Raw genomic sequence first — 54,373 nt, forward strand, 5'->3', positions numbered from 1 at the left:
ATGTACGATTTAAAGACGGTTCAGGCTGCACAAAGACTGGTATTACACGATTCACTACATACATATAAAGTTAAAAATAGTAGTTTTAATATTGCCGGACAAGTGATGGAAACCCCTACAAAGAAGGGGGCCATTGCGCTCTTCAGCAGTAAGGATTCCATGCAAAAAGCCCATGGTGTGGTTATCACCTCTTTTGAAGGCCTGGAGGCCATTGCTGATCGGATGACTCACTGGACACCTAACACCTTTAACTGGCTGGGCTACACGCAGAACAGGGGGAGCGTTCGTGGTCACCGAGAAGCTAACTTAGCTCAGATTAATACCTTGGTCGTTGATATTGATTTTGCTGACGCGCAAGAACGCGATGCTCGGGAGCGGGAAGTTTTGGGTGCGGTCACGGTTGCCGACTTATTCATTCCCACGATGATTTTGCGGACTGCGAAGGGGTTCCATATCTACTACGTTTTTGATCAGCCTATGTTTTTACGGAAGAAGCGCGGCCAGTTTCCAGTTTTGAAAGCGGCCCAGAAAATGTCTAGTTTTGTGCGGCAGTGGATTCAACAACGGGTTACTGGGGTCGATGTGGGCTGCAATAATTTTGGCATTTTCCGAATTCCGCGTCAGGATAATCTGATTTTTTTTGATGCTAATATGTTGATCCAGGTGAGCGCTCTGATGAAGTGGTCACAGTATTATGCTGCTCAAGTTCCCGTCACGGACCAAATGGGAGATCAGGTGATTTCATTGTCTTCTGATGAGGGCCGTCAGGTTGATCAAGCTTGGTTTAAAGCCTTATTGAAAGTGACAACAGTCAAATCAGGTCAAGGTTTAGCCCGTCACAACACGGTTTTGACGTTAGCTTTAGCGATGTATCAGTCTAAAATTTCTCAGCAGCGTGCGAGAGACGTGCTTGACGTCTTTAATTCAAATTTACATGACCCATTGGTCGATCGCGAAGTTGTACAGTGCGTCAGAGACGCTTATTCAGGTGACTATCGAGGGGCCGCACTGAGTTATGTTCAAGGACTATTGGATCAATGGGTGCCTAATTTTTCAGGTAAAGTCGTTGTGGGGATTGGCTGGCATAAATTTGCTAAGCCACGTGCCGAACGGCAATACAGCCATGCCCATGAATGGCGTAACGATGTGCTTGCGTTGATTAATCGAATGGGTGGTTCTGCTGCTTCGGTAGCCATGTCAACGCGTCAAATTCAAGCTGAGTTAGGGATTTCTCCGGCGAGTTTGAATCGGGTTATGAAGCAATTACAAGCAACTTCGCAATTGAAGCAGGTCCAGCGTGGTAACCAGCCGACTTTATTGACGACGGTGACCATGTTATTTAAGTCGGCTATGGTGAGCCGTCAGGCTCAAAGTCAAGCGTGGACTGGGTATTTAACCACCCTAGTTCCTACTGTAGGACCAAATGGGTATGAGCCAACAGTTGGCACTTTAACTGAGATGCAAGCGGTGAGTGGTGATTCAGAGCCACCGTGGGAAATGGAGGCGAGGCGAAGGACGGGGTGAAAAGTGCTGCTATCAATTGCCATAGGTATATATCTAATATAGGCTTGTTGCTGTGTGAGGGTATTGCTACTTAGGGGTCTTGTGTGGGGACTCACAAAAATAGCTTGGCAAATTTTAGGAAGTGCGGTAAACTATAGTCAGCCAAAAGGGAACGTATGTTCTTGATATGGCAAACTTAATAGTTTTATTATTTTTTGTGTCAGTATTGTCTGACTGTGCTATTTTAAAGTTGTATAGTAAATAGCACAGTGCCTGTTGATTTATTTATCAGGGCACAAAAAAGAGGGACCAGCTCCCAAAGTCTTGTCAAGAACGCCAATTCTTGACAAGATGGCGAAGTTGGTGCCGCATAACGTGATCAGACACGTTAGCGACCGTTGCCCTCCTGACACAGCCTGGCACGTCTTGGAAACGATAGGCCATGCCAAAACCATTATATCATTGCTAGGTCGTTCTTACGATACTCTTATTTACGAATTCGAGAGAATACTGGTTGATGGTTAGTTTTAACGCGTGATTAACGGGTTAAGTGGGTTTGGTGGGTTCAATCAAAACAAGACAATACTGACGCTGTACTTAAGTCGGGGGGTCTCACGCTAGCGCGTGGGGCCCCTCTTTTTGTGTCCTGACAAGTAAATCAACGGCGCTTAGATAAATGGTTGTGGTTGTTGACTAGTTCAAGGAGGTAAAGGACATGGAGAATGCGGGAAGGCGTGATATTACGTCACAAGCTGAGGAAACGAGTGCAGTTGAGTTGAGCCATAATTTGACCACTGTGACGACGGAGATTAAGGCGTATCAATCAATTGGGGGCCAGGCAATTTTTGAAATTGGTCGGCGTTTGAAGTGGGTGAAAGAGAATGATTTGGCACATGGAGAGTACATGAAATGGCTTAAAGAATCAGTCAATATGAATCCGACTACAGCACAACGATTTGTAAAGATAGCATCTGAGCTTCCAAATCGGTACTCGAGTACTGATTTGGGTTGGAAAGCTCTTTATGAGATTGCGACTATGCCGCCTGAAGAGCGCGACAACCCCCAACAACTTGATTCGGGTGAAACTAAGAAGCCTGATGAGATGACGGTTCGCGAGTTACGGGAAACGAAGCGTAAATTGGCCGCGGCTTACTCTGAGAATATGGCGAATCAGACGTTGCTAACGCAAGCGGATAAGAAAGCTCAAAAGCTGCAAGCTCAAGTGACGAAGTTACAACAGCGTGATCCAGATATTAAACAAGTTGAGGTTGAACCAGCTGATTATCGAGATACGAAGGCTGATTTGAAAGCCGCTAATGAGAAGATTGCGGATTTACAAAAGTTGGTTGATGACGCTGTGGATGATCACAATCAACGGTTGGCTTATGAATTGGAATTGGAAAAAGCTAAGGCTGATCAGGAAGAAATTAAGGCTGATCTGAACGATCTTGAGGTCAAACGGCAAAATATGTTGAAACAGAATGCGCAAATACGCGAAGTTCAGAAGATGGTCAAGTCGATTAATGAACTCCTAGATAATTTTGCGATGCTGCGGAACCGCCTTGATACGACAATGTTGCCCGATGAGAGTTCGTTGGTTCAAGGGCTGACAGAAATGGCCGATAAGTTGATTGAAAATGGGCAAGTTTTACATGACGATTTGGCTCATCCATACCGTGGTTAAGGGCTTAATTCAGAAATCAGTGGAGGAGGAAAAGAACATGACATACGGCTTAATTGATATTGATGCGGGGACTCTTGTTGGTCAATTATTTGTGACTGAGGGTTTGGCTTTTCAGTGGTTGCGTCAGCACAAACTGGAAACCGGAGATCAAGATACTTATCGCATCGTGAGTTTGAAAGGGCAAGTGACGAGTATTTCACCACAATTATTGGAGGCATTGGCATGAGTGATTTGGAAAATAAGCCGGCAACTTGGGTGGTTGTGCAGCTGTTTAGTTTAGATCAGGCGGACGATCCAATGGTTTGTCGCGTGGTGTTAGATCGATCAGATCATTTATTGTCACGTGATGGGGTGTTGGTAGCTGTTCCGGGTGTCCCCGTGCTCTTGGCAGGGGTGGTGATTGATAGTGCCTCTAATGACCAAATTAACAAGGTGAAAGGACAAATTAAGGCAACTGAGTTACCCATTATTGTGCAGCGAATTCCATTGGCTTTATCAAAAGTTCGGTTACGGGTAGCTGAAGGGTTACGGTATTTGATTCGAGACGTGGGAACAGTTCCCCACGTTGACCGTCGGGTCAATCGACTGGAATTAACCGGAACGGTGGTCACAAAACCAATTTTTGAACCTAAGAATAAAGCCCGATTTACGGCCAGATTTGACTTACAGATTGGGACTCAAAAACAGGTCGTTTGTTTGATTCACGGCCAATTAAATGAGCCGCTCTATCGGACAGTTAACGCCCTTGAATCTGGGCAGACGGTAGGCATAACGGGTCATCTTGGTAGTCATCAAGGCAGTCTGGTAGTGGTGATTTCGCAGTTGGATGTGTTAGCGACGGGGCTAACCTCGGAGGTGGACTAATGGCAGTTAATCAGTCAGGAGACAAGTTTGTTACTCTCGAAAAGCTACCAGATCGATCTCATTTTCAACGGCGACGGGGGGGACGAACAACGAGAAAATTACCCTCTACAACCACATTCGATCAAACCCGTAAGCACTTTGGTTGGTTTTGGGACGGAGTGGCTGATCAAATTTTGATTTTGATTATTCTAATGGTGTTGGTAGAAGTGGTCCATACAGTAATGGAGAAGTGAGCATGAAAAAAAGCAGATTAAAGCGCTGGCAAGTCGTGACGTTGATTGCAGGTAGTGTAATCGTGATGGGATTTTTGACGGGGATTTTGGTGAGAAATCGAGTGGAGAATAAAGAGTATGTTGAATCGTCACCCGTTACCATTCAACGCACGTTATCGCGTAAGACCAGTCGAAGAATTGTGTTGTTATTTTATCGGCCGGGTTGTCGTTATTGTCAGCAAATTAAGCGTCAGGTAAACCGCAATGAGGCCCAAGTGAAGTCAAGTAGGCAGAAAGAAACGGGTGTTTTTTTGAAAGTTCGAACGACTAATCCAGCCAAAATTGATCAATTGATGTTAAGAGGTGACGCTAAATGAGGCGACTAAAAGAGCTGTGGTTCTGGTGGCGTGAATCAGCACGTCGTCGCAGGATTATTGGTTTGGGCCTTTTTATATTGATCTGTGGGGGGTTACTCGGCAGTATCAAGTTTGCACCAACGTTTGCCAATGTTGATGAGACACCATTGAATTCCGCGGTTAGTTTTTCGACTTCAAATACTGGTGATAGTGATGATAGTAGTGGCCCTGGTGTTGCACTGACAGCGCGTCAATATAGTTCGAAAACGCAGCGCTTAGTGATGCAATTTCATATTACGGGGGACAATGACGATGCCACAGAGGCTTCAATATTACCTAGTGATTTAGATTGGTATATTAAAACGGTGGGACAAGAAAGTGCCAGTTATCAAGTGGTGCCAACGACCACGAATCATTATGTTTTGATTGTCGACCATCTGGATGATAACTTCGGTGCCATTCAAATTACGGTGGAGAATCGAGATAAAACGGTGGGCGCTAATGGTAAGATCACCAAGGGTGGATCAGCGCAGTTAGTGCTAAAAAATCATCCAAGTTTGGACAATCATAACTTAGAGAAGTTGAGCGCTAAGCAGTATGCGATAACGGCAATCAACAAAGAAATTGAAAAGCAACAACAAAAAATCAAGCAAAATAAACAAGTGATTCAAGTCGCTCAAGCCGCCATTAAAACCGATAATCAAAAGATCACCATGCGACAAAAGGACTTAAAATATGAAACAGATTCACAGCGGCAAGACACGTTGAGCGGCATTTCAGATATTCGTAGTGACCAGGATACGCAACGGACGAATATTAGTGAAGCCCAAAAAGATATTGAAAAACGGCAAACTGAAATTGCCTATATGCAGAAGAAACAAACGGCAATTAATGACGGTAGTTACCAGCTACCAAAACCCGGAAAGACTCAGATTTATCAGAAGTAAGTGCCTCTTTTTTTAATTTTGTCGGGTGATTTTTTGATTTGTCGGTGTTAGTCAGTTTCCAATTTAGGTTACTTTTTTGTTAGTCAGTTTCCAATTTAAGGACAAAAAGCATATTTAGTTTCCAATAATGAGCAATCGCAGCAAGCCCGCTGAGCGCCGACACTGTCGGCCTAGCACCGTAGGTGCTAGCAGCTCCCCTTATCCTGTTGTCTTTTTGAACCGGGGGTTGAGTGGGTTCTGACAGATGTAGAAAGTTGGATTAAAAATTGAGTCGTTTGCCAGCTTAAAATAGCGGCACATTTCATATCGAAAGGAGCGGGTTAAATGAGTCAGCAAACACCACTTTACATTCGCGGATTAACAGAAAAAGAGTTAGCGGATCTCCAAAGTTTTGCGAAGGAACGGGGGTATGCAGATCGGTCAGCGTATTGTCGACAGTTGTTGCGTGACGCGTTACAACAAGAATATGTTGAAAGCTATGCGGCACCGTTAGAAAAATCGATGCAGGATCAGCGAGAAGCGGAGTTAAAAATGTTAATGGCTTTTAGAACCTATGCCGAAACCAATAACGAAGCAGTGGCGAGCAATGGAAAACTAGCCGAAAAAGTTTCACGCTTATTGGTAGATTGTAAAATTAATCCGAACGCTGTTCGGACAAAAAAGATCAGCTTCCTATAAAATGATGTTTACCACAAACACATCTTTTAGGAGCTGATCTTTTGGGAAGTTTGTCAAATGGTGTTGAAGGATAGTTTCTATCCTTTGGAGATCTCCTCGTGTGGGAGATCTTTTTTGTTGTTTTATTAGGGACTGTCTGAAAACTTAAAATTCAGGTACAATCTGAGGAAAAACGAATCGAGGCATTCCGATGACAACACCTAAACGATACGAACTGGAAGATGCTCAGTGGGACCGAATCAAAGGATACTTCCCGCCATACCGGACTGGCCGTCCATCAAGCCTAGACAACCGTACCGCCCTCAACGCTATCCTCTGGCTCATGCGCAGCGGGGCTCCTTGGCGTGATCTACCTGAACGCTATGGCTCTTGGAAAACGGTGTATAGTCGCTTCCGAGCCTGGGTAAGTTCAGGCTTGTTCGAACAGGTTTTTCTCGAATTGATTGACGATCCCGACATGGAAAACTTGAGCTTAGATTCAACGATCGTTCGAGCGCATCAAAAGGCCACTGGGGCAAAAAAACGCCGAATGTATGGTCGAAAATCAAGCTATTGGACTAAGTCGAGGTGGCCGAACGACCAAGATTCACGCACTCGTTGACGGATTAGGGAATCCCTTGGGTTTTCGCCTAACAGGTGGTCAAGTACATGATAGCCAAGTTGCCAGTGAGTTGCTGGAAGGCTTCGATATTTCTCAATCAAATATTATCGCGGATAAAGCCTATAGCACCGCGAAACTTCGCCAGTATATTGAAGATAAAGCAGGCGTCTATACCATTCCGCCAAAGGAAAATACCAAAGACAAGTGGACCTGTGATTACCACGTTTATTGTGAGCGCCATTTGATTGAGAACTTCTTCAATCAGTTGAAGAACTTTCGTAGGATTGCAACGCGTTATGATAAGCTCGCTCATGTTTATCTGGCTACGGTCTACATTGCCTCAATTTGCATCTTACTTAAGTAGTTTTCAGACGGACCCTAGGCAATCAGCTGGTAGACGCGTGTGAACATATTGGCCTGATTGGAGAAGCCATAACAAGCACGTTTGAGCTCCTTGATCTTACGGTTGATGCCCTCTATCGGTCCGTTAGAGTAGGACGATTTGGCGGCGTTAATTACGCCATTAAGATTCTTTCGTAGGGTATGCATGGCCGTATCTAGGGGCGTGCCGTTAGGCTGATAGTTAGTGATGATATTCTTGAGTTCATCAGCGTGACGCCCCATCAAAGCATCGTGGAGATCGATGTAGGTTTCATAAGCTGTTTTGAAGGCCGGAAACGTATCGGTTCCAATATCAATAGCGTTCTGTTCGGTCGAGTACTCATTCAGGCCGAAGAGGTAGCGGCTCTTTTGTGCGTCAGGGTTGGCCTTGTGGAATAGGCGCCATAGTGATTTCAGTACTTTATATGGTTCTGTTGCAAAGTTTTCCAAAAAATCTATTTTAGTGTAAAATTGAGAAAAAAGACAGAGAGGACAGAGTAATGAATCATTTTAAAGGCAAACAATTCAAAAAAGACGTCATTATTGTCGCTGTTGGTTACTACCTGCGTTACAATCTAAGCTATCGTGAAGTTCAGGAATTGTTATATGATCGTGGAATAAATGTTTGTCATACTACGATTTATCGTTGGGTGCAAGAGTACAGCAAAGTCCTCTATTATCTTTGGAAGAAGAAAAATAGACAATCCTTCTATTCATGGAAAATGGACGAAACCTATATCAAAATTAAGGGACGTTGGCATTATCTTTATCGTGCAATTGATGCGGACGGCTTAACCTTAGATATCTGGTTACGAAAGAAACGGGATACGCAAGCAGCCTATGCTTTCTTAAAACGACTCCATAAACAGTTTGGTGAGCCGAAAGCAATTGTGACCGATAAAGCACCTTCTCTTGGCTCCGCCTTTAGAAAGTTACAGAGTGTGGGTTTATATACTAAGACAGAGCACCGAACTGTGAAGTATCTTAACAATTTAATAGAACAAGACCATCGACCTATTAAACGACGAAATAAATTTTATCAAAGTCTCCGTACAGCCTCTTCCACGATTAAGGGCATGGAGACCCTTCGAGGAATATATAAAAAGAACCGAAGAAATGGAACGCTCTTCGGCTTTTCGGTGTCTACTGAAATCAAGGTATTAATGGGAATAACAGCCTAAGATATTTGGAGTTCAGAGAGGGCGCGTTTGATTTTCAAACTTCGCATCAGAACCATTAAAACCCGTTTTTTACGGTTTCCTTCGGTGGCAAAAGTTGCACGGTGGATTATTTTATCATAAAATGAATGAACGTGAAAAAATCTGTATTTTTATGAAAATTATTATCAAATTGGATTAAAGGAAAGTTGAGGTCATATGGAAAATCAGCAACTTGCCCGTAAACTAAAACGCCGTCACGTGCAGATGATTGCGCTTGGTGGCGCGATTGGAACCGGGCTCTTTTTAGGATCCGGTTCAGCAATCAAACAGGCGGGGCCGTCGATCTTGTTGGCTTATGCCATTGGCGGTTTCTTCTGTTACTTGATGATGCGAGCACTGGGCGAGCTATTATTGTCGGATACGCGCTTACATTCGTTTCTAGAATTCATTAATCGATATTTAGGTAAACGTTTCGAGTTTGCCATTGGGTGGACCTATTGGCTCTGCTGGATCAGTTTAGCTATGGCTGACTTGACTGCGAGTGGTATCTACATTCGTTACTGGTTTCCGTGGATCCCGCAGTGGGTGACACCCTTAATAATTATTTTGATTTTATTAGTATTCAATATGCTCTCCGTCAGTGCGTTTGGCGAACTAGAATATTGGTTTTCGATGATTAAAGTGGTGGCTATCATTGCTTTGATCGTGACGGGGGCTATCTTGATTGGTTCATCGGCCCATGTCGGTGGGCAAACGGTCTCGGTGACAAATTTGGTCAGTCACGGAGGCTTCTTCCCAACAGGTGTCCAGGGCTTCTTGATGTCGTTTTCGCTCGTTATCTTTGCGTTTACGGGCATCGAAATGGTTGGAATTACAGCTGGGGAAGCCGAAAACCCAGAAAAAGAATTACCACGGGCCATCAATAGCTTACCTATTCGAATCTCATTCTTCTACGTGGGCGCTTTATTCGTGATCATGGCAATTTATCCTTGGGATCAGATCACGACCAGTCAGTCACCCTTTGTGCAAGTTTTCAGCGACGTTGGGATCAAAGCCGCGGCCAGCATTATCAACTTCGTGGTTCTGACCGCGGCGCTCTCGGCTTGTAATAGTGCCATCTTCAGTACGAGTCGAACACTATTTACACTTGCGCACGGTGACAACGCGCCGAAATGGATGGGAAAGGTCAATCGTTACAACGTTCCCGCCCGCTCATTGTTATTCTCATCATTGATCTTACTGGTGATCGTGGCGTTGAATTACGTGATTCCAAGTACCGTCTTCACGTTGATCTCTAACGTGGCAACGACCAACTTCATCATTGTTTGGTGTGCCTTGTTGGTGTGCCATTACGTTTACAAACGAACCACTGACAGTACGCATAATCCGTTTAAACTGCCACTGTTCCCTGTTTCCAACATCGCGACCTTGGCCTTCTTTATCGCGGTGACGGTCGTCTTGTGCTTTGATCAAGTCAACCGTTGGGCAGTCATCGGTTCAGTCGTTTGGTTCGTCATTTTATTAGTCATCGAACGAAGTATGCATCGCACCGTTTAAAAACGATAATTGTAATCACCGGTCATCAGTCTTGGTAAACCCAATTAGTTTACCAGCTAATGGCCGGCGATTTTTGTGGAAGTTTGTCAAATGGTGTTGAAGGATAGTTTCTATCCTTTGGAGATCTCCTCGTGTGGGAGATCTTTTTTGTTGTTTTATTAGTTGCGGCGTTTAATCTGGTGTGTTGTCTGAATATCGTACTTGAAGGCATAACAAATAAGCCTACCATCGTGACGTTATTGTGGTAGATAATCTAGGCAATCAGCTGGTAGACGCGTGTGAACATATTGGCCTGATTGGAGAAGCCATAACAAGCACGTTTGAGCTCCTTGATCTTACGGTTGATGCCCTCTATCGGTCCGTTAGAGTAGGACGATTTGGCGGCGTTAATTACTCCATTAAGATTCTTTCGTAGGGTATGCATGGGTATCTAGGGGCGTGCCGTTAGGCTGATAGTTAGTGATGATATTCTTGAGTTCATCAGCGTGACGCCCCATCAAAGCATCGTGGAGATCGATGTAGGTTTCATAAGCTGTTTTGAAGGCCGGAAACGTATCGGTTCCAATATCAATAGCGTTCTGTTCGGTCGAGCAGGCCGAAGAGGTAGCGGCTCTTTTGTGCGTCAGGGTTGGCCTTGTGGAATAGGCGCCATAGTGATTTCAGTACTTTATATTCCCGCGAATGCTTGTCGAGTTGCTTTAAACATTGAGTGCGAATGGTATCCATCGTCCGGCCCATTAATTGAATAATGTGGAACCGATCAATAATGAGTTCGGCGTTAGGGAATAGTTCGTGCACGAATGCCTGATAGGAGGCGTTCATGTCCATGATGACGCGTTGAACCGCGGCCCGTTCTGCGGTGCTGTACTGACTAAGAAAGAACTGTTTGATGGTTCTATTAAGGCGGTCGCTAAGTACTTTAACTGATTTGTGAGTGTCGGCGTCAATGCAAATAAACGACGTGGAGCCGTGCGTGGAACGGAATTCATCAAAGCATAGATTAATCGGTAACCGGCGGCTCGCGTGTGGATGAATATTAGCCGTCAAAATACGCTGAACTGAGTTTGTCGAAATACCGGTGAGACTGGCGATAGTCTTAGCCGGGAGTGATTTACTGGCTAGCTTCAGCACATGAGTCGCTAGTCCGTGACCGATGGCGTGGTTGGTTGATACCACTGGAGTGGTGGCCGTACAAGTGCTATGGCAGTTACTACAACGCCAGCGTTGCTTGTTTAGCTCTAGAATTACGGGCCGGTCCATGGGTCCTGCAATGTGGACATGAGTGAGCTTGTGTCCGTTAGGGTGCAACGTATTGTATCCACAGCTGGGACAGCGCCTGAGTGTGTAGGTAAGCTCTGCCTGGATGACCAAATACTTTTTGCGACCCGAGCCCCGACCATGAAATTCCTCACGAGTACCGAACACCTGAATGTTTGTGTCTGTAATTCCCAGTAATTTAAGTGTATTATCTAGTTGAGACATCTATTCCTACCCCGCTTATCTTGAGTTTCGTCGCTTAAAGCATAGCACTAGGGAGGCTTAGATGCCTTTTTTGTTATCAAAAAGGGCCTAGTACTTTTGGAATGGAAATACTTTCCAACACCAAAAATTCTAGACCCGTAATTCGGTTTGGGTGGCGTACTCACGGGAAAAGAGTGTATCGTCAATGATCAATGCTAACCGCCGCCGGCGGTCAATAAACGGTCGTAAATGCTTGATTAAATGACTCCCAACTTGACAAATCAAGCGTTGCCAATTGATCCGGCCATCGTTCAAATTATTTCTGACGGTGCGACTGGTAAAGTTAGGTGTTTCATGGGCTCGATAAAGCGAGCGTCCCAGGAACTTTGTCGTGAGCAGCCATTCAATGACCTTCATCAAGCTGATTTCTGAATTCCGGCGATAATTCACCAACTTGGTGAGTTTAGATAGACCAATGAGGGAAGTAAATTGATGAACAATATTGTGAAGCTCGTTTTCTGTATTTTTTTGTCTTATAATATTCATGACGTAAGTCTTCTTTGTATCTTGGTTTTGGTCGACTAAAGTATACAACGCAGGAGAGCTTGCGTTTATTTTTTTGCCAAAAAAGCCAATAACCACACGCCTTTGGCGTGATTATTAGCTTTCAAGTTTCAGTAACTATGTAAAAGGTCATTGGCAATTTGGTTGTCAATGACCTTTTATCGTCCTTATTTTGATCTTGTTACCTGATGATTAAAGGAAACGGAAACGACTTTTGAAATCGGATGTGGGGCAATCGTAGCCGGATTGCCAACGACGGTCAAATGGCTAGGAACATTTACCAGCACAACGGCACCGGCGCCAACCTTGCTGTATGGCCCAATCTCGATTGGCCCCAGTATCTGGGCATTGGCGCCAATGAAAGCACCCTTTCTGACGTGAGGGTGGCGCCGGCCCTTATCCGTCATACGCCGCGTGCCAAATGTCACACCATGAAGAATGGTGACGTCGTCTTCGATGATGGCGGTTGCGCCAATAACAGTTCCCACCCCGTGATCGATGAAAACGCGTTTGCCGATGGTTGCTTCGGGGGCAATTGTAATTCCAGTAACTTTAGCGGCGTGTTGGCTAATTAAGCCAGCTATGACGAATCGTTGATGACTGGCAAAGAAGTGAGCAATCCGATACCAGAACAGTGCCCGAACCCCGGGATACGTTAGAATCACCTGAAGCAGACTATGAGCGGCCGGATCACGCTTGAGAATGGACCTTGCTGTTTGAAACATCTTGATGGCTCCCCTTTAGTTGATCGAATCCACGTTCCAGGTCGGCTAATAGGTCTTTTTGATCCTCAACGCCGACTGACAGGCGGATTAGTTCGTCCTTGATGCCGTTTTTAAGCCGGATGTCACGGGGGATTGAACCGTGAGTCATCAAGGCTGGAATTTCGATGAGACTTTCAAGAGCGCCCAGACTTTCGGCCAGGGTGATAACTTGAAGTTGTTCGACAAATTGTTTGGGATCCAGACCGGCTTGTAATTCGAACGAGATCATTGCGCCAAATCCGTGCATCTGTTTCTGAGAAACTTCGTAATCCGGATTGTTAGGATCGCCAGGATAGTAAATTTTGCTGACCAGCGGCTGATTTTTCAAATAATTGAAGATTGCTTCCGCATTGGCCAAATGAGCCCGCATTCTAAGTGAGAGGGTCTTCATTCCCCGTTGCAATAACCAGCTCTCCTGGGGTGCCAAGATGCCGCCGATGGCATTTTGCAGGTACCCAATTTTTTCGCCAAGGGCTTGATCCTTAGTGACTACCAGGCCGGCAACCAGATCACTATGGCCACCAAGGTACTTAGAAGCACTGTGCAAAACGATATCCACGCCAAGGTCTAAGGGCCGTTGAACGTATGGCGATGAGAAAGTGTTGTCGATAATGCTTAAAATACCACGGTCCTTAGCAATTTTAGCGACGGCAGCGATATCGGTTACCCGCAGCAGTGGATTGGTCGGGGTTTCCAAATAAATGGCCTTTGTGGCGGGGGTGATGGCGGCTTTAACGGCTTGCAGGTCGCGGGTATCAACGACGGTAAACGTCATGCCGAATCGTTTTAAAACCGCGTCAATCAAGCGGAAAGTCCCACCGTAGACGTCATTGCCAATGACGAAATGATCGCCGGCAGAAAATAGTGAGAACACCGTATCGATGGCCGCCGAACCGGAAGCAAACGCAAAGCCAGCGGTGCCGTCTTCCAAATCGGCAATTAATTTTTCAACCGCTTCCCGGGTGGGGTTACCCGAACGGGAATATTCGTATTCGTTTTCACCAATCTTCTGTTGATGAAAGGTGGATGCCATATAGATTGGGACTGATGTTGCGCCTGTGTATTTGTCTTCGCTGATGCCACCGTGAATTAATTTTGTATCAAATTCCATAATCATTGACCTCACTTTTTTAGTTGTTAGATTTAAGTTGATTAGTTGTAAATGTTTTCACTCATGTAACGCTCGCTGCTGTCTGGAAAAACCGTGACGATTGAACTGTTTTCTGGCAATTCATTGGCTACTTTAAGACTAGCTGCTAACGCGGCCCCGCTGGAACTGCCAATGAAGAGCCCTTGTGTTTTGGCCATTTGTTTAACCTGATCAAACGCGTCGTTGTCAGAAATGGTGAGGGTTTCATCAATTTGGACGTCTTTGAAGAAGGGCGGAATAAATTCGACACCAATCCCTTCCGTTTTGTGGGGATGAGCCGGGCCACCATTTAGAATGGAGCCTTCGGGTTCAACGACGACGGTCCGGGTTGCTGAATTCTGTTCTTTCAGATATCGGGCGATGCCGGCAAATGTCCCGCCACTGCCCGCGCCAGCAACGAACGCGTTAATTTGAGCAGGGACGTCTGCTACTAACTCCGGCGCCAAGGTGTGGTAATAAGTCGCCGGATTAGCCGGATTTTCAAACTGCATCGGCACAAAACTGTTTGGGGTCTTCGCTGCCAACTCGCGCGCTTTTTGGATGGCGCCTTTGATTCCTTGGTCGCTCGGCGTGTTGATGAGAGTCGCCCCGAGAGCCTTCATCAGCTGTTGTTTTTCAAAACTAAACTTTTCAGGGACGACGAGGATAGTTGGCAAGCGGTGCTGTTGGGCGGCCAGGGCCACCCCAATGCCGGTATTGCCGGCGGTGGGTTCAATAATGGTGGTTTTTCCTTCAGTCACTTTACCGTGGTCGATGGCGTCTTGAATCATGTACTGACCCAAGCGGTCCTTGATGCTGCCGCCGGGATTAAACATTTCAAGTTTGGCGTAAATATGACTGTGGTGAGGAACGTTAATTTGTAGGTCGATCATCGGGGTATGGCCGATGAGTTGGGAAACGGATTGAATAAGCATGGTAAGATCCTTTCTGAATAGTTGTTTTAACTGTTAGACTGCGATTCAGGAAAGATGATCTTTGGCGATGTTAAATGGCCGGTTGGCTGCAGTGAATAGAAAAAGGGCGCGAAACTCTGAAAAATCAGAATTCTCGCGCCCTTAGTTCAATTCCAGCCAAGTGGACATTGAACTTCTTTAAGGTCATTATTCCTCAAAAAATGTCAATGCTAACAGGCCGAACATCGCCAAAAACGCGTTGTTCGACAGCAACAATTAATCGCACTAAACATTGATTGAGTCATAGTGACACCTCCGAAATTTTTTGTTGCCATAAATATACATAATCCCAGTGGAAGTGTCAAGGATTTTTAAGAAATAAAATTATAAATTGCTGGGAAATTTTATTAGGGTCCGTCTGAAAACTACTTAAGTAAGATGCAAATTGAGGCAATGTAGACCGTAGCCAGATAAACATGAGCGAGCTTATCATAACGCGTTGCAATCCTACGAAAGTTCTTCAACTGATTGAAGAAGTTCTCAATCAAATGGCGCTCACAATAAACGTGGTAATCACAGGTCCACTTGTCTTTGGTATTTTCCTTTGGCGGAATGGTATAGACGCCTGCTTTATCTTCAATATACTGGCGAAGTTTCGCGGTGCTATAGGCTTTATCCGCGATAATATTTGATTGAGAAATATCGAAGCCTTCCAGCAACTCACTGGCAACTTGGCTATCATGTACTTGACCACCTGTTAGGCGAAAACCCAAGGGATTCCCTAATCCGTCAACGAGTGCGTGAATCTTGGTCGTTCGGCCACCTCGACTTAGTCCAATAGCTTGATTTTCGACCATACATTCGGCGTTTTTTTGCCCCAGTGGCCTTTTGATGCGCTCGAACGATCGTTGAATCTAAGCTCAAGTTTTCCATGTCGGGATCGTCAATCAATTCGAGAAAAACCTGTTCGAACAAGCCTGAACTTACCCAGGCTCGGAAGCGACTATACACCGTTTTCCAAGAGCCATAGCGTTCAGGTAGATCACGCCAAGGAGCCCCGCTGCGCATGAGCCAGAGGATAGCGTTGAGGGCGGTACGGTTGTCTAGGCTTGATGGACGGCCAGTCCGGTATGGCGGGAAGTATCCTTTGATTCGGTCCCACTGAGCATCTTCCAGTTCGTATCGTTTAGGTGTTGTCATCGGAATGCCTCGATTCGTTTTTCCTCAGATTGTACCTGAATTTTAAGTTTTCAGACAGTCCCTAGGTTGATCGTTTTTTAATTTATCCGGTTTATGGGCGTTAACATAGTCAGCAAATATGTTTAAAAGCTCTTCGGTTTGTTCGACCGAGAGGTTATCAGCTTGAAAGTATTTTTCTAGCAAAGCCCCTTTTTGAATTAATCGGCGAGAACGGGCTTTGCGGGCTTGCCGATTTTCATAGTATTTAGATTGCCGTAATTTAAAATCTTCCCGCTCAATTTTTTGTTTTAAACGCGCTTGTTGCTCAACTAGTTTTTCATATTGATTAGGCATAGTCATTACCACCTAACTATTATCGGTTATTTTGAGCTTGATTTAAAAAGGCGGCAACTTTTTTAGCAATCATTTTAATCTGTGGAGTAGTAAGTGTCCCATAATCCAAATTGGCTGATCTAATGATTTGCTTACCGAGATTTTGTTCAATTTTATTTTTTTCAGCTTTAATCTTTTGATTAAGCTGTTTTAATTTGGCTTCTTGTTTTTCTAAGTTACTTTGAGACATAATGATCCCTCCAATCGTATTAAAAATAATCACCGACACTATATCATACAGAGAACGTTAAATCAAAGGATAGAAGTTGAAATAGCGAAGCGGAAGGCATACACTATAAGTAAATTTAGGGGAATCAGCAGGACGAGTGAAACGAGGTCAATGCGCACTTATACATAGAATGAATTCTATGTTGTGCTAACCCCAAAATCCTGTATTAGAAGTCGCCGATGGCGACAACAAAGTCAAGCCCATAGAATCAAAGTAAAGAGGTGACTAACATGGCAATATTTATATCAGGTTTAACCCCTATAATCGCCGCTATCCATAAAATTAAAGATAATAAAGCTAATATAGTTGATATTTTAACTATCTTTACCCAAAATCCATCTATCTCATTATTAGTTACTCTATCAAATAATACAAATAGTAGTAATAAAAAAACACTAAAAATTTTATAATTTCAATTTTTCCAATCATTTCTCTACGCAAATTGCAAGAACAAGTTAGTCACTAGGACCAAATACTAATACCAAGGGATTCTCAGGGCTTGGAATTGGGTGTGATCATTGGGCTGAGCTTAGCCGCAGGCAGCAGCGAAGCACTCGGCAGGTGACCGGTAGCCGAGTTGGCGACGAGGCATGTTGTTCAGCTTGTCAGCGGTCTTAGCGACATCAGCTGGACTAACAGCATCGAGCGACTCGCCCTTAGGGAAGTCGCGGCGAACCATGCGGTTGTGGACTTCATTAGTACCACGTTCACTGGAAGTATACGGATGCGTAAAGTAGACCGGTGCGACTGACGCCATCACTTGAGAAAGGGTCGCAAACTCTGGGCCGTTGTCCGCAGTCACTGACTGGATAATGTCTCCGTATTCAGCGATGATTGCTTTCATGATGTAGGCTACGGAATCGGCGTCACGGCCGTCAATCAGTCGGATAATCTGGAAGCGGGTTTGACGCTCAATCAGGGTCATAATGACGCTCTCTTGGCCATCGCGCTTACCGACAATAGTATCAATCTCAAAGTGGCCAAATTCTTCACGTGTCGCCACTTCAGCGGGCCGTTTTTCAATGCTTAACCCCAGCTGACGGCTGTTTTTATGAGGAGCGCGCTTGGGTAGTCGGCGACTCATCTTCTCAGCGAGATCCAAGTTACAGACCTCTAAGAGTTGTTCGTCGATGTACTTATACAACGTCTTGGTGCAGACCATCTCGTCAGGACGAAAGAGTCCCAGCGCTTTGGCTCGCCCCACAGCAACATCTGGTGCCCAGCTATCAGTCTTAAAGTGCTCAACAAAGAACGCTAAGAAGGCTAGAACCTGGTAGAACTTACAAGGACGATGACAGGCCTTACGCTTCTCGTGATACCGCCGTTCAGCGAGCTCTGCCACATAGATTTCATAGAACTTCTCCTTACCATTAACCAGCTGTTTATTGGTCACTAAGCCCCGCTTGATCTCGTTGTTTATGGTCTGCGCACTAACTCCAATCAGCTCAGCAATCTTACGACGAGAGTACCTGTCGTGATTGAAGAGGACCTCAATGTTTCCCCGCTCCTTCAAAGTTAGGTGGTGACCCTTGGGACGATTCATGGTAAGCTGTTCTTGCATCAAGACGAAGACCTCTTTCATTGTTTGTGTAGGAACTCCAATGATACTTGAAATCTACGTCTTGGTGTATTTATTTTGTCCTAAATTCTAAGTGGCTAACTTGATTATAAAATTCGCCACACAGAATTAAGCGAGAATACCAGAGATAAGGTAAATAAGTATTCAATTAATTGAACTTGCCACCCCCGTATATTAGTTGTCTTTTTAGCTCGGTTATGTATCCAGCATGATTTATAGCTGGAGAAAACGATCCAGATATTTAAAATAGATAAAGAAAATTCAGAAATCACTTTTAAAGTTGGCGGTGTCTGTGTTTCGAATAAGTAACTAAATGTGACAACTTATCGTTACTTGAATATTTTTGATTAGTTTGCTAGCATATAAGAAGTATTATTAAAACATGAATAAATAAATCAGTTGACGTAAGCTCAAGGTGTTCTCTTTCAGGGGTGTGTAAGAGGTATCTGGGTTTACGTTTTTTGTATGAGGAGGTTTTTGTTTGGAATTTTTAGGTACCTTGGTGATCATCTTGATTACAACTAGTCTATTTGGCCATCTAGCCTCTAGGGTTGGTATCCCAGCAGTGATCGGTCAATTATTTGTTGGAATTATTCTTGGCCCTGTGTTGTTGAATTGGGTTCACGCCAATGATTTCATCCATATTTTTTCAGAGATTGGGGTTATCATCTTAATGTTTATCGCCGGACTTGAGAGTGATCTTACATTGCTTAAAAAATATTTGCGTCCTAGCATAATTGTCGCGTTGTTAGGAGTTTTGATTCCGATGGTACTGATCTATCCAGTTGGTATTGTTTTTGGCTTGACACAATTTGAAAGCTTGTTTTTGAGCGTTATTTTTGCCGCAACGTCGGTTTCAATTTCAGTTGCTGTCATGAAAGAACTAAATTTACTTGATAGTAAGAGCGGTTCAACAGTCCTCGGTGCCGCGGTGGTTGACGATGTGCTAGCTGTCGTTTTACTTAGCATTATGGTCAGTTTAATAGGTACAAAGGCTGGTACGGATACCCAGATACCGCTAGCTCTGACTTTTTTAGAGCAGCTAATTTACTTTGCCGCAATTTATTTCGTGATGCGTTTTATCGCCCCTCTCCTCGCTAGACTAGGCACCAAATTATTGAATCCAGTGGGACCTACTATAATGGCGATGATTTTGTGTTTTGGTATGGCATATATTGCAGATCTGATTGGACTGAGTGCAGTGATTGGGGCCTTTTTTGCAGGAATTGCGATTGCACAAACTCATGTAGCTCATGAAGTTGATCAAAGTATCGAACCAATCGGTTATGCGATTTTCATTCCTGTATTCTTCGTTTCAATTGGTTTAAATATGTCACTAGCTGGCATAGAACACGATTTGTTATTAATTATCGTATTGACGATTGTGGCAACACTGACAAAACTATTAGGAGCGGGAAGTGGGGCTAAATGGGCCGGATTCAGTTCGAATGAAGCTTACCTCGTTGGTGCGGGGATGGTCTCGCGTGGGGAAATGGCCTTGATTATCGCTCAAATAGGCTACCAATCCAAACTAATCAGTGATGATTACTATTCGGCAATTATCACTGCCATTATCCTAACAACGTTATTAGCACCATTACTACTCAAACATGCGGCTCGTCATATAAACTACTAAAACATCTTAGCGGTATGACACCCCTTCTCTGTGAAAAGTAACTACTAGATTTCATCGAGATATTGCCTAGTTTAATTAAGCACTAAATTATATAATATTGGTTATAATGGAGGATTAGTTATTTGATACAGCTTGTAAAAGAAAAATTTGACGTTACTCGTTTGCGATTTGTTTTACTCGGCCTGCTTGTGGGTTTAATGAGTGGCACCGTTGTTAGCTTATTTCGCTATTGTATTGAGATAGGGCTGCACTATAGTCGATTGGTATATAGATACTTACGAATCGCGCCATTTGTTTGGTGGGAATGGGCATTGTTGATTGGCATCAACCTTGGTTTAGCTTTAATTGTGGCTCGACTTCTCAAGAGAGAACCTTATATCTCTGGTTCCGGAATTCCGCAAGTTGAAGGTCAATTGGCTGGCGAATTGGAAATGCACTGGTGGTCAATTCTTTGGCGAAAATTTATCGGTGGTATTCTGGCATTGGGACCTGGATTATTTCTCGGACGAGAAGGACCGTCGATTCAATTAGGTGCGTCAGTTGGTCAAGGTTTCGCTGCTGGGTTTAAGTTATCAGGAACTGATCGCCGACTGCTAATTGCATCAGGCGCCGCTGCTGGATTAGCAGCGGCGTTTAATGCTCCCATTGCTGGAACTCTATTTGTCTTAGAAGAGATTTACCATAATTTTTCACCGCTGGTTTGGTTAACAGCATTAGCCGGAGCAATTGGTTCAAATTTTATCTCGCTGAATGTTTTCGGACTTGTTCCCGTGTTACATTTAAATTATTCACGTAGTTTACCAGTATCAAATTATTGGCACTTAATTTTACTCGGCATTGTTTTGGGATTGTTTGGTTACTTATATCAACGGGTCTTGTTAGTTATGCCTCGGTGGTATCATCAACTGACACATTTGCCACGCCCAATACAAGGTATCGTACCATTTCTGCTGGTAATCTTAGTTGGTTACTTTTCGCCAAATTTACTCGGTGGTGGTAATGGATTAATTGTTGGATTTGGCCAGTATGTTCCACCTTTGTTTGTACTAATTGCAATTTTTATTATACGATTCGTCTTTTCAATGATTTCATATGGTTCCGGATTACCTGGCGGTATTTTTTTGCCGATTCTTTCTTTAGGTGCTGTGATTGGTGCGGTTTATGGCGTCTTAATGAATCAATTAGGATTATTATCGCATGTCTATATCATGAACCTAATCATTTTTTCCATGGCCGGTTACTTTGCTGGAATTGGAAAAGCTCCCTTCACAGCTATCTTGCTGGTAACAGAAATGGTTGGCAATTTAACACATTTAATGCCATTAGCAGTCATATCGCTAACTGCTTACCTTGTTGTTGATTTATTAGGCGGTGCACCAATCTATGAAGCATTGCTTAAGCAGATGACAATGCCTAAAACTGTTCAGCAACTTCATCGACCTGATCATTTGGAAATACCGGTTTTCTTTGGCAGTCCCTTAAACGGCAAAATGGTCCAAGACATGCCATGGCCTAAAGAAGCACTGCTCATTGGAATCCGGCGTGGTGAACAAGAAGTGATTCCACATGGTGACACCTTGATTCATGAAGGTGATACGTTAGTACTGTTAACTGATACAACCCAACGAACCCGAGTTAAACAACGGATTGATGCATTATTAGCAACTTTAGAAAAAAACACCGAGACTAAGTTAATAGGCAAATTGGTCTATCATAATAATAAATATTAGATTAAGTGGGTCCGTTGCCAGACATAAACATATTGGGAAACTATATACAAATACGGCGAAGTACGAAAAACGCTGAAAAAGAATTAGTTGAACCTATTTTTGAAAAATACAAAGATAAATAATAAGCTGAAAATGCCTTGCTACCCAATTTTTCATAGTCATGCTATAATGAAAAAGAAAAAGGAAGTCCCACGTGAACAGGACTTCCCGTGTAGAGCCGTTAAAGACGGTGGCAGATATTAAAACAACACTAGTTCGCCCCATAACCGGTCAAAGTTATGTGGGGCGGCTTTTTCATTTGTGGTGTTTGTCGATATAGCTGAGTAGCGCGATTAAAAACGTGCCAAACAGCAACATCAACGAGAGTGTCTGAAAGACGCTCATTGACTGTGAAGCCTTCCTGAAGATTATTCCATGTTCCCATGAGCCTCACCTCGCAAGGGAAAAGACAATCATTGCCATTAAAGCTTCTTGCTTAATCTATTATACAGAAACTTTGACGAGGAAACCAAATTTCATCTTAATATTGTTATCAACTGTTTCAGTGAAAGTTGCGCTTAATAAGGTATTTTTGTTTAATACTACGATCAAAGTTTAGCAGCAACTAAAAACAGCTTAAAATCTCTTTGTCGGTAGCAACCAGAGCTTATTTGTATAATTCTTTAAGCTTTTTTATTTAATTCAACTTTTAACAACTTCAAATATCTCTGCCAACCATTCTTTAGCAATTTTTTCTCTGTCGTTTTCATTTAATTCAACAATTCCCTGATTTTCTTCACCTGAAATGTCTTTTTGTAGTATAACTGCCATTTCAGCCTGTGTTAATTGGACGTAGGAAGCTAATGTTGATATAGAGTATGTGAAATTAATTGCGTTCCCTGAATTTGCTAGAATAACAGTCCTATTGCTTTTAGTTTTTAAAATTTTATACCCACCATTGTGTCCATAGTGGGGTAATTTGTTGATCATTTGACTATTTTTAAAAGTATCGTCCGCTGAAGTTACAGAAAAGCTATATAAAGTATGTTTCAAATCCAATTTTTTTAGTTGAAGAGTATCAATAGACTTCTCTCCATTAGCTATATACACAATATCAACGTCAATTAGCTCAGTATATATATCATTAGTTATTTGGTACCCATGGGCTAATGCGTTAGCTAATCGTATTGCCCTTTTATCAGCAACTATGACTATTGCACCACGTTTTCTTAAATTACCCGCTATACTGGAGCCAACTTTACCATAGCCAATAACTAGTACTTTCTTGCCTAAAAGCGTCGTTCCATAATCTGCTAAAAAGATTTCGGATTTGACTACAATCTCATGTCCAACCAAAAAATCTTCCTCAATTTTTAAAGAACTTCTTGCCACTGATAGTATTGGGACTGATATTGAATTATTGGACAGCTTATCTTCATACTTTTGGTAGCCATTTTCCGTATCCTCGATTATTTTAACCAATTGACCTTTAAACTGTTTCTGAATGTCACTTAATCTTGGTACAAAATACCCACCAATATCAATAATTGCAAACGTGTCCTGTCCGACAATTTCCTTTATCAAGTTAGGTGTATCAACGCCTGCTAATTCTTTACTAGAAACATCTAATATTGTACAAGTCTTTGATAAATGTTTAAGGACTTTACGATCAATACTTTTGGGCTTGGGTATAAAGTACACTTCGTAGTGTTCACATAAATAGTCTATAAAATCCAAACTGTTAATCACGGCGTGCTCTACGACAAGGATTTTTTGGGGATCAGACTGCCCTTTATTAAAAAGCGCAGCGACTTTTTCGAAATACGATTTATCTAATAGATACTCATTATGTCTCATCTTTTACACCTGTTTCCATTTGGAATTCAGATAAGAAATCACGCATATACTTTGTTCGACGACTGGCTTCTTGCTTTCCCGTTCTGGTATTCATTGAACTTGCTAATTTCAGTAGCTTTTCATAAAAGTGATTGATGGTTGTACTTTTGTGATGGCGATAATCATCGTGTGTTTTGATTTCCTTCACTGATATTTTGGGATCGTATATTTCCTGTCCAGCGTGCCCGCCGTAAGCAAATGCACGTGCTATGCCGATTGCACCTAGTGCATCAAGTCTATCAGCGTCCTGAACACATTTACCTTCGTTAGAAAGCTGGTAATGGTGTTCAATGTTGTCAGAATATGACATATGTTGGATAATATCTAAAATGTCTTCTCTAGCCGGAGTTGCAATATTCTCATGGCTAAGTATAATTCGTACTTCTCTCAGTCTATTCTTTTTATCTGCAGTGACTTTTTCGTCTATGGTGTCATGCAAATAGCTAGCTGCTTTCACAACATACAGACCAATATCAGTTTCATCTTTTTTAAAATCTTCTGTATATATTTTCTGAGCTAACTTAGCCACTCTTTGGGCATGAAGAAAATCATGCCCAGTTGGATCAAAGGCCATATTTTCTTTAGAAAATGATTTTATATCATCTAAACTCATTACTCTTTATCTCCTTTAATTACTTTATTTCGTAAAGCTATCAAGCATAGAGAAATTGTGAATACGGCAACAAAAAACAAAATCAAGAAATTGATTGCTAACCCCCATTTTGTCCCTGAAATTACACTCCCTTGTTGTTTCTGCAATAAAGAAACAATAGAGGACGATATTGCAATTCCAACTGCTCCTGAATAAGCTTGAACCGTCATATAAATCGAATTACCATCATTTACTAACCCAGCAGGTAATTGAGACAAACTATAGGTCATGATGTTACTGTAGCTAAAGCTCAATCCCACCATAAAAAGCATATATATTAAAACCAGCCCGCCAATACTTGGTGTAAATAGGTTGGCGCCCAAAAAGGTCAGTCCAATGATTATACAGCCACTTATAATGGGTAAGCGGGGTGCAGTTTTATCGTAAATAATACCAGCAACCACCGATAGCACTGCATCAATCACAGCGGCAGGAGCAATTAGAAAACCTACCAAACCAGGTGACTGGGCAAAAAGTATTTGTAGCACATTAGGGATTAAGTATGACATACTCAAAGAACTGAATTGCAATAGAAAAAAAGCACTTAACAACTGCAAAAAGCGTTTGTTTTTAAAGAGACTTAATTCCAACAATTTATGGCTCTTATGCTTCTCATTAAGAAGGAAAAGTAAGCCACTAAAAAAAGCTGTTCCTAGTAAAAATAAATACAATTTAAAAGAGCTACTGTTAGCAGTCAAGTTAACAATAAACATCAACGTCGTTGTCAAAAAAATGGCCAAGAAAATGCCCCCACGGACATCAAAGGGAACGTAATGAACCGGTGAACTTTGTTCAATGCTAAGCTCACCAAGCAGCCAGGTAACCATAATAATTGGTATTAAAATTATAAATAGAAAATGCCAATTGAATGTGTCCTGAATTATGCCACCATATATGGGACCCACTGCTGGTGCAAAGGCAATAACTAAGCTACCTAGCCCCATAAAAGTGCCAACTTTTTTCTTTGGCACTTGATCTAGTATGACAGCAAACATCAACGGTAACGCGATTCCATCAGCAATGCCTTGACATAAGCGGCCTAGCAAAACTAAATTAAAGCTGTTGGAAAAGCTTGCAATCAACGTACCGACTAAAAAGCTTAAGCACGAAACTCTAAATAAAGTTACCACACGAAACCGTCTTAAAAAGAATGAACCCAATGGAATCAAACTAGTTGAGACTAGCATATATCCAGTAGTCAACCATTGAACTTGACTGATAGGTATAGAAAAATACGTTGTTAATTGTGGGAAGGTTATGTTTAACGCTGTTTCAACCACTATTCCTAAAAAGCTTAAAAGACCAATCGAAATTATTGCGCTCAATAGTTTGTTGTGTTTCTCTTGAACCAAGAATTGCACCTTCCAAACACTACATATATTTTTTATTACATATTATACCACTATATATGGTTCTTAGGCCGTTGCTCCTACATATTTTCAAGAACGAACAATAGTTTCTCTAGCCTTTGAGAAACTACACTTAAAATAGTCGCAAGTCCGTTATAGCCATGCTATAATGTAAACAGAAAAAGGAAGCCCCGCTAGAACAGGGCTTCCCATGTAGAGCCGTTTAAGACGGTGGCAAAGTTTAATAATAGATTAAATAATCCGTTAGCCCTGCCAAAAGCTAAGACGGATTATTTTTTTTGCTGACTTTTGATCAGCTCAACAATTAATGCAATCAAGGCCACGATAAATGTACCGAAAGCTAGCATTAATTGTAAAGCGTCCGAAACGGACACTTAGGCTACTCCTTTCGTTAGGATTTATGGGCTTTAAAGGTTTAACACCATAAGCACCGCCTCCGATCGGAAATAGCCACCGCCTTAACTTCTCTACTTGATTCATTATACAGAGATATAATTCTTTTAGAAACATATTTTTAAATCAGTAGTGTACTTCATTCTAACCTGGATTAGTGTATTAACGTAAGTCATCTTAGTAAGAACATTGAGCATAAAAATACGGTAATTGATTCATTTTATCAGAGTGCTTGCTTATATCTATAGGAGGTTCTATTTTGAATATTCAATCTGTAAATAGTTTTTTAAGCAAAAAAGCAGAATCCCTAAAGTCTATAAAAGCTAATGTAACAGTTGATGGAAGAGGTTTGCTACCACGATTTTTCTATAGAGGACAGTCAAATGACTTCAAAAGTAGTAATAACGTTGCTAGCATCTTTAGACAAAAAGAGCTCTCCGGATATACCCATGAATATTCATTTACTAATGAGTACATGCGTAGGTACGCAAACGATTTTAACAATTTAGAAAACAATTTTTCTCGCCTGTCTTATATGCAACATTTTGGCTTGCCAACTAGGTTATTAGATGTAACGACCAATGCTCTTGTCGCTCTTTATTTTGCCTGTCAATCTCATCTTGATTCTGAAGGACATGAAACAGACGGGATAGTTACCATGTTTTTTTCTAACAAGACACAAAATATTGATGATTTCACATACTATAGTAGTCGCAGTGACACCGTGGAAGTCTTATCAACATTAGCATTGATGGACGAAGAAAAAAAGAAAAGTATTTATAGAAAAATATCTTCTTTCAACAAAAATATTGATGATTTGTTGAAAGAAGATGAAAATCATTTATACCAAAGTTGGTACATGGATCTGGTCAAGCAGTTCCCAGAGGGCTATTATGAACAACTTTCTGAGGAAAACCAAAAAGTATATGACTCACTAAATGATTTCTATAAAGAAATAAATCAGTCTTATGAAATGCAATGCCTGTATCATGATATTAAAAGAGATACTGGTTATTTTGCTGATCTAATCAACTTTAGAACTTTACTTCACCCATTTTTCGTCGAACCTTCAATTAATAATGAACGCTTACGAGCTCAAAGTGGTTTTTTCCTTTTTGAACCTTATGATGGTACATCATGTAGCTTGGAAAATATTCATGATGATATTGATAACAAAGTATCTCTGTACAATGGACACAATGAGCCAATTAGATTAGTAATTCCTGGTGAAAAAAAGCAACAAATTTTAAACGAATTAAATCAATCATTGGAAATAAACCAGGCTACTTTATTTCCAGACAAAGAAAATGTGGCTAGTTATATAAAAAATAATTTTTAATAGGCAAATTCTATAATTAATCCGAACAGAAATTAAAAAGCCCAAAGCAATCACTTACAATGGTAGTAGCTAATTCCAACCAATATAGGGAGTGATTACTTTGGGTACATCTACTTTATCACGTTTTCAACGTGGCGCACTAGCACAACTGGTCAATGAGGGGAATAAATCTTACCAAGTAATGGCTGACGCCTTAGGCGTCGCCAAAGCTACGATTAGCTATGAGTTGGACCGGGTTAAACCTTATGATCCAGAATTAGCTCAGCAAGATGCAGATCGCAAAAGGCGGAATTGCGGCCGTCGTTCGATGCTGACGGCAGCATTAGCGACTTTAATTACCAATCACTTACGATTAACCTGGTCACCAGAAACCATTGCGGCCGCTTATAACTTGAGCACTGCGTCAATTTATAATTGGCTTAATCGTGGCTGGCTCCCCTTCAAATTGACTGATCTACCCAATCGGAATGTCCGCCAGCACCGAGTGAGCGAAAATCGTGGGAAATTTACAAGTGGGACTTCCATCGAACAACGGCCAACAACTGTTAATCAACGGTTAGCTTTTGGTCATTGGGAAGTAGATACGGTGCTTTCTAGTCGAAGTGAGTCACGATCATGTCTGGTTACATTCGTAGAACGTAAGACCCGACTTCTATGGGCCATCAAAGCCCCTAATAGAACGGCTAAGGCTCTAAACACCGCCTTTGGCAAGTTTATGGGGGCCTTCGGTCCCCAAGTAAAATCCATTACTGTTGATCATGGTAAAGAGTTTGCCAATTATCAGGCCTTAGAACAGGATTATCAGATCAAAGTTTATTTTTGCCATCCATATTCACCATGGGAGCGAGGTTCCAATGAATATTTTAATAGACGGTTACGCTGGTTCTTCCCGAAAAAGACCAATTTTAGCCAAGTAACGACTGATGAGATCCTAGCAGCACTTGAACTAATTAATCAACGACCATTAAAAATACATCATCAACAGACTGCCATTGAAAGATTCCGGGCTTGTTCGGATTAAACTTGTAATTTGCCATTTAGAAAAAAGACGTACAACAAATAACTCATCTGAGTTACTTGATATTATGGACGTCCTCTTACAAGTAATCAAAAATATCTCTTCAACTAAAAATCCTGCTGCATTGGTAAATCGCTTAGTTAACTATATTCGGAGCGTCGCTTTAGCTGGCAGGCTACACTTTTCAAAACCAGAAGAAGATCTGATCATTAAACTAGAAATTTTTGGTCAAAAAGCTGGTTTAAATGGTGCTTACATGGCAGATTTTTCTGACAAATCTTATTTCTATAAGTGGTCAGAAGAAGTTCCTAATCGTCATTAATTAGAAACAGGGGCTATTTGTTATATCACCCCTAGAAAAACCTATTAAAACAGCTCCTATTATCTAGTGATTAGATAATAGGGGCTGTTTTTTTGTTTGGTGGTATAATAGTGCTTAAAAAACGAGGTCGATGATCACATGCCCAATCACATATTTATCAATCGAGAGTCAGGTAATGATAATATTTCAATATTCTATGACGAACCATCATTTTTGGTCATTGCGAATAAAGATGATCTAACTAGCATTCAGTTGATTGATGAGTCTAAAAAACCTGGTATCTATATATTGTTAGGTGATGATAAACGATATATAGGTCAAGCATCAAATGCTATTTTTAATCGGTTGCAGCAACATTATATTAATAAGCCGTGGTGGAACAAGTTAATATTTTTTGGACGTGAAGATGGACATTTATCAAAAGCACAATTAGATCTGCTAGAACGAAAGATAATTGAAAAAATGAAACGAGAAGAAATCGAACTAGATAATAATACCCAAGGTAATCAGAGCTATATTGATAAATTAAGCCAATTTTCTGCCTTATCATTGTTATCGAAAGTTGAAAGGGTATTGATAGATATCGCAAATATTGACTTATTTGCTAGTGAGGATACCGAATTTGATAGGCCGGACCCTATTCCAAACAACGATACTATATCGATTTTATTTGGCGAACAGCATTATAAAGGAAGCTCTTACCGAGACGTCTTTACTAAATTAGTATCTACACTTATTCTTTCGTCAGATATAGCTAACTTAACGGATTTAATAAATTCGACTGAACCCAATACTGTACAAATAATAGGGACCCTAGAGCGCGTATCAGGAAAAGGAACAAAATTAACTAAAGCTATAGACTCAAGTAAATATCATGTCTACGTTAATTTTTCTAAAGATGCATTGTATAAAAAGATACAAATATTAGCTAATTTAACTAAAAATAAAGTGATCTTTGAAAGGTGGTAAATTAACTATGGTGCAACAAATCGTCCTACCAATCAAAGACTCTAACGTCTTAAAAATGGTGCAAGATACCTTACTAGATAGTTTTCGGGCGGGTCGGCGTAACTACACCATCTTTCAAGTTGGAAAAGCTACCCTACTACGGGTGAGTGATGTCATGACGTTAAAGAAATCAGACGTCTACAATCCTGATGGTTCGGTCAAAAATACCGCCTTTATTCATGATAAAAAGACCGGTAAAGCAAATACATTATATTTAAAGCCCGTGCAACAAGACTTGCTGCAATATCATGATTGGCTAGTCCAACAGAATATCAATTCGGATTGGTTATTTCCCTCAACGTCCCATCCAGATCGACATATAACAGAGAAGCAGTTTTACAAGATCATGGCACGCGTGGGTGATCTCTTAGGTATCAACTATCTAGGAACACATACGATGCGTAAAACAGGCGCTTACCGCGTCTATACACAGTCAAACTACAATATTGGTTTAGTCATGCACTTACTGAATCATTCGAGTGAGGCTATGACCCTTACTTATCTCGGCTTAGATCAAGCAAGTCGCGAAACAATGTTAGATCAAATTGATTTTGGATAAATACGCCAATTAATCTCCTAAAATTATCAGCTGTTTATTCATTTTTGCGCCATTATGTCAGTAGTCGTTACTGTTTTGAAAATGCAATTTTTAACAGGGGCTGTGGTAATTATGAATTACCCGAATTGTCAAATCAAGTGCAACACTTTCGACCTATTCTTAGTTATTGGTCTAGTTAATCGAAGTCTGGCAGAACTGCCATTGCCGATTGATAGTTGAGAACCTTTCGTGGTCTTTGGTTCAGAGCGTTTTGGATTGCTTGAATCCCTGTTAAGGTCAAGGCTCTCATTGAATGTCCCTTAGGAATGAACTCGCGGATCAGTTGGTTCTGGTTCTCATTAGTACCACGTTCCCATGGTGAATATGGATGGGCAAAGTAGACTGTCGTGCCGGCTACCTTTGATAAATCCGCAAACTCTGAACCGTTGTCAAAAGTAACTGTCTTAAAGTATTCTGGACCATAGTCATCGATAACATCTTGCAGGGCTTGTCGACAAGTGTCGGCGTGATAGTCCGTAATCTTAACGATGATTTCATAACGACTAACACGTTCAGTCAAGGTCATAATAGCGGGTTCACTGGCAACTCGTTTGCCTTTAACTAGATCACCTTCCCAATGGCCGATTTCAGTTCGGTTATTGGCTCCAAATGGTCGTTCTTCAATAGACTTGCCTAAGGTACGTTTATTCATACGCTGATGAGCTTTACGAACAGATCTCACCCGTCGACGTAGCTTCATGGGTAGTTCACTATTAGTTAGTTCTAAAAGGCCATTATCAATGTATCTGTAGACAGTTGGTGTTGACGGACAAGCTAGTTCTTGATGGTTCAGTTTGAACCAATGCACAAAGCTATCAATACTGTGGACTCTAGGTTTGCGACGAAGTTCAATGACCAGTTGTTGGAAGAACACAGGTGCCGGTGCCTTGACCAGCCAGCTAACGGCATGAGAATTAGCTTGATGATTTGCATGAATAGTTTGAGCAGTCTCTGCAAAGTAAGCTTCAAAGGGCTTGTGATTAGGGCCAATTTGACGAATTGTACCGTGCTTTAATTCCCGACTGATGGTACTTGGACTCCGATGAAGTTCACGCGCAATCTGACGGCAAGACCAACCGTCAGATTTACGAGCCATGATCAAGCCACGTTCATAAGGTTGAAGTTGTTGGTAATGACTAATCATGGTATTCTGGTTAAGGGTCATGAAGACATCTCTTTTCTTATTTGTTGTGGTAACTATAAGAATAGGTCTTCATGGCCTTTTTGGTCTAGTCATTTAGGTGTTGCACTTCAATTTTAAATCCGGCTAATTATGAATTATTAAAATTACTGTTAAAATGATCTTTGAAACATTTAGACGTTTTTTCCAACCTATTGCATTGTTTAGATTGTCGTATCATCAATTTGAAGCTTTTCTAATCTTTTTGTACCCCATGAGAACATCATTTCAATGATAGGCATTAAGGTCTCACCAGTCGTTGTTAATGAATAAAAAACTGCTTTTCGATTGTTAACTAACCCTTCTTGACGATCAATCAAACCGTCTTCATCTAACTCCTTTAGTTGTTGTGATAGGACTTTATGCGTTGCATTGCTCAATGACTTTTGAATTTCTCCAAAACGCATTTTACCGTCATAGTGTAGCTGATAAAGTATGACGATTTTATATTTACCCGAAAACATCGACAGCGTATATTCTTTAGCGCAATTAAAATCTTTTTGTTGTATTTTATCAAGGGCATACTTTCGTACAGTGTCTGTCATTATTATTACCTATTTTCTGAAGATTATGATAGGCACAAAAAAGTGCCTTATTGTGGTCTATTATTTATAGGTATATATTATATACTATAAATAAAGGAGGAATTTTATTATGGCAAAATCAGTTGCAGTTTTGGTGACTAATCTAGTCGAAGACGTTGAATATACTGAACCTGTAGAGGCTCTTAAGTCTGCAGGACACGAAGTGACAACGATCAGTTTTGAAAAAGGTACTGTTGAAGGTAAGCATGGTACTCAGATTAACGTTGATAAGTCCATTGATGAAGTTCGTCCTCAAGACTTTGATGCCTTGTTCATTCCAGGAGGATTTTCACCAGATCAATTACGTGCGGACCAACGGTTTGTCGAATTTACAAAGTTCTTTTTGGCAACTAACAAGTTAACGACATCTATTTGCCACGGTCCACAATTAATGATTCAAACCGGGCTAGTGCAAGGTCGTACAATGACAGCATATTTAACTGTACAACCTGATTTGTATTATGCCGGTGCACGCATTGAAGACAAAGCTGTTGTGATCGATGGTAATCTAATTACTAGTCGCGAACCAAAAGATATCCCAGCATTTAATGAGGCCTTCCTAGCAGCTTTATAATGTTGATGGTTGATAAGCATATAAACATGTACCAATTATAGCTTGACGAGTTTGGCTGTTTTAAAATAAATTTTTTAAACAGTTACCGTTAAAGTAACTTAGTCCTCGTGTTAGTAGCACGGGGACTTTTTATATAGCAGTTTTTAAACAACCGTTGCGCAATTCAACTGTACTTATTAATTAATAAAAGGCTAGTCACTGACCAACTTTTGGTTAGTAACTAGCCTTTTATTTTATTCATAAGCGTTGTTGTAACTGATAAGTAATATCCTCGTATCCTGGCTTTCCCAACTTGAAAAACGGTATAGTTACGCCGACCAGCTCTGAAATTATGGAGTAACGTATCTTGCACTTCTTTAAGTACATTTGAATCTTTGATGGGTAGGACGATTTGTTGCATAATGAGCGCTCCTTCGGACAATATTTATGGTCTATAATAGCTAATTAAAACAAAATAGCCCCCAATATCTACATTATAGATATTGGGGGCTATTATTTCAACGTTTCCGAGGGGTGATTGGATAGAAATAGACCCTATTTTTTTCCTGTATTTATATGTTGAGCAGTTGAATTAGGCTCCCAAGGTGACTTATGGTAAACTACTGTCTGTATAATGTTAATAAAGTGGTTGGAGTTACGGCTTTCAAGAATTATCTTTGGTCTGGGTTGCCAAGGGATTCTTCAAGCCGCTTTTTTATTGAGAAAGGATTTTTGTTCATGGAATTTATCGGTTCATTGTGTTTAATTTTAGTTGCTACCGCTCTTGGTGGTCATATAAGCGCTCGCCTTAATCTCCCAGCCGTTGTAGGTGAATTATTAATGGGAATCTTATTGGGACCTGCTTTACTTAATTGGGTTCAACCTAATAATTTTATCCATTTCTTTTCCGAGATCGGCGTAATAATTTTAATGTTCATTGCAGGTTTGGAAAGTGATCTCTCCTTGCTTAAACGTTACATTCGTCCTAGTATTGTTGTTGCGGTTCTTGGCATGATCTTCCCAATTATTATTGCTTACTTAACTGGTCTATATTTCCATTTCTCTAACATAGAAAGCCTGTTTTTAGGAGTGACATTTGCTGCTACCTCTGTTTCGATATCAGTCGTTGTTTTACAAGAAATGAAACACCTTAATAGCCAAGAAGGAACAACTATCTTAGGTGCAGCAGTCGTAGATGATATTTTAGCTGTGCTTGCTTTAAGTGTCTTGGTTAGCCTTTCTGGTAATCAAGTTTCCGAACAGGGTGGACCCCAAAATATAGGCCTTTCCCTGCTACTCCAACTCGGATACTTGGTTCTTCTTTTTATCTTGGGACGGTGGGTTATTCCACAGCTCATGAAGCTTAGTGAAAAGCTTTTAGTTCCTTCTTCAGAGATTTTAATTTCGCTGGTTTTGTGCTTGGGATTAGCTTATTCAGCAGATTTAACCGGCTTGAGCACGGTAATTGGCGCTTTCTTTGCTGGTCTTGCTATTGGTCAAACTGATTATAAAGCTCTGATTGACCGTAACGTTGAACCAATCGGCTATGCTGTTTTCATCCCTGTTTTCTTTATTAGCATTGGATTAAAGATGACTTTTACCGGCATTATCAATGATTTCTGGTTATTTTTAATTTTATCTATTGGTGGCATAGTATCGAAACTGCTGGGTGCAGGCATAGGTGCTAAGGTAGCTTCTTTTTCTTGGAATAGCTCCTGGATGATCGGTGCAGGGATGGTCTCACGTGGTGAAATGGCGCTGATTATTGCACAATTAGGCCTCCAAAGCCACTTATTATCCACAGATCGATATTCTTCTGTTATTGGGGCAATTATCATAACCACTTTAGCAGCCCCATTTCTTTTACGCAGTACCATTTCCAAGCTCAGAAAAAGCCAAGACAAGTTAATGGATTAATTTTTACAAAATAACTCTCGATAAGTCGTGGTTATGTAAATAAGACCTCCAACACCTGCAAATTGCTCTAACCTTACTAGCATGTTATAATAATAGTGCGGAATGAGAGTATATCGTGCATAGACAGCAAAAGAGCCACTACCCGGGCATGGGTAGTGGCTCTTTTTTTCGCTGCGCGGAATTCAGCGTGTGAGTTAGAATGACAACTTGCTAGTGATTGTTGTCTTTGTCGCTCTTATCTAACCAGTAAGAGAATAGTTTATTAACTATACCGACTAGAATCGGTGCAACAATCAATGAGAGTATATCATGTAACATAGACAACGCCCCCTTTCGGGGCAAGTTGCCATTCATGATTATAGCATTTCCTCTTTAGTTCGGTCTAAGTAATTTTGAACAGTGTTTTTTTCTTGTCCTCGCCATTCTCTTTGCTAAAATAAAACTAAAAATAACTTTATTTGCGGAGGTTTTAGCTATGGCTAGTGAACTAGAGAAATTAGATGAACTACAGCGGAAATTAAACGAGCGGAAACGCAAAGCACGCACCAAAGAATATCAGAAATTAGGCCGTGAGTTTTATCAGAAATCACAGGCCAAAACTTTTGCAGGTGCGCACCAGATGTTAGACCATATTCCCATGTTTCAACAATCTGCAAAAAAAGCCAATTTAACGGACGCTTTACAATTAATATCCGGTTTTTAGAACGTGTTTAGAATCTTTTCAAGAGTATTCGCAGGAAGGCTAAGCTAATCATCATCTTACTGGTGTTCAGCTTTCGCTCACAATTGCGCCAGAGGCGCCGATATTTTCCTAGCCAGCTAAAACTGCGTTCGATAACCCAGCGTTGCGGGGTCACTTGACCGTGCCTAAGGTCACTCTGTTTAGCAATAATGACTTCAGCGTTAATCATTGCCTGAACTGATTGAGCAAAGTTGTTACCAGTATAACCACCATCGGCCATTACTCGTTGAACCAGGTCAAACTGTGATTTGTTTAACGCCAGTAGCGCATTGGCGCCATCACGCTCAGAAACATTGGCGGTTGTCACATGGACTGCCATCGGCAGCCCATTGATATCTACAGCAAGATGGCGCTTAATCCCACTCACCTTTTTACCACCATCGTAGCCACTACTTTCAGCAGGATCGGTATTCTTGACACTTTGAGCATCTAGAATGATGAACGATGTATAAACTGAACGCTTCTGAGCCAACCGATGTTGGCTGACAATTTTTTTAAAACCTTATCCAGAGGAGTGATACCAGCAGGAGATGGCGTTTTAGTCCAAAGTAACCAGTAATAATAGACGGTTTCCCATTTAGGAAAATCACTGGGTAAATCGCGCCAAACGCACCCATTTTTCAAGGTATAAAGCAGGGCACAAAAGATATCATATAAATCAACCTTTCTTGGCTTAGTCCGCTTACGTATGCCTTCTAGATCTGTCCGGATTAGTTCAAATTGTTCACGAGAGATGTCGCTACTATAATGGTGTGCAAAGCTTTTCATGGATTAAAAACTCCTGTTTTTGATCTAATTTAACTAAAATCAAATCGAATGTCAAAGTATCCAAACACGTTCTTAAGATAGGTAGTGACCAGACATATAATTTGGACTTGTTATGAATATGTGTTAAGGTAATCTTAATGATTCGGCTGTAACATTTTTGTAATGTGTGGACCACAAGTTCGTTTTATAGTTATTTTACAGCGTGGCCGATCAAAGCTAGTAAAGCATCGATCGGTCTCTTTTTGTATCATGTTTTTCATTTTATTCAGTAAGGTATACGCTAGGCAATACACTATAATAACGAAGGTTCAAGCTGTAGACAGTTCAAGTCTTTTTTATTCGAGCAGAAAGGCCAGTTATCAGGCTGGCCTGACGAATTTCAACTGCTAGGGCAGTGTAGGGTGTACTAAACATTTTTCAGCCGATGGTTCTTAATTGTTTATCAGTTACACCAAGCACTTCGCAGCATAAGAAAGCACGGATTTATTGGAGGCATGTAATGACAGAAAAAGTTAAAGTCAAACATTTAACTAAAATATTTGGCAAACAGATCTCTCAGGCTAAGGAACTCCTTAAACAAGGTAAGAACAAAGAGGAGATCCTTGCTCAAACTGGTTGTACAGTTGGTGTCAGTGACGCTAATTTTTCAATTAATGAAGGAGAGATCTTTGTTGTCATGGGTCTATCCGGTAGTGGTAAATCAACCCTGATCCGGATGATTAATCGTTTGATCAACTCGACTGATGGAGATGTCGAAGTTGATGGCCAAAGTGTGATGGATCTAGACAAAGAAGGTTTGCGTAAACTACGCCAGGATAAGTTCGGAATGGTTTTCCAGAATTTTGCTTTGTTCCCACACTTGACAGTTCTGCAGAATGCGGAATATGGATTAGCACTAAAAAAAGTTGATCAGGAAACGCAAGAAAAAAAGGCCAAGGATGCTTTGAACCTAGTTGGTTTGAATGGTTACGATCAACAATATCCCGACCAGTTATCTGGTGGGATGCAGCAACGGGTCGGTTTAGCACGGGCAATTGCCAATGATGCCGAGATCTTACTGATGGACGAAGCCTTTTCTGCCTTGGATCCACTGTATCGTAAAGAAATGCAGGATCTCTTGTTACAGATCCAAGAAAAAATGCATAAGACAGTTATTTTCATTGGTCATGATTTAAACGAAGCCTTGAAATTGGGTGATCGAATCATGATCATGCGTGATGGTGTAGTTCAACAGATCGGGGATCCTGAAGATATCTTGACGCATCCGGCTAATGATTATGTCGAACGCTTTATTGAAGGCGTTGACCGGACTCAAGTCTTGACAGCCAGCAGCGTCATGGCTAAAGCACAGGTGGTCAACATTGCTAAAGCTGGTCCGCGAGTGGCTTTACGCCGCATGCGTGAAAATGATATTTCTTCGATCTATGTGGTTGATAACGAAAACAGGTTCGTCGGCTTTGCTGACGCGCATGATGTTTCAGACCTGATCAAGAAAAACAGTAAAGATTTACGGTCCGTTTTGAAGACCGATGTGCCCAAGACTCATGCTGATACACCGATCAATGATCTGATCAATGATATTTCGAAGACCCCGATCCCGTATATCGTGGTCGATGATGATGATCATTTGCTGGGTATTATCTTGCGTGGGACAGTCTTGGCTGCTATTTCCGGGGAAGAGGTGAGCGCTTAATGAAAGGTATCGGAGCATTACCATTAGCCGATTGGATCAACGCTGGTGTTGATTGGCTAAGTAAATTTACAGGATTTTTCAACAGTATCACGGCTTTTTTCCAGGCTATCATTGACGCGATCCAATGGGTCTTTGATTTATTGCCGGAATGGCTATTTATCATTGTTATTTTGGCTTTAACGTATTGGGTCAAGAAAGACCAGAAGAAATTGGGCTTCATGATTTTTGAAGTTTTGGGTCTTTTATTGATCTGGAACTTAGGATATTGGCGTGATATGACACAGACCCTGACTTTGGTCTTGTCGTCAAGTTTGATCGCGATCATCATTGGGATCCCGCTGGGGATCTGGATGGCTAAGAGTAATAAAGCTGAAGTTGTGATCAAACCGATCCTGGACTTCATGCAGACTCTGCCGGCCTTTGTTTACCTGATCCCAGCTGTGTCCTTCTTTGGTATCGGGATGGTCCCTGGTGTCTTGGCATCTGTGATCTTCGCAATGCCGCCGACAGTACGGATGACCAGCTTGGGTATCCGTCAGGTCCCAGAAGGCTTGATCGAAGCTGCCGATTCATTCGGTTCGACTAGCTGGCAAAAACTGATCGGACTGCAATTGCCGATGGCTAAGACAACGATCATGTCCGGTGTCAACCAGACAATGATGCTCGGACTTTCCATGGTCGTTATTGCATCGATGATCGGTGCGCTTGGTTTGGGTACGCAGGTTTACTTCGCTGTTGGACGTAACGATGCTGGTGCAGGTTTCGCTGCAGGTATCGCGGTGGTTATCGTCGCTATTATTTTGGATCGGATCACACAATCGTTCAACCAGACATCCAGATAAGGGGTGATCATAGTGAAGAAGAAAATCCTCCGTTATCTAAAATTAGCAGCCGCGACGTTAGGCTTGGCAGTAGTTGTTAGTGCCTGTGCCAAGCCGCCCGAATATAATTCGCATAAAAAATTAGGGTCTCAGATCAACTATACGATCACAGGGATCGAAGCTGGTGCGGGTATTACTGATAGTACTGAAACGGCTTTGAGTAAGTACCATCTGAAAAGCGCAAATTGGCAAATTATGCCAAGTTCTACTGCTGCCATGGTAAGTACCTTGGATAAGGCTATTAAAAATAAAGAGCCGATCGTAGTGACAGGGTGGCAGCCGCACTGGATGTTCGCCAAATATCCGCTGAAATTCCTAGATGATCCTAAACATGCTTATGGCAAGGGTGAATCAATGCGGACTATTACTCGAAAGGGATTTAAACAAGATAATCCAGGTGCCAATAAATTCTTAGAGAATTTCCATTGGTCGATCAAAATTTCTAATCCATTAATGATGAAAATCAACAACGGTATGAATAAACAAAAGGCCGTTGATGAGTTTATTAAGGACCATCCTAAGCAAGTCAAAGAGTGGCTAAAGGGTGTGCCTGATGGAAAAGGCAAGAAAATCAAGATCGGGTATACTCCATATGACTATGAAATAGCTACTACTACCCTAGTCACAACTCTTTTGAAACAAAAGGGGTATGACGCAACGATGCAGCAGCTTGATGTTGGTATTATGTGGAGTGCGATCTCTAGTGGTAAATTGGATGCGACAGTTACAGTCGAACTTCCTGTGACACATAAGTTATATGCTAAGAAATATAAGGGTAAATATGTTGAAGTCAGGAAAAATCTGGAGCATGCTAAAACTGGATTGGCTGTGCCGAAGTATATGAAGAATATTAATACCATCGATGATTTAAAAAACAAATAAAAATAAGGTTGATGCAAAAAGTATTAGTGGATCATCCTGAAACGTAACCTGGCTGTTAACGATCCATTACCTCCTTACTATTCTGAAGTTGAGGATATTATCAATGGTATTTTATTCTTGGCGAGTGACAAAGCTAAGACAATTACCGGAACAGAATTAGTAATTGATAATGGTAGCCTAGCTATTTAAAAATATGAGTCTTGAAAAGATACCCTGCAAATGTAAAGGGGTATCTTTTCGGGACTTTGTCAAATAGTGTTGATGGTCCATAGAACTCTATCTTATGGTAGGGTTCTTTTTTTACCGCCATAGCTAGATTAAAGTGTTTGGGTTGGGAGGCAGGTGCGGGTCCGAAGCGTAGCGAAACGGGCCCGCACCTGCCTCCCACAGTGTTGACCTAAATTTTTTATTTTAGGCATGGATCAATTTGATGCGGATAAAGAAATGCCTTAAGTTACTGAAACCGTAACAGCTACGTTTAAGTTCTTTGATCTTGCGATTGATCCCCTCTAACGGCCCATTAGAGTAGTCATAGAGACAAGCGTTCCTGATCCCTAAGTAGTTCTTTTGAATGGTCCTTATGACGGTATCCATTTCAGTACCATTGGGACGGTAGTTCATAACTAATTGTTGTAAAGTAGCCCGATCGCGGTTGCGAATAAAGGTTAAGAGGTAGATTGTAAAATTAATCCGAACGCTGTTCGGACAAAAAAGATCAGCTTCCTTTAAAATGGTGTTTACCACAAACCCATCTTTTAGGAGCTGATCTTTTGTCTAGTATAACCTATTCTGAACGAATTAAAATCGAAACCTTTTGTGAACTAGGACTGGCCAATGCCCAAATGGCTGAGCAGTTAAAACGATCGCCGTTCACGATTTCTTATGAATTATCCCGCTGTCAACCTTATCAAGCTGAGTCAGCGCAAGCGAACGCTGAATCTAAGCGGGCACGATGTGGTCGGAAAACTAAATTGAATGCCAAATTAAAGCAAATCATTCTAAACCATTTACGTCTAAGCTGGTCACCAGAAGTGATTGCTCATGAACTTAAACTAGCTACTAAATCTATTTACAATTGGCTATATCAGGGGAAATTTGAATTTTCTTTGAGTGACCTACCTGAACATGGTCTACGCCAACGGCGTAACCTCGACCAACGTTCTAAATATAATCAATCATTAGAACGTGTTTGGATACTTTGACATTCGATTTGATTTTAGTTAAATTAGATCAAAAACAGGAGTTTTTAATCCATGAAAAGCTTTGCACACCATTATAGTAGCGACATCTCTCGTGAACAATTTGAACTAATCCGGACAGATCTAGAAGGCATACGTAAGCGGACTAAGCCAAGAAAGGTTGATTTATATGATATCTTTTGTGCCCTGCTTTATACCTTGAAAAATGGGTGCGTTTGGCGCGATTTACCCAGTGATTTTCCTAAATGGGAAACCGTCTATTATTACTGGTTACTTTGGACTAAAACGCCATCTCCTGCTGGTATCACTCCTCTGGATAAGGTTTTAAAAAAATTGTCAGCCAACATCGGTTGGCTCAGAAGCGTTCAGTTTATACATCGTTCATCATTCTAGATGCTCAAAGTGTCAAGAATACCGATCCTGCTGAAAGTAGTGGCTACGATGGTGGTAAAAAGGTGAGTGGGATTAAGCGCCATCTTGCTGTAGATATCAATGGGCTGCCGATGGCAGTCCATGTGACAACCGCCAATGTTTCTGAGCGTGATGGCGCCAATGCGCTACTGGCGTTAAACAAATCACAGTTTGACCTGGTTCAACGAGTAATGGCCGATGGTGGTTATACTGGTAACAACTTTGCTCAATCAGTTCAGGCAATGATTAACGCTGAAGTCATTATTGCTAAACAGAGTGACCTTAGGCACGGTCAAGTGACCCCGCAACGCTGGGTTATCGAACGCAGTTTTAGCTGGCTAGGAAAATATCGGCGCCTCTGGCGCAATTGTGAGCGAAAGCTGAACACCAGTAAGATGATGATTAGCTTAGCCTTCCTGCGAATACTCTTGAAAAGATTCTAAACACGTTCTTAGTCCGACTTCCGGGGCCGGCTGACAACGCTGGAACAGGGCGGACATCGATTTGAACTCACGCAGCAACCCACTGCGCAATTTCAAATACGAGTCTTCTTCTAGCCCGGGAAATTCACCCGGACAAGAAGAATTTCGCCCTTGAGCATTGTCAGCCAGCCCCTACAGTCGGGAAACCGCTCGAATGGCAGATGAACGACCACCTATCTTGGTGCAATTGACCACTGAATATTTAAGTGTCTGGTCCTTCAGACAAAGGCTTAATTTGTATCGTTGATGCCTGGAAGCCGGTGTAGGACGCGCCTACCACAGAAAGTTTACAGTAACTCGCCTTGTTTTCCAGCGATTCTAAGCTGGCTGTTTTTGAACTTGGAATAGCATGATTCATGACAAATTAACTATCACAATGCGTATTATGAAGATCAAAGTAAGATTGGTGGGTGATTCCGCAGTCCTAACCATTCCTAAAGTATTCAATATTGAAAAGGATGCAGAATTTGAAGTTGAACAACCCCAAATAACCCGCCCAAGTTCTCACAAACTTGGGCGGGTTATTTCAGCTTAATCGAACGTCAATTTAGTACCGCATGATGGCGAGGGCGGCAGTTTCGACGGGCATCCGGTCAGCTGGGATGATGCGAATCTGACCATTCATTGCCATCACCACATCGACGAGGTCATCGATTAGATTATCTGGTGCAGCGACGGGGTCGGGTTGTTCGACGGTGGTTGTTGGCAGGCCACCAGCGACATTCGCGTCAGCTGCAACGATCAAGGTGTCGATGCGACCGCTGAGTGCGGGTTTGATCATGTCGAAGGGATCGTCAATGGCGAGTTGCCGTGATTGGGCCTGGTCGTAGCGCTCCATCATGATGTCGGCGAGCTGCGTATGCCACTTGGTCTGAACTGGTTCAATGGCCGTTTGCATGGCACCTAACGTTAAGTTGCTTGGCGATTTATCAATCATCAAGTGTTGCGACAAGTACGGGTTCTTGTTGATTGCCCGAAAGACAGCTTGATTATGTGGCAAGCCCATCAAAATCAGTAGGCGTTGTGTCCGTTGTGAGTAGGCTTGGACGTAGGTTGAAACTTGTTGGTAATAGTTACGCTGGTCAATATCGCGCTCTTCGGCTTTCGCGTTGTGGCCGTGATAGTTCGCGCCGTGGACCGGACTCGCGTTGAAATTCAGGTCACCGCCGCGCTTTTCAGTCCCCAGTGCTTCTGTCAAAGTTCGAGGGGCATCCGCGGGCAGCTCGATTTCAATGAAGCGACCGTCACGTTGTGCATAGAGTGCCATGCTATCTTCGTTAAGCGCTAACAAATCAAAATCAAATTGATGTTGACGGTCGGCGAGCACCGGACGAATCGCAGGCATACTATTGACGATAACTTGATTTTCGGTTGGGTATTGCAGGTCAAAGACGTGTAAATCGCGGCCGTTGGTAATAATTCCCGTTTGAGGCCCCGTATGTTGAAGCCAGAAGGCGTTATCATCGATCAGTTGGGTCAACTGTTGCTGATAAGGCGCAAAGTCTGTCTTGGGAAAGTGGTGGGCCATCTGGGTTTCAGCGTCGTTAATTAATTGTTTGAATTGTAAGCGGCGGCGGTTCAGGTCGTTCATGACAACGGCCGTATTGCCATAGATTGCAATGAAGGGGCCGTCGTCGCGCTGTTGCATCAGTTGTGTGAGATCGTTTTTAACCATCGTTTCCATAGGTCCAACCTGCTTTCTGTATTTGATAAGCCTAGCATACCAAGGATTGGATTATTAACGCAAATATTATGATTACGCGTGGTGCTAGTTAAATTTAGACAGTAAAAAAGCCTGACGGCTTACACTTAAAGCAATCTAGAGCAAAGAAGTGTTAAGTATGTCAGACCAATTTAAGTCTAATCAAAGTAATAATCGAATACAAGCCCCATGGTTCGAATGGCAAACAATCCTAAGTCCGCTGTACCACAAATACGTACCAGCGGTTGTACGCCATCGAAAGAATGTGACGCAAGCTATCCTACAAGATGTGACAGTACTAGCTTTAATGTGTTGGCAAGTTACCATTGGAATTGAAAATCAGCGAGCCTTTTATCGCTTGTTAGCTAGTTTGGGGCTGTTACTGCCAGAAAGATCACGATTCAACCGTATTTGTCAGCAAGCCGGAGCTTTGTTTAACATGATTAGAAATGGCTTACTGCAAGAAGCGTTGCCAACGGCAACCTATACCATAATCGATAGTATGCCGATGCCTCTGTGTCAGCCAATCCGCAATCATAGCGCCAAGGTTTTTAGTCCAACCGCCTCAATTGGCTATAATGCGACCAAGAAAACATGGTTTTATGGTTTCAAAGGCCATTTTCAGGTCACAAATGCAGGAATTGTAGTGGCATACGCCATTACTAAGGCTTCAATCCATGATGTTAAGTTGGTAAAAGCCTTAGTAAACCAATATTTCAGTGCCAAAATTCTGGCTGATTCAGGGTATATCAGTCATGCACTGCATACCGATTTAAAAGGAAAGGGCATCTGGTTTTGGACACCATGTCGTAAAAATATGAAACAACGTTCAAGTGATGAAACCTTATTAAAAGGCCAACGGCGTAGGATAGAGACGGTATTTTCGCAATTATGTTGTTTATTTAATATCGAACACAACCCTGCGCGATCATACTTAGGGTTTCAAGCACGCCTAGAACAGTGTCTTTTTATCGATACCTGGTTCAAAATCAACTAGCACCACGCGTGAAACATTATTTGGAAATACAGGGGCAGCAACTTTGGAAGAATTAGAACAAGAACTAAAATGCGAAGATCGTGTAAATAGTTTAAATTCAGTTCCTACGAAGTTTTATCAGGCTTACAAACTAGTTTTCCCAAAATATATGCAGTTAATTAATAGTCCACAAGTTTGCCGATTATTAGAGATTCTGAACTCAGATAGTTGTAAAACTTATGAAAAGCCAATCGACTTCACAAAACTATTTACAGAATGCTATGAAAATAGTCAAAAAATATGCATAACATCAAAGTTGTCTGATATGCTCTGTTATCATACAATGGTAGTATAGTTTTAAATAAAATTAGTGCTAGTAGATTGTATAACCACTAAATCCTATATGGTTGGAGGTAGTAATTATGTTCAAGAACATCCTAGTTCCACTAGACGGAAGTAAAGATTCATTCAAGGCATTAGCATATGCTAAAGAGATGGCACAGATGTTTTCTGCTACTCTTTTTGTAACCACTATAATTGACCCTAGTGTTGCTATACCAGCCGGTGTACCTTCAGTTGGTGGCATTGTTCCGGTCCAAGTTGAGTTGAACGTTCGCGAAGAGGCAGCGCATGTTATTGATGAGGCAAAAAAAGAACTAGCTGGTACTAATATTCTAGTAAAGTACACCATTGTTTCTGGTACAGTAAATGATGAAATTGCTACTAATCTTCCAGAGAAGGAAGAAATCGATCTAATCGTACTTGGAAAGTCTGGAAAGAGCGCGTTAGAGAAGCTCATTGTTGGCTCTGTGACAAAGTACGTTGTGCAACACGCAGAAGTTCCTGTATTAGTTACCGAAGCGGCTTCTGAGTAAGCTAGCTGCTCTATTGACACTAGTACATGTATGTATGACGCACTACTTAGATACTGCTATAATATTAGCTTGATATAGTAACCCCCCTGAGTCTGAATTTACTCTGACTCAGGGGGGTCTCTTTACCGATATCTTTTTATTATGTATATTAGCAGGGGCTCTGGTGCAAAAATAATAAAAGGAGCGATTTAACCCTGTTTGATAATCATTTGCGGGCTAGTTTGCTAATAATTCGGTTAATGATTGTAACGCTGAAAAACCAAAGAGGTTAATTGCTCTTTGGCTTATTTTATGTAGCTGATGCATGACTTCAATACCACTTAAAGTTTTACTGGCGGTGCGCATAGATTGAAACCCGCTAGATTTAACTAACACATGTTTAATCAGCCGATGATCTTGCTCGATCAGATTATTTCGATACTTAGAGCACTGGTGATTTCCTTTCGCCAATAATCCATTTTTAATTACTTGCTTAATCGCTTTTAAAGTTGCTCCATACTGATCGGTTACCAAACAATCTGGGCGACCGTAGGTCGTCAATAACCGTTTCAAGAAGTGGTAAGCGGATTGGTAATCTCGATGACGACGCAATTCAAAGTCTAATGTTAATCCATGATTGTCAATGGCTCGATAAAAGTAATACCAGCGCCCTTTAATTTTAAGAGGCGAATTTTATAATCAAGTTAGCCACTTGAAATTTAGGACAAAATAAATACACCAAGACGTAAATCTCAGGTATCATTGGAGTTCTCACACAAACAATGAAAGAGGTCTTCGTCTTGATGCAAGAACAGCTTACCATGAATCGTCCCAAGGGTCACCATCTAACTTTGAAAGAGCGTGGAAACATTGAGGTCTACTTTAACCACGACAAGCTTTCTCGGCGGAAGATTGCTGAGTTACTTGGCGTTAGCCCGCAAACCATAAACAACGAAATCAAGCGAGGCTTGGTAACCAATAAGAAAATCGTTAACGGTAACGTAGTCTTCTATGAGGTCTACGTGGCGGAACTAGCCGACCAGCGGTACCACGAGAACCGCAAGGCCTGCCACAGGCCTTGTAAGTTCTTCCAGGCGGCTGACTTTATAGCCTTCTTTGTAGAACACTTTAAGACTGATGGCTGGGCTCCAGATGCTGCTGTAGGCCGCGCCAAGGTGTTAAACCTTTTTCGGCCTGACGAGATGGTCTGTACCCAAACGTTGTACAAGTACATCGACGAACAACTTTTAGAGGTCTGTAACTTAGATCTTACCGAGAAAATGCGGCGGCGACTACCCAAGCACGTTAATCACAAAAATAAGCGTGTAATGGGACGGAGTATTGAAGAACGTCCGGCTGAAGTTGACTCTCGCAAGACGTTTGGTCATTTCGAGATTGATACTATCGTTGGTAAACGTGATGGCCATGAGAGTGTGATTATGACCCTGATTGAGCGTCAAACTCGCTTCCAATTTATCCGTCTGATTGACGGGCGTGACGCCGATTCGGTTGAGTACGCCCTGCGAGAAATCCTCGCAGAGTATGGACCAGTTATCAAGTCGATCACCGCTGATAACGGACCTGAGTTTGCCTTGCTGAGCGAGGCATTGCGTTCAGTGGCACCAGTCTTTCATACGCACCCGTTCACCTCTAGTGAACGGGGAACCAATGAGGTCCATAACCGGATGGTCCGCTATGACTTTCCCAAAGGCATGTCCTTAGACGCCGTAAGTCCTCGGGCTGTTGCTAGAACAGCGGACAAGTTGAATAACACACCTCGTCGTCTGCTAGGCTTCCAGACTCCCGCCGAACTCTTCGCCGCCGCCTGCGGCTAGGCTCCTCGCGCCACCAACTTCAACCCCTGAGAATCCCTTGGTATCAGTATTTGGTCCTAGTGACTAACTTGTTCTTGCAATTTGCGTTTAATTTTAAGATAGGTTTCATCCATTCGCCAGCTCTGACTAGTGGCATGTTGCTGCTTTCGCCACAACAATTTAAAGATTGGACCATAGTGATGAACCCAACGCATAATTGTCGTATGGTGGACCGCAATTCCCCGATCACGCAAAATTTCAACAAGATCCCGATAGCTTAAACTGAAGCGAAGATAGTAGCCGACGGCTACCAAAATAATGTCTTTCTGGAAATGCCGCCCTTTAAAATAATTTTTCATCATGACGAATTTACAATTGAAGTGCAACAAGTAAGAAAAAAATAAAAAAGAACTCATAGCCTGAGTCCTATAAAATGAAGTCACCACAACAATCATCTAAAGGAGATCCTAGGCTATGAGTCCGTACAACCATCTTACCTTAAAAGACCGAGAATGCATACTGTTGGGCGTCACTTTAAACGACACCTATCAAGTTATTGCGGAGAAAATTGGGTGTTCCAAAGCCACCGTATCGCGCGAAATCAAGCGCAATGGTGGTCGTAAGGCATACTCGGCCGTCAAAGCCCAAGAGAACTATCAGGGACGGCGGCTAAAAAGCCGACGTCCTAGGCTTCTAACTGATTTGAAGTTACGGGATTTTGTTCTTCACTGTATTGTTCAACGTCAGTGGTCCCCGGAACAAATTTCCGGTCGTTTAGTCCACGAAAACAGTGAATGGCATGTCAGTTATAACACCATTTATCGTGGGATTGAACGTGATAATTTAGGCATCAAACGTAAGAATCACGAGGCTCGTGGCTTTGCCCGTAAGCTCCGTCACCGTGGTAAAACCCGAAAGGTCAAGGGAACCTTGGTGGACCGCAAATCTCGGTATTTATTATCTCAGCGGGTTCCCAAAGTAAACGCCAAGAACGTCACACAAGCGATGATTGACCTCTTGCATACCGTGACGCCCAAACGAGTTCGGACGCTTACGCCGGATCGTGGAACTGAATTCGCAGAATACCGCGAAGTTAGTCAAGAGCTAAGTATCCCAGTCTATTTCCCAGATCCTCATGCGCCTCAGCAACGAGGAACCAATGAGAATACCAACGGACTTATCCGTGAGTATTTCCCCAAAGGAACCGACCTAGACCAACTGACTGATCAAGATATCGACAAGTTTGTCAGGGATTTAAATCACCGACCACGTAAGGTCTTAGGCTGGAAGAGTCCATTTGAAGTTTTCTTCGGGACAAAGTTGCGCTTGATTTGACAATTCGTCATAGCTACCTCGCTTTTTAGGCTAATTATACTCAAAATAAGTTTACCTGAAAACTTTTGCACCAGAACCGGTTTTGGCAGACCGGTCTTTTGTTGAAGTGAAGCAAACTTAAACATTAAGATTATTTTTGGCTCGTGACAATAATCATTTTGTATACCCAAGTAATTAATTGAGTGTTGCAAGTCGCAAAGTTTCTCACCATTAAAAAAGCTTAGATATATTTAGATACAAATTTTTTGACGTTTTGAATATGTGATAATTAAAGTGTTTAAATGGCACAAACTAGGTCACAACTTAACAGTTGTGGCCTCTTTTTTGACACTGTATAATTAAAGGGTTAGAACCGTGTCATTACTTAATGACATAAGTAAGGAGATAAAAAGATGAAATATGGCTATGCGCGGGTCAGTACCACTGATCAAAAATTAGCAAATCAAATTGAGTTACTAAAATTGGCAGGAGCAGAAAAAATCTTTCAGGAAAAGTTTACCGGCACAACTACTGAACGACCGGAGTTTCAAAAACTGTTGCGCGCTCTAAAAACAGGTGATACTTTGATTGTCACTAAGCTGGATCGGTTTGCGCGGAACACGCGCGAGGCATTAGCCATTATCCAAGAGTTGTTTAAAGAAAATGTCAAAGTTAACATTTTGAATATGGGCTTAATTGACAATACGCCGACTGGCCAATTAGTCTTTACAATATTTAGCGCCTTTGCGCAGTTTGAACGCGATATGATTGTCACGCGCACACAAGAAGGTAAAGTGTATGCCAAGCAACATGATCCGTTGTTTCGGGAAGGGCGACCGAAAACGTATTCTGAGGAACAAATCAGATTTGCCTACGAGTTACGAAAACAAGGCATGACCTATAAAATGATTGAACGAAAGACGGGGATTAGTAAACGCACGCAACAGCGACGATTTAAATTAGTTAAAAACAATATATTTTAAAACTGTTTACACCATACCAAAAGGGGCTTCGAATACGAGGCCCCTTTTAGATTTAGATAGTAATCCGTATTAAAGTTAATGGCTAGCTCCCAGTTCAACTTTTTAATGGCTTACGATCTGTCAACAAAGCAATTGGTGACAGAATCAAAACAATCACCGCTCCTACTAAGTAGGTATGACTGAAGGCCTGGCTGATCTGTCGATTCTTAGTGTACCCTAAATGGACAAAAAGCAGTATAATCAACTTATGAAGAAAAGCTTAGATTCTGCTTGGGATAACAAGCAGTTCTTTGTTTTTGTCAAACCGTCTAATTAGAGTGTCTAAACAGAATGTAGTAGGGTGGGGGAGACTGATCTTCTGAAAGGAGAGTTATTGATGAAAGTTGGTTATGCACGAGTTAGCTCAACTGATCAAAATTTGGCCCGCCAAATTAAAGCACTGAAAGTAGCCAGATGTGAGAAAATCTTTGAAGAAAAACAATCGGGCAAATCGACCCAGAACCGACCAGAATTACAGGCGGCGATTGCTTATGTGCGGCAAGGAGATACATTAGTGGTGGCCTCATTGGATCGGCTTAGTCGAAACTATGACGATGCCAGTGATATAATCAAACAGATTAGAGATAAACAAGTTAAAATGGAAGTCTTAGACGCCCCATTTCTTTCAATGCAAACTGGCGATTCAGATATGGACAAATTTATGTTCGATATGCTAACTAAGCTGCTAGCTTATATGGCCCAGACGGAGCGAAAGAAAATTCGCGAGCGTCAAAGACAAGGAATCGAGATTGCTAAGGCTAATGGAAAGTACCGCGGAACTAGACCAGCATACGCTGAAGATTCACCTAACCCACAAAAACGGTTTATTTATCATCGAATTGTTGATCAGTTAAGAAACAAAGCAACAGGAGCTAAAATCAGCTATCGTGCGATTGCGGCCGAAACTGGCGTATCGGTTCAGACTATCATTAATATCAAGAATCGGTTGAATGAAGAAATTCCCGAATAAAATGTTAACAAGGCTTTGTTGATTTCAACTGAATATCGAACATTAAAAGTTGGCCAATTTTCAATTGCGGATAATATACGAACTAAGGAGGAGATCGGTATAATGGATAACACGGCTTTGGCACGATTTATTACGTCACTTGGAAGTTTAAACGGGTATGGGAGTACCCTAGCCCAAACGAAAAAAGCTTTGGACCTGAGATCAAGCCAACCACTTAATCAACATGGCGAAGATGTGGCCATTTTTGAAGACACATTGAAGGGAATCGCGGCCGTTAAAGAAAAAGGATTCAGCGTTGATGGTATTATTGCGATCAAATCAGCCTTTGATTCACCTTCCGATGAGCAGCCTAACTGGCCGGGACATTTACGCAATGCCTACTATAATGAAGATGATCGCATTGGAATTACAATTGATCAAAGTGCAAAAGAGACCTACTTTCCACCAGAGATTGTTCGGCGTGATGATTTACAAAAAATTGTGGATAATTACAAGGAGTCTCCTAAAAAAGAAAAAGATGCTTGGAAAGTTTTTGCCGATTTATCTAAGCTACAACCGTTTCAGGACGGTAATAAGCGGACGGCACTGATTGCTGCAAATGCTGCGTATGGAACATTTGAGAGGGAAAACTACTTAGTGCTTCCTTTCAATGACCTGGATCGTGGTGAGTTTACAATTTCATTGATGCGTTACTACGATGCCAAAAATCCAACTGATGAAGCGAAGTACCTGGATAAAATGGTTGATTTACTTCCAAGTGATCGTGAACGGGAGTTGCATCGGCCGATCATTAGTGATGGGAGTCAGGGTAAAACACGAGTGGCACGAGTTAAGCCACAATTTAGAAATGTTGAAAATAAGGAGAGCAAAGAGAGTACCAATCCTAAAATTGAATCGAGACAGGTAAAGCCCCCCTTTAGTCCGTTAAGGCATGATCGAGGTCCGAAGCGATAAATTAGATGTTAAATAGGTGTATTCTGAGCACACGTTCGTTACATTAGATGGATAAATGTAAAAGCTGTAGTTTGGTATACAGTTTTTTATATTAAACAAAAATGATCTTATAATCACAGACTTGCTGCAATTAAAAACAATAGTATCATTGATAGTAATATTGCTATCAATGATACTATTGTTTTTGTAACGCAAATTGCAAGAACAAGTTAGTCACTAGGACCAAATACTGATACCAAGGGATTCTCAGGGGTTGAAGTTGGTGGCGCGAGGAGCCTAGCCGCAGGCGGCGGCGAAGAGTTCGGCGGGAGTCTGGAAGCCTAGCAGACGACGAGGTGTGTTATTCAACTTGTCCGCTGTTCTAGCAACAGCCCGAGGACTTACGGCGTCTAAGGACATGCCTTTGGGAAAGTCATAGCGGACCATCCGGTTATGGACCTCATTGGTTCCCCGTTCACTAGAGGTGAACGGGTGCGTATGAAAGACTGGTGCCACTGAACGCAATGCCTCGCTCAGCAAGGCAAACTCAGGTCCGTTATCAGCGGTGATCGACTTGATAACTGGTCCATACTCTGCGAGGATTTCTCGCAGGGCGTACTCAACCGAATCGGCGTCACGCCCGTCAATCAGACGGATAAATTGGAAGCGAGTTTGACGCTCAATCAGGGTCATAATCACACTCTCATGGCCATCACGTTTACCAACGATAGTATCAATCTCGAAATGACCAAACGTCTTGCGAGAGTCAACTTCAGCCGGATGTTCTTCAATACTCCGTCCCATTACACGCTTATTTTTGTGATTAACGTGCTTGGGTAGTCGCCGCCGCATTTTCTCGGTAAGATCTAAGTTACAGACCTCTAAAAGTTGTTCGTCGATGTACTTGTACAACGTTTGGGTACAGACCATCTCGTCAGGCCGAAAAAGGTTTAACACCTTGGCGCGGCCTACAGCAGCATCTGGAGCCCAGCCATCAGTCTTAAAGTGTTCTACAAAGAAGGCTATAAAGTCAGCCGCCTGGAAGAACTTACAAGGCCTGTGGCAGGCCTTGCGGTTCTCGTGGTACCGCTGGTCGGCTAGTTCCGCCACGTAGACCTCATAGAAGACTACGTTACCGTTAACGATTTTCTTATTGGTTACCAAGCCTCGCTTGATTTCGTTGTTTATGGTTTGCGGGCTAACGCCAAGTAACTCAGCAATCTTCCGCCGAGAAAGCTTGTCGTGGTTAAAGTAGACCTCAATGTTTCCACGCTCTTTCAAAGTTAGATGGTGACCCTTGGGACGATTCATGGTAAGCTGTTCTTGCATCAAGACGAAGACCTCTTTCATTGTTTGTGTGAGAACTCCAATGATACCTGAGATTTACGTCTTGGTGTATTTATTTTGTCCTAAATTTCAAGTGGCTAACTTGATTATAAAATTCGCCATTGTTTTTGTAATTACTTCATTTTACTTTGGTGTATAGTTTAATCTATGAAACCAGAAAAAGTATACTAGTGGAAAAGTATATTTAGCTACTAGTATACTTTTTGAAATGCTTGTTTATCAATGATTATAGGGTAGTTATTATAAGTATACTTTTCCACTAGTATACTTACGGCTGTTTTCTTTGATAAATGCTGTCGAAGATTTCTCTCTCTCTATCTGAAAGCGTGTTTTGCTTATATGCCTCAACAGCGCTTTCTACAAGTTCATACATTTTCACGTCTTTAATGTAAGCTAGACTCTTTATCGTGTCAAAAACAGGTGGATCGACCCTTAGGCTTTTTCTGTCCGCTGCGGAGTATTTAGTAGTTTTTTGTTCGTCTCTGGAATCATCGACTGTTTTTTTTATGTTCACTTCGAAGTGATCAGCATCTTTTTTAATCAAGGCCATCAGCACTTATCTCCTTTCCAAGTGGTGTTAGTTTTTTGCCATTGAGATATTTTGGCGTGTAGACATAATCGTCCGCAATATCTCCTTTACTTTCGAATTGGTCTATTCTTTCCATTAATTCCGCGTAAAGATCGGAAAAGAGTGCGAACATAGCACGATCGTGGTAGTCTTCAAACTGAACTCCGTATTCACCATAGTTTTCAAGGCGTAAGTGACTTTTGATAATGGCATTGAATATATTCTGTTTACCAAAATATTTAACGGTCTTATCAACAATGAGCTGTTCAACCGTGTGAGTTTTGTCAAGCATGACTAACAGTATTCCCGCGACCTGAACATTAATCTCGTCGCTGAAGTCATCGTAGAGAGTTTGAAGATAAGTGTTGGTTAGTTCCTTTGAACCCTCAAATGCGAATCTCTTGGTTTCTTGCACAACAATTACATAGTCAGTTGCAACCATTATGTTGTCGACTTTTATATCTGTTGCTGGTGGAGTGTCTATAAAAATAAAGTCATAGTTGTCTTTGATTTTATCTAGTAATTTTTTGAAGTAAAAGGTTCGTTCATGGACACCCTTTATATGGTCGGCTACCCATGTGCCCCAGTTCCGAAAATCAGAATCTCCTGCAATGGCATCTAGATTTTCTGTTAGATGCGTGATCCCCTTACTTAGATCCTTATCATTTAAGCATCTTGTTATAGAAGCGGGCCAATTTGATTTATTAAAGGTCATGCCGAGCATGAATGTACTGTTTGCTTGGAGATCCATATCAATATGTAAAACCTTTTTATGGAAAACGGTGGCAAGAGTGATTGCGAACATCACATTGTTGGTCGTCTTGCCAACGCCCCCTTTTTGGTTGCTTAAAGCGATTACGTACGTCATTGATAACACTCCTCTCATAAGTATACTTCTGATATAAATATAGCATACCACATTAAAACCTGAAATCAAGCTTTTTTATCAAAAGTATACTAGTTTATAAGTATACTAATATACTCTTATACTTTTACATTAGTATACTCGTGGATTTGTGGATTAATATACTAAAAAACATCAAAAGTATACTTTTGATGTTTTTGTTTACATTTTCTTTGTTATGGTGTATGGTTACCTTAAATAAAAGAAAAGCGCCACCCAACGGCAATTGGGAAGCACTCGACAAAAAAATCTTTTTCATTCAACTAAAGAGATTATACCAGCAAAATGGTGAGATGTCGAGAATGGTGTGATTTCAAAACGGTAGGGGACAAGCTGCCGGGTAAAGACTAAGGGGACACGTGTGGTGAGCGACTTCTGCGCAAATTCACTGGATCTATTTAATTAGATCCGTAGGCGGTAATTTTAAAAACTTAAAAGTTTATTCGGGGGTAGTCGGACTACTTCCACCTTAAGCAACTTGGCATAACGCTAAGTTGCTTTTTTGTCTGCGCTTTTTCATTTTCTATGTATTTTCTATTAAGCTAACTTAGGTGTTTATTTTGAAAGGAGGTGAGCTCACC

57 protein-coding genes and 7 pseudogenes are annotated in these 54,373 nt (G+C 41.7%); 36 read left to right on the forward strand and 28 right to left on the reverse strand.

Going from position 1 to position 54,373, the window contains the following annotated elements:
- The 9 genes from AB3Y94_RS13325 to AB3Y94_RS13365 form a co-directional block, all read left to right on the forward strand.
- Window positions 1–1,524, forward strand: a 1,524-nt coding sequence (locus AB3Y94_RS13325) for a primase C-terminal domain-containing protein (RefSeq protein ID WP_367296621.1), incomplete at its 5' end; no start/stop codon positions are given.
- 694 nt (window positions 1,525–2,218) lie between these two features.
- Complete coding sequence (locus AB3Y94_RS13330; RefSeq protein ID WP_367296622.1) at window positions 2,219–3,187, forward strand: DUF3102 domain-containing protein; 969 nt, start codon at window positions 2,219–2,221, stop codon at window positions 3,185–3,187.
- 37 nt (window positions 3,188–3,224) lie between these two features.
- Window positions 3,225–3,413 (forward strand): hypothetical protein, encoded by a 189-nt coding sequence (locus tag AB3Y94_RS13335; RefSeq protein ID WP_042255311.1) that lies wholly within the window; start codon window positions 3,225–3,227, stop codon window positions 3,411–3,413.
- On the forward strand, window positions 3,410–4,051 hold the full coding sequence (locus AB3Y94_RS13340) for a hypothetical protein (protein WP_367296623.1): 642 nt from the start codon (window positions 3,410–3,412) through the stop codon (window positions 4,049–4,051). The genes AB3Y94_RS13335 and AB3Y94_RS13340 overlap by 4 nt, the downstream gene beginning before the upstream one ends.
- Complete coding sequence (locus AB3Y94_RS13345) at window positions 4,051–4,284, forward strand: hypothetical protein (protein ID WP_251954323.1); 234 nt, start codon at window positions 4,051–4,053, stop codon at window positions 4,282–4,284. Before AB3Y94_RS13340 ends, AB3Y94_RS13345 begins: the two co-directional genes overlap by 1 nt.
- 2 nt (window positions 4,285–4,286) lie before the next feature.
- Complete coding sequence (locus AB3Y94_RS13350) at window positions 4,287–4,640, forward strand: hypothetical protein (protein ID WP_367296624.1); 354 nt, start codon at window positions 4,287–4,289, stop codon at window positions 4,638–4,640.
- Complete coding sequence (locus AB3Y94_RS13355) at window positions 4,637–5,566, forward strand: hypothetical protein (RefSeq protein ID WP_367296625.1); 930 nt, start codon at window positions 4,637–4,639, stop codon at window positions 5,564–5,566. Before AB3Y94_RS13350 ends, AB3Y94_RS13355 begins: the two co-directional genes overlap by 4 nt.
- A 324-nt stretch (window positions 5,567–5,890) precedes the next feature.
- Complete coding sequence (locus AB3Y94_RS13360; protein ID WP_367296626.1) at window positions 5,891–6,244, forward strand: ribbon-helix-helix domain-containing protein; 354 nt, start codon at window positions 5,891–5,893, stop codon at window positions 6,242–6,244.
- Window positions 6,245–6,434: 190 nt separating this feature from the next.
- A protein-coding gene (locus AB3Y94_RS13365; protein ID WP_367296627.1) for an IS5-like element ISLpl3 family transposase occupies window positions 6,435–7,209 on the forward strand; the annotation gives its coding sequence in 2 pieces (ribosomal slippage) (window positions 6,435–6,763 and window positions 6,762–7,209; 777 coding nt in all).
- Window positions 7,210–7,223: 14 nt separating this feature from the next.
- Here the strand turns inward: AB3Y94_RS13365 and AB3Y94_RS13370 are convergent.
- Window positions 7,224–7,652: pseudogene (locus AB3Y94_RS13370) on the reverse strand (transposase); the annotation flags it as partial.
- Between the two features lie 74 nt (window positions 7,653–7,726).
- Here AB3Y94_RS13370 and AB3Y94_RS13375 point away from each other — a divergent pair.
- Window positions 7,727–8,407 carry an IS6-like element ISS1N family transposase gene (locus AB3Y94_RS13375; protein ID WP_043737811.1) on the forward strand — a complete coding sequence of 227 codons (681 nt, stop codon included), beginning with the start codon at window positions 7,727–7,729 and terminating at the stop codon, window positions 8,405–8,407.
- A gap of 195 nt (window positions 8,408–8,602) precedes the next feature.
- A complete protein-coding gene (locus AB3Y94_RS13380) occupies window positions 8,603–9,943 on the forward strand; it encodes an amino acid permease (RefSeq protein ID WP_015825582.1) in 1,341 nt (446 codons plus the stop codon).
- Window positions 9,944–10,196: 253 nt separating this feature from the next.
- Here the strand turns inward: AB3Y94_RS13380 and AB3Y94_RS13385 are convergent.
- The 8 genes and pseudogenes from AB3Y94_RS13385 to AB3Y94_RS13420 all read right to left on the reverse strand — a co-directional run bounded on the left by AB3Y94_RS13385 (window position 10,197) and on the right by AB3Y94_RS13420 (window position 16,537).
- Window positions 10,197–11,425 (reverse strand): annotated as a pseudogene (locus AB3Y94_RS13385) (ISL3 family transposase).
- Window positions 11,426–11,554: 129 nt separating this feature from the next.
- Window positions 11,555–11,950, reverse strand: a complete 396-nt coding sequence (locus tag AB3Y94_RS13390; RefSeq protein WP_229566112.1) for a hypothetical protein — start codon at window positions 11,948–11,950, stop codon at window positions 11,555–11,557.
- Between the two features lie 185 nt (window positions 11,951–12,135).
- Window positions 12,136–12,693, reverse strand: a complete 558-nt coding sequence (gene epsC / locus AB3Y94_RS13395) for a serine O-acetyltransferase EpsC (protein ID WP_003590051.1) — start codon at window positions 12,691–12,693, stop codon at window positions 12,136–12,138.
- Window positions 12,659–13,843, reverse strand: a complete 1,185-nt coding sequence (locus tag AB3Y94_RS13400; protein ID WP_367296628.1) for a PLP-dependent aspartate aminotransferase family protein — start codon at window positions 13,841–13,843, stop codon at window positions 12,659–12,661. Before AB3Y94_RS13400 ends, epsC begins: the two co-directional genes overlap by 35 nt.
- 41 nt (window positions 13,844–13,884) lie before the next feature.
- Complete coding sequence (locus AB3Y94_RS13405) at window positions 13,885–14,796, reverse strand: PLP-dependent cysteine synthase family protein (RefSeq protein WP_014919551.1); 912 nt, start codon at window positions 14,794–14,796, stop codon at window positions 13,885–13,887.
- A gap of 404 nt (window positions 14,797–15,200) precedes the next feature.
- Window positions 15,201–15,975 (reverse strand): IS5-like element ISLpl3 family transposase gene (locus AB3Y94_RS13410; RefSeq protein WP_367296627.1). Its coding sequence is split into 2 segments (ribosomal slippage): window positions 15,201–15,648 and window positions 15,647–15,975, totalling 777 coding nucleotides; the frame shifts between segments, so codons are not numbered across the junction.
- Between the two features lie 42 nt (window positions 15,976–16,017).
- Window positions 16,018–16,308 (reverse strand): hypothetical protein, encoded by a 291-nt coding sequence (locus tag AB3Y94_RS13415; RefSeq protein ID WP_367296629.1) that lies wholly within the window; start codon window positions 16,306–16,308, stop codon window positions 16,018–16,020.
- Window positions 16,309–16,327: 19 nt separating this feature from the next.
- Window positions 16,328–16,537: a hypothetical protein gene (locus tag AB3Y94_RS13420; protein WP_021816943.1), complete on the reverse strand. Its 210-nt coding sequence runs from the start codon at window positions 16,535–16,537 to the stop codon at window positions 16,328–16,330.
- A 269-nt stretch (window positions 16,538–16,806) separates the two neighbouring features.
- On the opposite strand from AB3Y94_RS13420, the gene AB3Y94_RS13425 reads away from it, so the two are divergent.
- Window positions 16,807–16,986, forward strand: coding sequence for a hypothetical protein (locus AB3Y94_RS13425; RefSeq protein WP_203561815.1), 180 nt, complete (start codon window positions 16,807–16,809; stop codon window positions 16,984–16,986).
- Window positions 16,987–17,105: 119 nt separating this feature from the next.
- Here the strand turns inward: AB3Y94_RS13425 and AB3Y94_RS13430 are convergent, their stop codons facing one another.
- On the reverse strand, window positions 17,106–18,158 hold the full coding sequence (locus tag AB3Y94_RS13430) for an IS30 family transposase (protein WP_367296630.1): 1,053 nt from the start codon (window positions 18,156–18,158) through the stop codon (window positions 17,106–17,108).
- A gap of 478 nt (window positions 18,159–18,636) precedes the next feature.
- Between AB3Y94_RS13430 and AB3Y94_RS13435 the strand changes: the two genes are divergently transcribed.
- Both AB3Y94_RS13435 and AB3Y94_RS13440 read left to right on the forward strand, forming a co-directional pair.
- Complete coding sequence (locus AB3Y94_RS13435) at window positions 18,637–19,791, forward strand: cation:proton antiporter (protein WP_137631916.1); 1,155 nt, start codon at window positions 18,637–18,639, stop codon at window positions 19,789–19,791.
- Window positions 19,792–19,913: 122 nt separating this feature from the next.
- On the forward strand, window positions 19,914–21,521 hold the full coding sequence (locus AB3Y94_RS13440) for a chloride channel protein (protein ID WP_367296631.1): 1,608 nt from the start codon (window positions 19,914–19,916) through the stop codon (window positions 21,519–21,521).
- 294 nt (window positions 21,522–21,815) lie between these two features.
- On the opposite strand, the gene AB3Y94_RS13445 is transcribed toward AB3Y94_RS13440, so the two are convergent.
- The 5 genes from AB3Y94_RS13445 to AB3Y94_RS13465 all read right to left on the reverse strand — a co-directional run bounded on the left by AB3Y94_RS13445 (window position 21,816) and on the right by AB3Y94_RS13465 (window position 25,792).
- Window positions 21,816–21,905, reverse strand: coding sequence for a putative holin-like toxin (locus tag AB3Y94_RS13445; protein ID WP_021353390.1), 90 nt, complete (start codon window positions 21,903–21,905; stop codon window positions 21,816–21,818).
- Window positions 21,906–22,202: 297 nt separating this feature from the next.
- Window positions 22,203–23,357 (reverse strand): S-adenosyl-L-homocysteine hydrolase, encoded by a 1,155-nt coding sequence (locus AB3Y94_RS13450; RefSeq protein WP_367296632.1) that lies wholly within the window; start codon window positions 23,355–23,357, stop codon window positions 22,203–22,205.
- Window positions 23,347–24,009: an HD domain-containing protein gene (locus tag AB3Y94_RS13455; protein ID WP_014940864.1), complete on the reverse strand. Its 663-nt coding sequence runs from the start codon at window positions 24,007–24,009 to the stop codon at window positions 23,347–23,349. Before AB3Y94_RS13455 ends, AB3Y94_RS13450 begins: the two co-directional genes overlap by 11 nt.
- Window positions 24,009–25,400 (reverse strand): MFS transporter, encoded by a 1,392-nt coding sequence (locus AB3Y94_RS13460; protein ID WP_041142890.1) that lies wholly within the window; start codon window positions 25,398–25,400, stop codon window positions 24,009–24,011. The genes AB3Y94_RS13455 and AB3Y94_RS13460 overlap by 1 nt, the downstream gene beginning before the upstream one ends.
- Before the next feature lie 287 nt (window positions 25,401–25,687).
- On the reverse strand, window positions 25,688–25,792 hold the full coding sequence (locus tag AB3Y94_RS13465) for a putative holin-like toxin (protein ID WP_006293514.1): 105 nt from the start codon (window positions 25,790–25,792) through the stop codon (window positions 25,688–25,690).
- Between the two features lie 278 nt (window positions 25,793–26,070).
- On the opposite strand from AB3Y94_RS13465, the gene AB3Y94_RS13470 reads away from it, so the two are divergent.
- From AB3Y94_RS13470 to AB3Y94_RS13490, 5 genes are all read left to right on the forward strand, one after another.
- Entirely contained in the window at window positions 26,071–27,150 is a 1,080-nt protein-coding gene (locus tag AB3Y94_RS13470) for an FRG domain-containing protein (protein WP_014940866.1), read from the forward strand.
- A 100-nt stretch (window positions 27,151–27,250) separates the two neighbouring features.
- Window positions 27,251–28,171, forward strand: a complete 921-nt coding sequence (locus AB3Y94_RS13475) for an IS30-like element ISLsa1 family transposase (RefSeq protein ID WP_011373852.1) — start codon at window positions 27,251–27,253, stop codon at window positions 28,169–28,171.
- 7 nt (window positions 28,172–28,178) lie between these two features.
- Entirely contained in the window at window positions 28,179–28,490 is a 312-nt protein-coding gene (locus AB3Y94_RS13480; protein WP_367296640.1) for a bacteriocin immunity protein, read from the forward strand.
- A gap of 138 nt (window positions 28,491–28,628) precedes the next feature.
- The gene (locus AB3Y94_RS13485) at window positions 28,629–29,459 is read left to right on the forward strand and encodes a GIY-YIG nuclease family protein (protein WP_367296633.1); all 831 of its coding nucleotides are present in this window, start codon (window positions 28,629–28,631) and stop codon (window positions 29,457–29,459) included.
- 7 nt (window positions 29,460–29,466) lie between these two features.
- Window positions 29,467–30,057 carry a site-specific integrase gene (locus tag AB3Y94_RS13490; protein WP_367296634.1) on the forward strand — a complete coding sequence of 197 codons (591 nt, stop codon included), beginning with the start codon at window positions 29,467–29,469 and terminating at the stop codon, window positions 30,055–30,057.
- 175 nt (window positions 30,058–30,232) lie between these two features.
- Here the strand turns inward: AB3Y94_RS13490 and AB3Y94_RS13495 are convergent, their stop codons facing one another.
- Window positions 30,233–31,261, reverse strand: a complete 1,029-nt coding sequence (locus AB3Y94_RS13495) for an IS30 family transposase (RefSeq protein ID WP_367296635.1) — start codon at window positions 31,259–31,261, stop codon at window positions 30,233–30,235.
- A 179-nt stretch (window positions 31,262–31,440) separates the two neighbouring features.
- Window positions 31,441–31,821 (reverse strand): winged helix-turn-helix transcriptional regulator, encoded by a 381-nt coding sequence (locus AB3Y94_RS13500; RefSeq protein WP_367296636.1) that lies wholly within the window; start codon window positions 31,819–31,821, stop codon window positions 31,441–31,443.
- 109 nt (window positions 31,822–31,930) lie between these two features.
- Between AB3Y94_RS13500 and AB3Y94_RS13505 the strand changes: the two genes are divergently transcribed.
- Entirely contained in the window at window positions 31,931–32,434 is a 504-nt protein-coding gene (locus AB3Y94_RS13505) for a type 1 glutamine amidotransferase domain-containing protein (protein ID WP_042493583.1), read from the forward strand.
- A gap of 274 nt (window positions 32,435–32,708) precedes the next feature.
- Here AB3Y94_RS13505 and AB3Y94_RS13510 read toward each other — a convergent pair.
- A pseudogene (locus tag AB3Y94_RS13510) lies at window positions 32,709–32,834 on the reverse strand (site-specific integrase); the annotation flags it as partial.
- Between the two features lie 317 nt (window positions 32,835–33,151).
- Here AB3Y94_RS13510 and AB3Y94_RS13515 point away from each other — a divergent pair.
- Window positions 33,152–34,330, forward strand: a complete 1,179-nt coding sequence (locus AB3Y94_RS13515) for a cation:proton antiporter (RefSeq protein ID WP_367296637.1) — start codon at window positions 33,152–33,154, stop codon at window positions 34,328–34,330.
- Window positions 34,331–34,540: 210 nt separating this feature from the next.
- Here the strand turns inward: AB3Y94_RS13515 and AB3Y94_RS13520 are convergent, their stop codons facing one another.
- A complete protein-coding gene (locus tag AB3Y94_RS13520) occupies window positions 34,541–34,648 on the reverse strand; it encodes a type I toxin-antitoxin system Fst family toxin (protein ID WP_120326246.1) in 108 nt (35 codons plus the stop codon).
- Between the two features lie 157 nt (window positions 34,649–34,805).
- Between AB3Y94_RS13520 and AB3Y94_RS13525 the strand changes: the two genes are divergently transcribed.
- Window positions 34,806–35,033: a hypothetical protein gene (locus AB3Y94_RS13525; protein WP_047674646.1), complete on the forward strand. Its 228-nt coding sequence runs from the start codon at window positions 34,806–34,808 to the stop codon at window positions 35,031–35,033.
- 7 nt (window positions 35,034–35,040) lie between these two features.
- Here AB3Y94_RS13525 and AB3Y94_RS13530 read toward each other — a convergent pair.
- Window positions 35,041–35,840, reverse strand: a protein-coding gene (locus AB3Y94_RS13530) for an IS5 family transposase (RefSeq protein ID WP_088899809.1) whose coding sequence is annotated in 2 segments (ribosomal slippage) — window positions 35,041–35,570 and window positions 35,570–35,840 — 801 coding nt in all. Because the reading frame shifts where the segments join, the coding sequence is not laid out codon by codon here.
- Window positions 35,841–36,339: 499 nt separating this feature from the next.
- On the opposite strand from AB3Y94_RS13530, the gene AB3Y94_RS13535 reads away from it, so the two are divergent.
- The 4 genes from AB3Y94_RS13535 to AB3Y94_RS13550 all read left to right on the forward strand — a co-directional run bounded on the left by AB3Y94_RS13535 (window position 36,340) and on the right by AB3Y94_RS13550 (window position 39,485).
- Window positions 36,340–37,533, forward strand: a complete 1,194-nt coding sequence (locus tag AB3Y94_RS13535; protein WP_063733428.1) for a glycine betaine/L-proline ABC transporter ATP-binding protein — start codon at window positions 36,340–36,342, stop codon at window positions 37,531–37,533.
- Window positions 37,533–38,375, forward strand: coding sequence for a proline/glycine betaine ABC transporter permease (locus AB3Y94_RS13540; RefSeq protein ID WP_227060211.1), 843 nt, complete (start codon window positions 37,533–37,535; stop codon window positions 38,373–38,375). The genes AB3Y94_RS13535 and AB3Y94_RS13540 overlap by 1 nt, the downstream gene beginning before the upstream one ends.
- Window positions 38,376–38,387: 12 nt before the next feature.
- Window positions 38,388–39,296, forward strand: coding sequence for a glycine betaine ABC transporter substrate-binding protein (locus AB3Y94_RS13545; RefSeq protein WP_125710494.1), 909 nt, complete (start codon window positions 38,388–38,390; stop codon window positions 39,294–39,296).
- Between the two features lie 96 nt (window positions 39,297–39,392).
- Entirely contained in the window at window positions 39,393–39,485 is a 93-nt protein-coding gene (locus tag AB3Y94_RS13550) for a hypothetical protein (RefSeq protein ID WP_076633039.1), read from the forward strand.
- Window positions 39,486–39,707: 222 nt separating this feature from the next.
- On the opposite strand, the gene AB3Y94_RS13555 is transcribed toward AB3Y94_RS13550, so the two are convergent.
- Window positions 39,708–40,040 carry a transposase gene (locus tag AB3Y94_RS13555; protein ID WP_258115824.1) on the reverse strand — a complete coding sequence of 111 codons (333 nt, stop codon included), beginning with the start codon at window positions 40,038–40,040 and terminating at the stop codon, window positions 39,708–39,710.
- A 26-nt stretch (window positions 40,041–40,066) separates the two neighbouring features.
- On the opposite strand from AB3Y94_RS13555, the pseudogene AB3Y94_RS13560 reads away from it, so the two are divergent.
- The 3 genes and pseudogenes from AB3Y94_RS13560 to AB3Y94_RS13570 all read left to right on the forward strand — a co-directional run.
- A pseudogene (locus tag AB3Y94_RS13560) lies at window positions 40,067–40,477 on the forward strand (transposase); the annotation flags it as partial.
- A 72-nt stretch (window positions 40,478–40,549) separates the two neighbouring features.
- Window positions 40,550–41,349, forward strand: a protein-coding gene (locus tag AB3Y94_RS13565) for an IS5 family transposase (RefSeq protein ID WP_088899809.1) whose coding sequence is annotated in 2 segments (ribosomal slippage) — window positions 40,550–40,820 and window positions 40,820–41,349 — 801 coding nt in all. Because the reading frame shifts where the segments join, the coding sequence is not laid out codon by codon here.
- A gap of 424 nt (window positions 41,350–41,773) precedes the next feature.
- On the forward strand, window positions 41,774–41,923 hold the full coding sequence (locus AB3Y94_RS13570) for a hypothetical protein (protein WP_258115834.1): 150 nt from the start codon (window positions 41,774–41,776) through the stop codon (window positions 41,921–41,923).
- A gap of 12 nt (window positions 41,924–41,935) precedes the next feature.
- Here AB3Y94_RS13570 and AB3Y94_RS13575 read toward each other — a convergent pair whose 3' ends face one another.
- On the reverse strand, window positions 41,936–43,072 hold the full coding sequence (locus AB3Y94_RS13575) for a hypothetical protein (protein ID WP_258115835.1): 1,137 nt from the start codon (window positions 43,070–43,072) through the stop codon (window positions 41,936–41,938).
- Window positions 43,073–43,229: 157 nt separating this feature from the next.
- Between AB3Y94_RS13575 and AB3Y94_RS13580 the strand changes: the two genes are divergently transcribed.
- Window positions 43,230–44,087 (forward strand): IS982 family transposase, encoded by an 858-nt coding sequence (locus AB3Y94_RS13580; RefSeq protein WP_367296638.1) that lies wholly within the window; start codon window positions 43,230–43,232, stop codon window positions 44,085–44,087.
- Between the two features lie 401 nt (window positions 44,088–44,488).
- Window positions 44,489–44,941, forward strand: a complete 453-nt coding sequence (locus AB3Y94_RS13585; protein WP_105922965.1) for a universal stress protein — start codon at window positions 44,489–44,491, stop codon at window positions 44,939–44,941.
- 216 nt (window positions 44,942–45,157) lie between these two features.
- Here AB3Y94_RS13585 and AB3Y94_RS13590 read toward each other — a convergent pair.
- Window positions 45,158–45,604: pseudogene (locus tag AB3Y94_RS13590) on the reverse strand (DDE-type integrase/transposase/recombinase); the annotation flags it as partial.
- A gap of 98 nt (window positions 45,605–45,702) precedes the next feature.
- Between AB3Y94_RS13590 and AB3Y94_RS13595 the strand changes: the two are divergent.
- On the forward strand, window positions 45,703–46,755 hold the full coding sequence (locus AB3Y94_RS13595; RefSeq protein WP_367294742.1) for an IS30 family transposase: 1,053 nt from the start codon (window positions 45,703–45,705) through the stop codon (window positions 46,753–46,755).
- Between the two features lie 86 nt (window positions 46,756–46,841).
- Here the strand turns inward: AB3Y94_RS13595 and AB3Y94_RS13600 are convergent.
- Window positions 46,842–47,093: pseudogene (locus AB3Y94_RS13600) on the reverse strand (IS6 family transposase); the annotation flags it as partial.
- A 115-nt stretch (window positions 47,094–47,208) separates the two neighbouring features.
- Between AB3Y94_RS13600 and AB3Y94_RS13605 the strand changes: the two are divergent.
- Together AB3Y94_RS13605 and AB3Y94_RS13610 are read left to right on the forward strand one after the other, a co-directional pair.
- Window positions 47,209–48,069, forward strand: a complete 861-nt coding sequence (locus AB3Y94_RS13605) for an IS30 family transposase (RefSeq protein WP_258115838.1) — start codon at window positions 47,209–47,211, stop codon at window positions 48,067–48,069.
- A 392-nt stretch (window positions 48,070–48,461) separates the two neighbouring features.
- On the forward strand, window positions 48,462–49,031 hold the full coding sequence (locus tag AB3Y94_RS13610; protein ID WP_062916862.1) for a recombinase family protein: 570 nt from the start codon (window positions 48,462–48,464) through the stop codon (window positions 49,029–49,031).
- Between the two features lie 94 nt (window positions 49,032–49,125).
- On the opposite strand, the pseudogene AB3Y94_RS13615 reads toward AB3Y94_RS13610, so the two are convergent.
- Window positions 49,126–49,251 (reverse strand): annotated as a pseudogene (locus AB3Y94_RS13615) (MFS transporter); the annotation flags it as partial.
- A gap of 156 nt (window positions 49,252–49,407) precedes the next feature.
- Here AB3Y94_RS13615 and AB3Y94_RS13620 point away from each other — a divergent pair.
- Window positions 49,408–50,040 (forward strand): recombinase family protein, encoded by a 633-nt coding sequence (locus tag AB3Y94_RS13620; protein WP_233741366.1) that lies wholly within the window; start codon window positions 49,408–49,410, stop codon window positions 50,038–50,040.
- A gap of 102 nt (window positions 50,041–50,142) precedes the next feature.
- On the forward strand, window positions 50,143–50,994 hold the full coding sequence (locus AB3Y94_RS13625; protein WP_367296641.1) for a Fic family protein: 852 nt from the start codon (window positions 50,143–50,145) through the stop codon (window positions 50,992–50,994).
- Between the two features lie 276 nt (window positions 50,995–51,270).
- On the opposite strand, the gene AB3Y94_RS13630 is transcribed toward AB3Y94_RS13625, so the two are convergent.
- The 3 genes from AB3Y94_RS13630 to prgP form a co-directional block, all read right to left on the reverse strand.
- Window positions 51,271–52,323: an IS30 family transposase gene (locus AB3Y94_RS13630; RefSeq protein ID WP_367296639.1), complete on the reverse strand. Its 1,053-nt coding sequence runs from the start codon at window positions 52,321–52,323 to the stop codon at window positions 51,271–51,273.
- A 265-nt stretch (window positions 52,324–52,588) separates the two neighbouring features.
- Window positions 52,589–52,870, reverse strand: coding sequence for a DNA segregation protein PrgO (gene prgO / locus AB3Y94_RS13635; protein WP_114670816.1), 282 nt, complete (start codon window positions 52,868–52,870; stop codon window positions 52,589–52,591).
- Window positions 52,857–53,756, reverse strand: coding sequence for a ParA superfamily DNA segregation protein PrgP (gene prgP, locus AB3Y94_RS13640; RefSeq protein WP_114670817.1), 900 nt, complete (start codon window positions 53,754–53,756; stop codon window positions 52,857–52,859). The genes prgO and prgP overlap by 14 nt, the downstream gene beginning before the upstream one ends.
- Between the last annotated feature and the right edge of the window lie 617 nt (window positions 53,757–54,373).

The sequence above is a fragment of the Levilactobacillus yonginensis genome (assembly GCF_964065165.1).
Taxonomy (GTDB): domain Bacteria; phylum Bacillota; class Bacilli; order Lactobacillales; family Lactobacillaceae; genus Levilactobacillus; species Levilactobacillus yonginensis_A.

What these genes read in the sequence shown, in the direction of transcription:
- AB3Y94_RS13485 (WP_367296633.1), top strand. Translation starts at nt 28,629, where the DNA reads ATGCCCAATCACATATTTATCAATCGAGAGTCAGGTAATGATAATATT.
- epsC (WP_003590051.1), bottom strand. Translation starts at nt 12,693, where the DNA reads ATGTTTCAAACAGCAAGGTCCATTCTCAAGCGTGATCCGGCCGCTCAT.
- AB3Y94_RS13625 (WP_367296641.1), top strand. Translation starts at nt 50,143, where the DNA reads ATGGATAACACGGCTTTGGCACGATTTATTACGTCACTTGGAAGTTTA.
- AB3Y94_RS13575 (WP_258115835.1), bottom strand. Translation starts at nt 43,072, where the DNA reads ATGGAAACGATGGTTAAAAACGATCTCACACAACTGATGCAACAGCGC.
- AB3Y94_RS13540 (WP_227060211.1), top strand. Translation starts at nt 37,533, where the DNA reads ATGAAAGGTATCGGAGCATTACCATTAGCCGATTGGATCAACGCTGGT.
- AB3Y94_RS13535 (WP_063733428.1), top strand. Translation starts at nt 36,340, where the DNA reads ATGACAGAAAAAGTTAAAGTCAAACATTTAACTAAAATATTTGGCAAA.
- AB3Y94_RS13525 (WP_047674646.1), top strand. Translation starts at nt 34,806, where the DNA reads ATGGCTAGTGAACTAGAGAAATTAGATGAACTACAGCGGAAATTAAAC.
- AB3Y94_RS13570 (WP_258115834.1), top strand. Translation starts at nt 41,774, where the DNA reads ATGAAGATCAAAGTAAGATTGGTGGGTGATTCCGCAGTCCTAACCATT.
- AB3Y94_RS13420 (WP_021816943.1), bottom strand. Translation starts at nt 16,537, where the DNA reads ATGTCTCAAAGTAACTTAGAAAAACAAGAAGCCAAATTAAAACAGCTT.
- AB3Y94_RS13500 (WP_367296636.1), bottom strand. Translation starts at nt 31,821, where the DNA reads ATGACAGACACTGTACGAAAGTATGCCCTTGATAAAATACAACAAAAA.
- AB3Y94_RS13350 (WP_367296624.1), top strand. Translation starts at nt 4,287, where the DNA reads ATGAAAAAAAGCAGATTAAAGCGCTGGCAAGTCGTGACGTTGATTGCA.
- AB3Y94_RS13390 (WP_229566112.1), bottom strand. Translation starts at nt 11,950, where the DNA reads ATGAATATTATAAGACAAAAAAATACAGAAAACGAGCTTCACAATATT.
- AB3Y94_RS13355 (WP_367296625.1), top strand. Translation starts at nt 4,637, where the DNA reads ATGAGGCGACTAAAAGAGCTGTGGTTCTGGTGGCGTGAATCAGCACGT.
- AB3Y94_RS13605 (WP_258115838.1), top strand. Translation starts at nt 47,209, where the DNA reads ATGAGTCCGTACAACCATCTTACCTTAAAAGACCGAGAATGCATACTG.
- AB3Y94_RS13360 (WP_367296626.1), top strand. Translation starts at nt 5,891, where the DNA reads ATGAGTCAGCAAACACCACTTTACATTCGCGGATTAACAGAAAAAGAG.
- AB3Y94_RS13345 (WP_251954323.1), top strand. Translation starts at nt 4,051, where the DNA reads ATGGCAGTTAATCAGTCAGGAGACAAGTTTGTTACTCTCGAAAAGCTA.
- AB3Y94_RS13450 (WP_367296632.1), bottom strand. Translation starts at nt 23,357, where the DNA reads ATGAGACATAATGAGTATCTATTAGATAAATCGTATTTCGAAAAAGTC.
- AB3Y94_RS13335 (WP_042255311.1), top strand. Translation starts at nt 3,225, where the DNA reads ATGACATACGGCTTAATTGATATTGATGCGGGGACTCTTGTTGGTCAA.
- AB3Y94_RS13490 (WP_367296634.1), top strand. Translation starts at nt 29,467, where the DNA reads ATGGTGCAACAAATCGTCCTACCAATCAAAGACTCTAACGTCTTAAAA.
- AB3Y94_RS13505 (WP_042493583.1), top strand. Translation starts at nt 31,931, where the DNA reads ATGGCAAAATCAGTTGCAGTTTTGGTGACTAATCTAGTCGAAGACGTT.
- AB3Y94_RS13415 (WP_367296629.1), bottom strand. Translation starts at nt 16,308, where the DNA reads ATGCCTAATCAATATGAAAAACTAGTTGAGCAACAAGCGCGTTTAAAA.
- prgO (WP_114670816.1), bottom strand. Translation starts at nt 52,870, where the DNA reads ATGGCCTTGATTAAAAAAGATGCTGATCACTTCGAAGTGAACATAAAA.
- AB3Y94_RS13595 (WP_367294742.1), top strand. Translation starts at nt 45,703, where the DNA reads ATGAAAGAGGTCTTCGTCTTGATGCAAGAACAGCTTACCATGAATCGT.
- AB3Y94_RS13495 (WP_367296635.1), bottom strand. Translation starts at nt 31,261, where the DNA reads ATGACCCTTAACCAGAATACCATGATTAGTCATTACCAACAACTTCAA.
- AB3Y94_RS13400 (WP_367296628.1), bottom strand. Translation starts at nt 13,843, where the DNA reads ATGGAATTTGATACAAAATTAATTCACGGTGGCATCAGCGAAGACAAA.
- AB3Y94_RS13630 (WP_367296639.1), bottom strand. Translation starts at nt 52,323, where the DNA reads ATGAAAGAGGTCTTCGTCTTGATGCAAGAACAGCTTACCATGAATCGT.
- AB3Y94_RS13430 (WP_367296630.1), bottom strand. Translation starts at nt 18,158, where the DNA reads ATGAAAGAGGTCTTCGTCTTGATGCAAGAACAGCTTACCATGAATCGT.
- AB3Y94_RS13330 (WP_367296622.1), top strand. Translation starts at nt 2,219, where the DNA reads ATGGAGAATGCGGGAAGGCGTGATATTACGTCACAAGCTGAGGAAACG.
- AB3Y94_RS13405 (WP_014919551.1), bottom strand. Translation starts at nt 14,796, where the DNA reads ATGCTTATTCAATCCGTTTCCCAACTCATCGGCCATACCCCGATGATC.
- AB3Y94_RS13585 (WP_105922965.1), top strand. Translation starts at nt 44,489, where the DNA reads ATGTTCAAGAACATCCTAGTTCCACTAGACGGAAGTAAAGATTCATTC.
- AB3Y94_RS13515 (WP_367296637.1), top strand. Translation starts at nt 33,152, where the DNA reads ATGGAATTTATCGGTTCATTGTGTTTAATTTTAGTTGCTACCGCTCTT.
- AB3Y94_RS13620 (WP_233741366.1), top strand. Translation starts at nt 49,408, where the DNA reads ATGAAAGTTGGTTATGCACGAGTTAGCTCAACTGATCAAAATTTGGCC.
- AB3Y94_RS13380 (WP_015825582.1), top strand. Translation starts at nt 8,603, where the DNA reads ATGGAAAATCAGCAACTTGCCCGTAAACTAAAACGCCGTCACGTGCAG.
- AB3Y94_RS13425 (WP_203561815.1), top strand. Translation starts at nt 16,807, where the DNA reads ATGGCAATATTTATATCAGGTTTAACCCCTATAATCGCCGCTATCCAT.
- AB3Y94_RS13520 (WP_120326246.1), bottom strand. Translation starts at nt 34,648, where the DNA reads ATGTTACATGATATACTCTCATTGATTGTTGCACCGATTCTAGTCGGT.
- AB3Y94_RS13455 (WP_014940864.1), bottom strand. Translation starts at nt 24,009, where the DNA reads ATGAGTTTAGATGATATAAAATCATTTTCTAAAGAAAATATGGCCTTT.
- AB3Y94_RS13610 (WP_062916862.1), top strand. Translation starts at nt 48,462, where the DNA reads ATGAAATATGGCTATGCGCGGGTCAGTACCACTGATCAAAAATTAGCA.
- AB3Y94_RS13580 (WP_367296638.1), top strand. Translation starts at nt 43,230, where the DNA reads ATGTCAGACCAATTTAAGTCTAATCAAAGTAATAATCGAATACAAGCC.
- AB3Y94_RS13375 (WP_043737811.1), top strand. Translation starts at nt 7,727, where the DNA reads ATGAATCATTTTAAAGGCAAACAATTCAAAAAAGACGTCATTATTGTC.
- prgP (WP_114670817.1), bottom strand. Translation starts at nt 53,756, where the DNA reads ATGACGTACGTAATCGCTTTAAGCAACCAAAAAGGGGGCGTTGGCAAG.
- AB3Y94_RS13445 (WP_021353390.1), bottom strand. Translation starts at nt 21,905, where the DNA reads ATGAGCGTCTTTCAGACACTCTCGTTGATGTTGCTGTTTGGCACGTTT.
- AB3Y94_RS13340 (WP_367296623.1), top strand. Translation starts at nt 3,410, where the DNA reads ATGAGTGATTTGGAAAATAAGCCGGCAACTTGGGTGGTTGTGCAGCTG.